The organism is Streptomyces sp. NPDC104202, from assembly GCF_055584185.1.
This window is the reverse complement of record NZ_JBVJMN010000004.1, coordinates 111940-169232: the sequence shown is the minus strand read 5'-3', so window position 1 is coordinate 169232 and position 57293 is coordinate 111940. Positions and strand designations below refer to the sequence as shown.

Annotated in this window: 49 protein-coding genes (2 of these 49 only partly in view); 29 read left to right on the top strand and 20 right to left on the bottom strand. The window is 73.9% G+C overall.

What is annotated here, in order from left to right; genetic code table 11:
• From ACZ60W_RS04615 to ACZ60W_RS04600, 4 genes are all read left to right on the top strand, one after another.
• Window positions 1-7020 carry the 3' portion of a LamG-like jellyroll fold domain-containing protein gene (locus ACZ60W_RS04615; protein WP_469753934.1) on the top strand. The gene continues 489 nt to the left of window position 1, outside the view, so the window shows 7020 of its 7509 coding nt (coding positions 490-7509); its start codon lies beyond the left edge, outside the window; its stop codon occupies window positions 7018-7020.
• On the top strand, window positions 7017-7619 hold the full coding sequence (locus tag ACZ60W_RS04610; protein ID WP_469753886.1) for an SMI1/KNR4 family protein: 603 nt from the start codon (window positions 7017-7019) through the stop codon (window positions 7617-7619). The genes ACZ60W_RS04615 and ACZ60W_RS04610 overlap by 4 nt, the downstream gene beginning before the upstream one ends.
• Before the next feature lie 214 nt (window positions 7620-7833).
• Entirely contained in the window at window positions 7834-8259 is a 426-nt protein-coding gene (gene panD / locus ACZ60W_RS04605; protein ID WP_469753885.1) for an aspartate 1-decarboxylase, read from the top strand.
• A gap of 560 nt (window positions 8260-8819) precedes the next feature.
• Window positions 8820-10292: a transglycosylase family protein gene (locus ACZ60W_RS04600; protein ID WP_469753884.1), complete on the top strand. Its 1473-nt coding sequence runs from the start codon at window positions 8820-8822 to the stop codon at window positions 10290-10292.
• Here the strand turns inward: ACZ60W_RS04600 and ACZ60W_RS04595 are convergent.
• Window positions 10173-11246: a DMT family transporter gene (locus ACZ60W_RS04595; protein ID WP_469753883.1), complete on the bottom strand. Its 1074-nt coding sequence runs from the start codon at window positions 11244-11246 to the stop codon at window positions 10173-10175. The genes ACZ60W_RS04600 and ACZ60W_RS04595 overlap by 120 nt on opposite strands.
• A gap of 314 nt (window positions 11247-11560) precedes the next feature.
• On the opposite strand from ACZ60W_RS04595, the gene ACZ60W_RS04590 reads away from it, so the two are divergent.
• The 3 genes from ACZ60W_RS04590 to ACZ60W_RS04580 all read left to right on the top strand — a co-directional run bounded on the left by ACZ60W_RS04590 (window position 11561) and on the right by ACZ60W_RS04580 (window position 14270).
• Window positions 11561-12274, top strand: a complete 714-nt coding sequence (locus ACZ60W_RS04590; RefSeq protein ID WP_469753882.1) for a (2Fe-2S)-binding protein — start codon at window positions 11561-11563, stop codon at window positions 12272-12274.
• A gap of 61 nt (window positions 12275-12335) precedes the next feature.
• Window positions 12336-13820: an SDR family NAD(P)-dependent oxidoreductase gene (locus ACZ60W_RS04585; RefSeq protein WP_469753881.1), complete on the top strand. Its 1485-nt coding sequence runs from the start codon at window positions 12336-12338 to the stop codon at window positions 13818-13820.
• Window positions 13821-14099: 279 nt separating this feature from the next.
• Window positions 14100-14270, top strand: a complete 171-nt coding sequence (locus tag ACZ60W_RS04580) for a hypothetical protein (RefSeq protein WP_469753880.1) — start codon at window positions 14100-14102, stop codon at window positions 14268-14270.
• Between the two features lie 109 nt (window positions 14271-14379).
• On the opposite strand, the gene ACZ60W_RS04575 is transcribed toward ACZ60W_RS04580, so the two are convergent.
• The 3 genes from ACZ60W_RS04575 to ACZ60W_RS04565 are packed head-to-tail and all read right to left on the bottom strand — an operon-like array spanning window position 14380 to window position 17268.
• A complete protein-coding gene (locus ACZ60W_RS04575) occupies window positions 14380-15804 on the bottom strand; it encodes a lipase maturation factor family protein (protein ID WP_469753879.1) in 1425 nt (474 codons plus the stop codon).
• Between the two features lie 22 nt (window positions 15805-15826).
• A complete protein-coding gene (locus tag ACZ60W_RS04570) occupies window positions 15827-16378 on the bottom strand; it encodes a DUF1990 family protein (RefSeq protein WP_469753878.1) in 552 nt (183 codons plus the stop codon).
• Entirely contained in the window at window positions 16375-17268 is an 894-nt protein-coding gene (locus tag ACZ60W_RS04565; protein WP_469753877.1) for a YndJ family protein, read from the bottom strand. The genes ACZ60W_RS04570 and ACZ60W_RS04565 overlap by 4 nt, the downstream gene beginning before the upstream one ends.
• Window positions 17269-17523: 255 nt before the next feature.
• Between ACZ60W_RS04565 and ACZ60W_RS04560 the strand changes: the two genes are divergently transcribed.
• From ACZ60W_RS04560 to ACZ60W_RS04525, 8 genes are all read left to right on the top strand, one after another.
• On the top strand, window positions 17524-18882 hold the full coding sequence (locus ACZ60W_RS04560; protein ID WP_469753876.1) for a DUF6777 domain-containing protein: 1359 nt from the start codon (window positions 17524-17526) through the stop codon (window positions 18880-18882).
• Between the two features lie 157 nt (window positions 18883-19039).
• A complete protein-coding gene (locus ACZ60W_RS04555) occupies window positions 19040-21016 on the top strand; it encodes a SpoIIE family protein phosphatase (RefSeq protein ID WP_469753933.1) in 1977 nt (658 codons plus the stop codon).
• 99 nt (window positions 21017-21115) lie between these two features.
• The gene (locus ACZ60W_RS04550; RefSeq protein ID WP_469753875.1) at window positions 21116-22516 is read left to right on the top strand and encodes a wax ester/triacylglycerol synthase family O-acyltransferase; all 1401 of its coding nucleotides are present in this window, start codon (window positions 21116-21118) and stop codon (window positions 22514-22516) included.
• A gap of 36 nt (window positions 22517-22552) precedes the next feature.
• On the top strand, window positions 22553-23425 hold the full coding sequence (locus ACZ60W_RS04545; RefSeq protein WP_469753874.1) for an Fpg/Nei family DNA glycosylase: 873 nt from the start codon (window positions 22553-22555) through the stop codon (window positions 23423-23425).
• A 68-nt stretch (window positions 23426-23493) separates the two neighbouring features.
• Window positions 23494-24243, top strand: coding sequence for a LytR/AlgR family response regulator transcription factor (locus tag ACZ60W_RS04540; RefSeq protein ID WP_469753873.1), 750 nt, complete (start codon window positions 23494-23496; stop codon window positions 24241-24243).
• 119 nt (window positions 24244-24362) lie between these two features.
• A complete protein-coding gene (locus ACZ60W_RS04535) occupies window positions 24363-24749 on the top strand; it encodes a hypothetical protein (RefSeq protein WP_469753872.1) in 387 nt (128 codons plus the stop codon).
• A gap of 19 nt (window positions 24750-24768) precedes the next feature.
• Window positions 24769-26502 (top strand): sodium/solute symporter, encoded by a 1734-nt coding sequence (locus ACZ60W_RS04530; RefSeq protein WP_469753871.1) that lies wholly within the window; start codon window positions 24769-24771, stop codon window positions 26500-26502.
• A gap of 63 nt (window positions 26503-26565) precedes the next feature.
• A complete protein-coding gene (locus ACZ60W_RS04525; protein ID WP_469753870.1) occupies window positions 26566-27774 on the top strand; it encodes a histidine kinase in 1209 nt (402 codons plus the stop codon).
• A gap of 27 nt (window positions 27775-27801) precedes the next feature.
• On the opposite strand, the gene ACZ60W_RS04520 is transcribed toward ACZ60W_RS04525, so the two are convergent.
• The 3 genes from ACZ60W_RS04520 to ACZ60W_RS04510 all read right to left on the bottom strand — a co-directional run bounded on the left by ACZ60W_RS04520 (window position 27802) and on the right by ACZ60W_RS04510 (window position 29474).
• Entirely contained in the window at window positions 27802-28305 is a 504-nt protein-coding gene (locus ACZ60W_RS04520; protein WP_469753869.1) for a hypothetical protein, read from the bottom strand.
• A 190-nt stretch (window positions 28306-28495) separates the two neighbouring features.
• Window positions 28496-28909 carry a PaaI family thioesterase gene (locus ACZ60W_RS04515; protein WP_469753868.1) on the bottom strand — a complete coding sequence of 138 codons (414 nt, stop codon included), beginning with the start codon at window positions 28907-28909 and terminating at the stop codon, window positions 28496-28498.
• Between the two features lie 4 nt (window positions 28910-28913).
• Complete coding sequence (locus ACZ60W_RS04510; protein ID WP_469753867.1) at window positions 28914-29474, bottom strand: sigma-70 family RNA polymerase sigma factor; 561 nt, start codon at window positions 29472-29474, stop codon at window positions 28914-28916.
• Window positions 29475-29733: 259 nt separating this feature from the next.
• Here ACZ60W_RS04510 and ACZ60W_RS04505 point away from each other — a divergent pair, with 259 nt between their 5' ends.
• Window positions 29734-30933, top strand: coding sequence for a CapA family protein (locus tag ACZ60W_RS04505; RefSeq protein ID WP_469753866.1), 1200 nt, complete (start codon window positions 29734-29736; stop codon window positions 30931-30933).
• Between the two features lie 59 nt (window positions 30934-30992).
• Here the strand turns inward: ACZ60W_RS04505 and ACZ60W_RS04500 are convergent, their stop codons facing one another.
• The gene (locus ACZ60W_RS04500) at window positions 30993-31397 is read right to left on the bottom strand and encodes a universal stress protein (protein ID WP_469753932.1); all 405 of its coding nucleotides are present in this window, start codon (window positions 31395-31397) and stop codon (window positions 30993-30995) included.
• A gap of 162 nt (window positions 31398-31559) precedes the next feature.
• On the opposite strand from ACZ60W_RS04500, the gene ACZ60W_RS04495 reads away from it, so the two are divergent.
• Window positions 31560-32438 (top strand): polysaccharide deacetylase family protein, encoded by an 879-nt coding sequence (locus ACZ60W_RS04495; protein ID WP_469753865.1) that lies wholly within the window; start codon window positions 31560-31562, stop codon window positions 32436-32438.
• Window positions 32439-32545: 107 nt separating this feature from the next.
• On the opposite strand, the gene ACZ60W_RS04490 is transcribed toward ACZ60W_RS04495, so the two are convergent.
• On the bottom strand, window positions 32546-33208 hold the full coding sequence (locus ACZ60W_RS04490) for a class F sortase (RefSeq protein ID WP_469753864.1): 663 nt from the start codon (window positions 33206-33208) through the stop codon (window positions 32546-32548).
• 582 nt (window positions 33209-33790) lie between these two features.
• On the opposite strand from ACZ60W_RS04490, the gene ACZ60W_RS04485 reads away from it, so the two are divergent.
• Entirely contained in the window at window positions 33791-34315 is a 525-nt protein-coding gene (locus tag ACZ60W_RS04485) for a hypothetical protein (RefSeq protein ID WP_469753863.1), read from the top strand.
• Between the two features lie 152 nt (window positions 34316-34467).
• On the opposite strand, the gene ACZ60W_RS04480 is transcribed toward ACZ60W_RS04485, so the two are convergent.
• The 3 genes from ACZ60W_RS04480 to ACZ60W_RS04470 all read right to left on the bottom strand — a co-directional run bounded on the left by ACZ60W_RS04480 (window position 34468) and on the right by ACZ60W_RS04470 (window position 36831).
• A complete protein-coding gene (locus ACZ60W_RS04480; protein WP_469753862.1) occupies window positions 34468-35022 on the bottom strand; it encodes a hypothetical protein in 555 nt (184 codons plus the stop codon).
• Between the two features lie 168 nt (window positions 35023-35190).
• The gene (locus tag ACZ60W_RS04475) at window positions 35191-35955 is read right to left on the bottom strand and encodes a bestrophin-like domain (RefSeq protein WP_469753861.1); all 765 of its coding nucleotides are present in this window, start codon (window positions 35953-35955) and stop codon (window positions 35191-35193) included.
• Between the two features lie 120 nt (window positions 35956-36075).
• On the bottom strand, window positions 36076-36831 hold the full coding sequence (locus ACZ60W_RS04470; protein WP_469753860.1) for a hypothetical protein: 756 nt from the start codon (window positions 36829-36831) through the stop codon (window positions 36076-36078).
• Between the two features lie 531 nt (window positions 36832-37362).
• Here ACZ60W_RS04470 and ACZ60W_RS04465 point away from each other — a divergent pair.
• Both ACZ60W_RS04465 and ACZ60W_RS04460 read left to right on the top strand, forming a co-directional pair.
• Window positions 37363-38175: an SAM-dependent methyltransferase gene (locus ACZ60W_RS04465; protein ID WP_469753859.1), complete on the top strand. Its 813-nt coding sequence runs from the start codon at window positions 37363-37365 to the stop codon at window positions 38173-38175.
• Window positions 38172-40337 carry a putative bifunctional diguanylate cyclase/phosphodiesterase gene (locus ACZ60W_RS04460; RefSeq protein WP_469753858.1) on the top strand — a complete coding sequence of 722 codons (2166 nt, stop codon included), beginning with the start codon at window positions 38172-38174 and terminating at the stop codon, window positions 40335-40337. The genes ACZ60W_RS04465 and ACZ60W_RS04460 overlap by 4 nt, the downstream gene beginning before the upstream one ends.
• Before the next feature lie 111 nt (window positions 40338-40448).
• On the opposite strand, the gene ACZ60W_RS04455 is transcribed toward ACZ60W_RS04460, so the two are convergent.
• A complete protein-coding gene (locus ACZ60W_RS04455) occupies window positions 40449-41327 on the bottom strand; it encodes a LysR family transcriptional regulator (RefSeq protein WP_366306382.1) in 879 nt (292 codons plus the stop codon).
• 96 nt (window positions 41328-41423) lie between these two features.
• Here ACZ60W_RS04455 and ACZ60W_RS04450 point away from each other — a divergent pair, with 96 nt between their 5' ends.
• The 5 genes from ACZ60W_RS04450 (at window position 41424) to melC2 (ending at window position 46382) form a co-directional block, all read left to right on the top strand.
• On the top strand, window positions 41424-42149 hold the full coding sequence (locus ACZ60W_RS04450) for a succinate dehydrogenase (protein WP_469753857.1): 726 nt from the start codon (window positions 41424-41426) through the stop codon (window positions 42147-42149).
• A 2-nt stretch (window positions 42150-42151) separates the two neighbouring features.
• Window positions 42152-44098, top strand: coding sequence for a fumarate reductase/succinate dehydrogenase flavoprotein subunit (locus tag ACZ60W_RS04445; RefSeq protein WP_469753856.1), 1947 nt, complete (start codon window positions 42152-42154; stop codon window positions 44096-44098).
• On the top strand, window positions 44095-44844 hold the full coding sequence (locus ACZ60W_RS04440; protein WP_469753855.1) for a succinate dehydrogenase/fumarate reductase iron-sulfur subunit: 750 nt from the start codon (window positions 44095-44097) through the stop codon (window positions 44842-44844). Before ACZ60W_RS04445 ends, ACZ60W_RS04440 begins: the two co-directional genes overlap by 4 nt.
• Window positions 44845-45135: 291 nt before the next feature.
• Window positions 45136-45531 (top strand): apotyrosinase chaperone MelC1, encoded by a 396-nt coding sequence (gene melC1 / locus ACZ60W_RS04435; protein WP_469753854.1) that lies wholly within the window; start codon window positions 45136-45138, stop codon window positions 45529-45531.
• Between the two features lie 23 nt (window positions 45532-45554).
• The gene (gene melC2, locus ACZ60W_RS04430) at window positions 45555-46382 is read left to right on the top strand and encodes a tyrosinase MelC2 (protein ID WP_469753853.1); all 828 of its coding nucleotides are present in this window, start codon (window positions 45555-45557) and stop codon (window positions 46380-46382) included.
• Window positions 46383-46402: 20 nt separating this feature from the next.
• Here melC2 and ACZ60W_RS04425 read toward each other — a convergent pair whose 3' ends face one another.
• Window positions 46403-48757: an ATP-binding cassette domain-containing protein gene (locus ACZ60W_RS04425; protein ID WP_469753852.1), complete on the bottom strand. Its 2355-nt coding sequence runs from the start codon at window positions 48755-48757 to the stop codon at window positions 46403-46405.
• Between the two features lie 9 nt (window positions 48758-48766).
• The gene (locus tag ACZ60W_RS04420; protein ID WP_469753851.1) at window positions 48767-49843 is read right to left on the bottom strand and encodes an MsnO8 family LLM class oxidoreductase; all 1077 of its coding nucleotides are present in this window, start codon (window positions 49841-49843) and stop codon (window positions 48767-48769) included.
• A gap of 95 nt (window positions 49844-49938) precedes the next feature.
• Between ACZ60W_RS04420 and ACZ60W_RS04415 the strand changes: the two genes are divergently transcribed.
• Window positions 49939-50427, top strand: a complete 489-nt coding sequence (locus ACZ60W_RS04415) for a phosphatase domain-containing protein (RefSeq protein WP_469753850.1) — start codon at window positions 49939-49941, stop codon at window positions 50425-50427.
• 138 nt (window positions 50428-50565) lie between these two features.
• Here ACZ60W_RS04415 and ACZ60W_RS04410 read toward each other — a convergent pair whose 3' ends face one another.
• Window positions 50566-50781 carry a dodecin gene (locus ACZ60W_RS04410; RefSeq protein WP_469753849.1) on the bottom strand — a complete coding sequence of 72 codons (216 nt, stop codon included), beginning with the start codon at window positions 50779-50781 and terminating at the stop codon, window positions 50566-50568.
• 279 nt (window positions 50782-51060) lie between these two features.
• On the opposite strand from ACZ60W_RS04410, the gene ACZ60W_RS04405 reads away from it, so the two are divergent.
• The 3 genes from ACZ60W_RS04405 to ACZ60W_RS04395 all read left to right on the top strand — a co-directional run bounded on the left by ACZ60W_RS04405 (window position 51061) and on the right by ACZ60W_RS04395 (window position 54140).
• Window positions 51061-52311, top strand: a complete 1251-nt coding sequence (locus ACZ60W_RS04405; RefSeq protein ID WP_469753848.1) for an extracellular solute-binding protein — start codon at window positions 51061-51063, stop codon at window positions 52309-52311.
• A 138-nt stretch (window positions 52312-52449) separates the two neighbouring features.
• Entirely contained in the window at window positions 52450-53247 is a 798-nt protein-coding gene (locus ACZ60W_RS04400) for a GNAT family N-acetyltransferase (protein ID WP_469753847.1), read from the top strand.
• Window positions 53244-54140, top strand: coding sequence for a lysophospholipid acyltransferase family protein (locus tag ACZ60W_RS04395; RefSeq protein WP_469753846.1), 897 nt, complete (start codon window positions 53244-53246; stop codon window positions 54138-54140). Before ACZ60W_RS04400 ends, ACZ60W_RS04395 begins: the two co-directional genes overlap by 4 nt.
• Here the strand turns inward: ACZ60W_RS04395 and egtD are convergent.
• The 4 genes in view from egtD to egtA are tightly spaced (each overlapping or abutting the next) and all read right to left on the bottom strand, a layout consistent with a single transcriptional unit that may run on beyond the window.
• A complete protein-coding gene (egtD, locus tag ACZ60W_RS04390; RefSeq protein WP_469753845.1) occupies window positions 54035-55000 on the bottom strand; it encodes an L-histidine N(alpha)-methyltransferase in 966 nt (321 codons plus the stop codon). The two genes, ACZ60W_RS04395 and egtD, sit on opposite strands and share 106 nt — an antisense overlap.
• Window positions 54997-55749: an ergothioneine biosynthesis protein EgtC gene (gene egtC / locus ACZ60W_RS04385; protein ID WP_469753844.1), complete on the bottom strand. Its 753-nt coding sequence runs from the start codon at window positions 55747-55749 to the stop codon at window positions 54997-54999. Before egtC ends, egtD begins: the two co-directional genes overlap by 4 nt.
• Complete coding sequence (gene egtB, locus ACZ60W_RS04380) at window positions 55749-57185, bottom strand: ergothioneine biosynthesis protein EgtB (protein ID WP_469753843.1); 1437 nt, start codon at window positions 57183-57185, stop codon at window positions 55749-55751. The genes egtC and egtB overlap by 1 nt, the downstream gene beginning before the upstream one ends.
• Window positions 57182-57293, bottom strand: the 3' end of a protein-coding gene (gene egtA, locus ACZ60W_RS04375) for an ergothioneine biosynthesis glutamate--cysteine ligase EgtA (RefSeq protein ID WP_469753842.1). 1148 nt of this gene lie beyond the right edge of the window; only the last 112 of its 1260 coding nucleotides appear in the window; its start codon lies off the right edge, out of view — the gene reads right to left on this strand; it ends in the stop codon at window positions 57182-57184. Before egtA ends, egtB begins: the two co-directional genes overlap by 4 nt.

The window sequence follows — 57293 nt, the reverse complement described above, 5'->3', positions numbered from 1 at the left end:
GGCGCCGGCACGTACGGCACGCGCTCCTACAAGGGCCTCATGGACGAGGTCGCGGTCTACCACCGGGCGCTCGACGCCGGAGCGATCAAGGCCCGCTTCGACGCCCGCACGGGCGGGGCGAAGCTGACCAAGTCCACCCTGCCGTCCGGCCGGACGGGTGCCCTGGTCGCATACGACGGTGACACCGGTCGTGCCACGAAGGTGACGGACGAGAACGGCGGAGTCTGGCAGATCTCCGAGCCGCGGTACGCCGCCGGCTCGCAGGCCTACAGCGATGCCGTACTGGCCTCGTCTCCGGTCAACTACTGGCGCTTCGGCGACCGCGCCGGTGCCGCGGCCGCGGACGAGATATCCGCCGGCGGCAACGGCTCCTACCGTGACGGCGTCGCGCTCGGCCGTGTGGGCGCGTTCCTCGACGGCGACGACGGCGCGATCACCCTCGACGGCACCAAGGGCGCCATCTCGGTCCCGAGCGAGTCGATCGCGGGGGCCACCTCCCTCTCCGTGGAGATGTGGTTCCGCACGGACAAGCCGAGCGGGGTCCTGCTCGCGCTGCAGAACACCGAGCTGGGCACCACTCCGCAGATGTGGAACCCGAGCCTGGTCATCGACGCGGAGGGCAAGCTGCGCGGCCACTTCTGGACCGGTCCCTCCGCGGGCTGGCCGGTCATGGGCGGCGTGAAGGTCACCGACAACAAGTGGCACCACACGGTGCTCACCGGCGGACCCACCGGCCAGTCGCTCTACCTCGACGGCGTCAAGCTGGGCTCTCAGCCCGGCACGGTCAAGCCGGAGACCCTGAACCACGCCTACCTCGGCGGCGGCTACTCCAGCGAGGCCTGGGACGGACAGGCTCCGGCCACCCGCTACTTCGCCGGACAGCTCGACGAGGCCGCGTTCTACTCCGGCGAGCTGACCGCCCAGACCGTCGCGGACCACTTCAAGGCCCGCAACCGCCTGGTGGCCGGCAACGGCGACCAGTACCAAGGCGTCGTGATGGCGGACGCCCCGGCCGGTTACTGGCAGCTGGACGAGTCGGCGGGAACGACCGTCGTGAACAAGGTCGCCGCCGTCGGTGCCGACGGCACCTACAGCAAGGCCGTGCCGGGCAAGCCCGGCGCGTTCGGCACCGGCGACCGTACGGCCGCCGAGTTCAAGGGTGACGGCTGGGCCGAACTTCCCGGCGGGCACCTGCCGAACACGGACCTGTCCGTCGAGTTGTGGTTCAGGACCGCCAAGCCGGGCGTGCTCTTCAGCGACCAGGAGAAGCCGCTCCCGGACGCCGTCGGCTACGCGCCCGTCCTGTACGTGGGCTCGGACGACAAGCTGCACGGCCAGTACTTCACCCGCGGCGTCGCGGCGACGAACACCTCGCCGAACACGGTCACGGACAACGAGTGGCACCACGCGGTGGTGACGGCGCTGGGATCCACCCACACGCTGTACCTCGACGGCGCGCAGGTCGCCCAGACCACCACCGTGCCGGTCACGCACGAGACCAATCAGCGCGCCTACATCGGCGCCGGCTACACCTCGTGGTGGCCCGCATCACCCGGCGACGGCGTGCAGTACTTCACCGGCCAGATCGACGAGGTCGCGGTCTACCCGCGGGCCCTCACCGGTGACCAGGTCGCCCGCCACCACGGGGCGCGCGCCTACGCCTCGGGTTCCTCGCTGTCCTCGACGGTGACGGTCACCGACCCGACGGGCGCCAAGACGTCCAGCACCTTCGACGCGGTCCGCGGCCAGCGCCGTACGGCCTCGACGAACGCGGACGGCGGTGTCACCACGTACGCGTACGACACCGGTGGCTTCCTGCACACGGTCACCGACCCCAACGGCCACGCCACCATCACCGGTCACGACGAGCGCGGCAACACCGTCTCCACGACGACCTGCCGGGACGCGAACTCCTGCTGGACCTCGTTCGCGGAGTACTACCACAACCCCGCCGACCCGCTGGACCTGCGCAACGGCAAGCAGACCGCGATCCGCGACGGCCGCTCCTCCGGCGCGACGGACAACCGCTACCGGACGACGACCTCGTACACCGCCCTCGGCCTGACCGACACGGTCACCTCGGTCGACGGCCGCACGGCGTCGACGACGTACACCACGGGCAGCGAACCCGCGGTGGGCGGCGGGACCACCCCGGCAGGCCTGGTCGCCACCAAGAAGTCCACCGGCGGAGCCCTGGTCTCCTACGCGTACTTCGCGAGCGGTGACCTGGCCAAGTCGACGGCGCCCTCCGGCGCGGTGACGACGTACACCTACGACGGCATCGGCCGGAAGACGACCGAGACCCAGGTATCCGACGCCAACCCGGCCGGCGTCACCACCACGTACGCCTACAACGCCATGTCGCGTCTCGTCGGGGAGACCGGCCCGGGCGTGAAGAACGAGATCACCGGAGTCACCCACACCGCCCGCATCAGCCGCACGTACGACGCGGACGGGCACCTGCTCACCGAATCCACGGAGGACACCACCGGAGGCGACGCCACCCGTACCACCACCTACCGTTACGACGCCCGCGGCCTGAACGACAGCGTGACGGACGCGGCCGGCAACGAGTCGACGTACAGCCACGACGCCCTCGGGCGCGTGATCAGCGCGACGGACCCCGCGGGCAACGTCGTCACGACCACGTACACCAAGCGCGGCCGGCCGGCCGAGTCGGTGCTGAAGAACTGGACGGGCGACCCGTCCGGCCGGACCCGCGACCTCGTCCTTGCCTCGAAGGCATACGACCCGGCCGGACGGCTGGCCTCGACGACGGACGCGATGGGCGCCACGACCGCCTTCACCTACTACGACGACGGCCTCCAGGCCACGACGACGGCGAAGCAGGTCACCCAGGCCGACGGTTCGAAGAAGGACATCCTCCTCGGGGCGACGGTCTACGACGGCGCGGGCAACCCGGTGTCGGCCACCGCGAACGGCGGGGCCACCACCGTGAACACCGTCGACGCCCTCGGCCGCACCACCCGCTCGGTGTTCGACCCCGACGGACTGAACCGGGTCTCCACCTTCGCCTACGACGCCGAGGACCGGCTCACCGAGCAGACGCAGTCGATCGACGGCACCGGGAAGAAGATCACGTCGACGTCCGAGTTCGACGCGGTGGGCAACCCGGTGAAGCAGACCGTCACCGACGGCACCACCACCCGGGTCTCGTCGGCCACGTTCGACCAGCGGGGCCTCCCGCTCACCCAGACCAGCGCGCGCGGCATCACGAGCACGGGCCGGTTCGACGCGCTGGGCCGCCTGGTCGAGCAGACCGCTCCGCAGGTGCAGGCCGAGGAGAACGGCGGTGCGGCCACCACCGTCACCCCCAAGTCCCTCGTCGGCTACAACACCTTCGGCGAGGCCACCGAGTCGCGCGACCTGCGCGGCCTGGTCACCAGGACGGAGACCGACAAGCTGGGCCGCACCGTCGCGCTCACGCTGCCCGACTACACCCCGCCGGGCGCGACCGCGCCGATCACGGCCGTCTCGCGCACGACGTACGACAAGGTCGGCAACACGGCCTCCACGACCGACCCGCTGGGCCGCGTCACGTACTACGGGTACGACCAGCTCGGCTACCTGGCCAGCAAGACCGACCCGGCCGTCGCCGGGGCGCAGGGCCTCCAGGCCCCGGGCGCCGCGACCTTCAACGGCACCTCCACCGGCCTTTCCGGCGGCGGAGTCTCCACCTACACCTGGACCCCGACCGGCCTGCCGCTCACCGCGACCGACCCCACAGGAGCACGCACCGAGTCCACCTACGACGAACTGGGCCGCAAGCTGACCGCCACCACGGTCGAGCGCAGGCCCACCCTCCAGAACCTCGTCTCCCGCTTCACCTGGGACGACGCGAACAACCAGGTCTCCTCGACCACGCCCGGCGGCCGCGTCACCACCGCGACCTACGACAAGGCCGGTCAGAGCCTGACGGTCACCGACCCGGCGGGCGGCACCAGCAGCGCCGTCTACGACGGCCTCGGCCGCCAGACCGAGAGCAAGGACGCGACCGGCCGCAGGACCGTCACCGCGTACGGCCTCGAAGGCCGGCCGCTCTCGGTGTCCGACTACGGGACCGGTGCGACGGCCCTGCGCACGTTCGCCACCGAATACGACGCCGACGGCAACGTCACCGCATCCGTCTCGGCCACCGGCGCGCGCAGCACGTACACCTATGACGCGCTCGGTCGTCTCACCAAGCAGGTCGAACCGGTGACGGCCACGGCCGCCGACTCGATCACCACGACCTTCGGCTACGACGTGGCGGGCAACCGCACGCGCCTGACCGACGGCCGAGGCAAGATCACCTACTACACGTTCAACGCGTGGGGCCAGCCCGAGTCCACGATCGAACCCAGCACCACCCTCCACCCGGCCGCGGCCAACCGCACGTGGACGAGCGTCTACGACGCGGCCGGCCGCCTGGTCAGCGAGCTGCTCCCGGGCAACGTCAAGCGTCAGAAGACGTACGACGACCTGGACCGGCTCACCGCCGAGACCGGCTCCGGCACCGCCGTGGCCACCCGTCCGCGGTCCCTCTCCTACGACCTGGCCGGCCGTCTGACCGGCGTCGGCGGCGACGGGGCTCTCGCGGGCAACACCTACACCTACAACGACCGCGGCCAGATCCTGACCACGGACGGTCCGGGCGGCACCTCGTCCTACGCGTACGACGCGGACGGCAAGATGACCTCCCGCACCGACGCGGCGGGCGCCACCGCCTTCACCTACGACACCGCCGGACGCCTCGACACCACCACCGACCCGCTCACCGGCACCCGGGTGCGCAGCAGCTACGACGCGGCCGGACGACCGACGGTGGACGAGTACGCCCGCCCCGGCGCCGGCGGCACGTGGACGGTCGGCGCGAAACGCTCGTACACCTACGACGGCCTCGGCCGCCTCGCGGACGACAGCGTCAGGAAGACCAGCGGTGGCGCCCTCGTCCAGGGCACGGCCTACGAGTACGACCTCGACAACCGGATGGTCAAGAAGACCACCGCCGGCACGGCCGGCGCGGGCGCCCGGACGTACGCCTATGACCTCGCCGGCCGAATGACCTCGGAGACGAGCGGGGGCACCACCACCGCCTACGAGTGGGACAAGGCCGGCAACCTCACGAAGAAGGGAGACATCGCCGGCAGCTACGACTCGCGCAACCGGCTGACGGCCTGGGGCACCCAGACGTTCGACTACTCCGCGCGGGGAACGGTCAAGTCGGTCACCGACGCGGGCATCACCCGGACCATCAACTCGGACGCCTTCGAGCGCACCGTGTCGAACGGCACGAGCAACTTCACCTACGACTCGCTCGACCGGGTCATGACCCACAACGGCACCGCCTTCAGCTACGACGGCGGCTCCAACAACCTCGTCAAGGACGGCACGTCCACCTACACCCGCACCCCCGGCGGCACGCTGCTCGCCAGCGCCACCACCGGGACCGCGGGCTCGGAGCGGCTGGCCGTCACCGACGGCCACACCGACCTGGTCGCCGGCCTCTCGGCGGACGGCACCACGGTCAGCTCCTCGCGGGCGTACGACGCCTCCGGCAAGGTCACCGCCGGCAGCGGCACCAACCCGGCCGTCGGCTACCAGTCCGGCTGGACCGATGCGTCCACCGGCGAAGTCAACATGGCGGCCCGTTGGTACCAGCCCGGCACCGGCGGCTTCACCAGCCGCGACACCTGGCAGTTGGACCCGAACCCGTCGGTCCAGGCCAACCGCTACACCTATGCCAACGCGAGCCCGATGAACGGGATCGACCCGTCGGGCCATCTCGTGTGGGACTGCTTCGACATCAGGAAGCAGAAGAAGTCGCTCTTCTTCAAGAGGCTGCTCGGCGGACCCGCCGGCTGCGTCTTCTGGGAGGCGTTCCTCGCCGAGCAGTACAGCATCGGAAACACCGACTGCCTGAGCAAGCCGAGCTGTGCCGCACAGCAGTACCGCGACAACAGCAGCAGTGGGAACTGGGGCGGCCGGGACGACCTCCAGGCCGAGAAGCAGTACATGCGCAACCACCGCGGCGGCAGCACCAGTACCAGCAGCGGCAACGGCGGTGGGCACAACTACTCGGGCGGCGGCCGGAGCCGTGGCGGCACCGCCACACTGACCCGTCCGAAGCGGCCGACGGCACCCCCGCAGCCGAGGGAGCCGCAGAACCCCTACACCGGCAAGAACCCGCCCCCGGCGCCGAAGCACATCCCCAAGCCGGACTGGAACCCCAGCACGGCTGTCTGGTCCGCCACCAAGGCCGTCGACATGGCCGTCAGCGGCGCCAACCTCCTCGCCCTGCTGGCGGGCGGCACCGACACGGTGCTCAACCCGGACCAGGTCCCGGACACCCAGGACGCGCCTGGCGCGGATCCGGGCCCGGGCGGTGCCACCGGCACCGACGATGAGGCGCGTGACTGTCGGGAGGGCGGCGAGGGCTGGACCCGATACGGCGTTCCCGACGCCGCGAACGGGAACCGGGCGACCACGGCGGAGGCATGCCTCGACGCGGCAGAGGTCGAGGGAGGCACCGGGACGAAGAAGGGGATCAAGCCGCCGGGCTACAAGTGGGCCGGCAAGACGGCCAGGTATCTGGGCCTTGAGCCCAAGTACAGCATCAACGCATGCCACCTGATCGGATCCGACCTCGGCGGTTCCGGCACCGACCTCGCGAACCTCGCCACGTGCTCCCGCCAGGCCAACGCGCAGGTCGTGGGCCCGGGGCACATGACTGACCACATGCGCAGCATCGAGGAGAAGGTGCGCAAGGCGGTCGACGAGGGGCAGATCGTCCGGTACACCGTCGAGCCCCACTACTCAGGGAACAGAACGGTGCCCACGTCCTTCACCATCACGGCATCGGGATGGTACGAGGACGGTCGGCCCGGACTCAGCATCAAGGGCAAGGACGGCATCGTTCCGAACTCCATCTACAGTCCGAGGTTCCAGCAATGGCGCAACCTCGGCACCTGGAACAAGCCCGGAACGACCGACCCCATACCCACTGGAGCCACCCCGTGAGCACCGATCCCAGCGAATCCGGCCCTGAGCACCCGGGCATCGCATCACTTCGGCGGCTGATGCCGTCGGACCACGGTCAGAACGAGCAGGTGGACTGGCCGGCGCTCGAAGCGGCATGGGGCACCGCCTTCCCTTCCGACTACGTCGCCTTCATGGCGGAGTACGGATCGGGTGGCATCAGCGAGTCATTCGAGGTGATCCACCCCAGCACGCCGGCTCTGGACGGCACGAACGGTATGGGGCAGGAGACGGCCAACGCCCTCGCGACCTGGCCGGCCTCCGGCCTCCCCTCCGAGGCGGGCGCTCTCCCGCCCGTCATCGCCTGGGGCATCACCGTGGTCGGCGACATCGCCTGTTGGCGCACGTCGGCGGCCGATCCTGACGACTGGACGGTGACCGTTTTCAGGAATCGGAAGCGGGACGCCTGGAAGGAGTACGCCTGCGGTATGGCGGAGTTCCTTCGCCGGACCTTCGTCGGTGAATGGGACGGGAATCCGTTCGGTGACGAGACGCTGTGGAACGAAATCCCTCAGGAATTCGTCCATTGGCGCGAGGAGGCCGACCTCTTCGACGATGAAGATCCATGGGCCGGCCTGTAGTCACGGTCCCGCATGAATGACAGTGCACCCCGCGCCGGATCCACCGGCGCGGGGTGCACTGTCATGCGGGAGCGGGCCCGACGCCGCCCTGGCGAATGTGAGTCCGGAGACACCTGGGGACAGCTGACCGAACACGCGAAGGGTTGTACGCTCCGAAGACCGCCCTTGACCTGCGAAATGTAGGCAGGGAGCAGACATATCGGGAGATATTTTCATGATCCGTACCATGTTCAAGTCGAAGATCCACCGGGCCACCGTGACCCAGGCGGACCTGCACTACGTCGGGTCGGTGACGGTCGACGCGGAGTTGATGGAGGCGGCGGATCTGCTGCCCGGTGAGCTGGTGCACATCGTGGACATCGACAACGGGGCGCGGCTGGAGACGTATGTGATCGAGGGGGAGCGGGGCTCCGGGGTGATCGGGATCAACGGGGCGGCGGCGCATCTGGTGCACCCCGGGGACCTGGTGATCCTGATCAGTTACGCGCAGGTCGCGGACGCGGAGGCGCGGACGTTCGTGCCGCGCGTGGTGCACGTCGACGGGGAGAACCGCATCGTGGAGCTGGGGGCGGACGCGTCCGCGCCGGTCCCGGGGAGCGACACGGTGCGCCCGCCGCACGCGGTGGCCGCGCAGGTCTGAGCCGAGGGAGCGCGCGCAGGAGGGGCGGCGGCCCGGAGGGAGGCTCCGGAGAGGGGGGGGGGGGGGGGGGGGGGGGGGGGGGGGGGGGGGGGCGTGGCTCTCCCCCCCCCCCCCCCCCCCCCCCGTCCCGCTCCTGGGGGCCGACGCGGGATGACCCGAACGAGGGGTCCGGCGGGCGGGGGTGCGTCGGGCGGGCGACCCTGGGTAGGCGGAGCCCGTCCGCAGGAGCCCGTCGACCGAGAGGTCCGTGATGACGCACCCGTATCCCGATCCGCTGCCCCCGTCGCCGATCCCGCCCCCCACGCCCCCCACGCCGACGCCGACGCCGACGCCGGTGCCGCCGCCGAACCCGGTGCCGGTCCCGCCGGACCCCGGACCGCCGCAGCCCGGCGGGCCCGTACCGGAACCCGAGCCTCAGCCGCAGCCGGGACCTGCTGGTCACGGAGGCGCGTCAACAGGAAGGTGACACAGGGGGCTTGAGGTTCCGCGAAGCCCTTGTCACGGAGCGTGCGCCACCCCTAACTTGGACGGCTGCTGCTGTGTTCAAGGGGGGCCCACCCATGGCCGTACGCGGACGTCACCGTCGCCACCAGCCGAGCCGGATCAACCGCGCCTCGCTCACCGTCACCGCGGGAGGCGCCGGGATGGCGCTCCCGCTCATCGGGGCGGGCGCGGTGCAGGCGGCGTCGCTCGACGTGTGGGAGAAGGTCGCGTCCTGCGAGTCCTCCTCCAACTGGCGCATCAACACCGGAAACGGCTACTTCGGCGGGCTGCAGTTCAGCCAGTCGACCTGGGAGAGCTACGGCGGCACGCACTACGCGCCGCGCGCCGACCTCGCCTCCAGGGACCAGCAGATCGCCGTCGCCGAGCGCGTCCTCAAGGGGCAGGGGCCCGGTGCCTGGCCGGCGTGCGGCCCGCGCGCGGGCCTCGCCCGCGGCGGTCCCGCGCCGGAGAGCGGCGACCCCGCGCGCGCGGCGGAGGGGCAGGCGCCCGGCGGCGGGAACGCGCCCCGCACCGCCTCCCTGCCCGGGCAGCGCGCGTTACCCGGGCAGCCCGCCCGGCCCGCCGGCCCGACCGACGTGCCGACCGTCCGCGAGATGTACACCGTGACGCCCGGCGACTCGCTGTCGGCGATCGCCCGCGACGAGCACGTGCGGGGCGGCTGGAAGGGTCTGTACGAGGCGAACCGGTCGGTCGTCGGCGACGACCCCGACCTCATCCACCCGGGCCAGCGGCTCACCCTCCGCATCGCCGCGCCGAAGAAGGCGGACGAGGCGAAGCCCGTCCCGGTCGTCAGGACGGCGCGGCCCGCGCAGGACGCCCCGCGGACCGGCGGGGCCCGCCCCGCCACCGCCCAGCCGCCCGCCGCGCGGCCCGCGACACCGCAGCCCCGGCCGAGCGCCTCCCACCCGGCCAGCAGGCCCGGGACGAAGCCCGCCGTGAAGCCGGCGTCCCGCCCCGCGGCGAAGCCCGTGACACGGCCGTCCGCCGGCACCGCCACGCGCCCCGCCGCCACCCCCACGCCCCGGCCCGTGGCCAAGCCGGTCTCGAAGCCGGCAGCCAGGCCGGTCCCGAAGCCCGCCGCGAAGCCGGCACCGAAGCCCCGCCCGGTCGCCGACACCGACGAGCCCCGCTACTCGGCCCCGGTCTCCGCGGGCATCGGGACCCGCTACGGCAAGCCCGGCAGCTCGTGGTCCAGCGGCTACCACACGGGCGTCGACTTCCCCGTGCCCACCGGGACCTCGGTCAAGGCCGTGGCCGGCGGCAGGGTCGTCTCCGCGGGTTGGGGAGGGGCGTACGGCTACCAGATCGTGCTGCGCCACGACGACGGCCGGTACAGCCAGTACGCGCACCTCTCCGCTCTCACCGTCAGGGAAGGCCAGCGGGTGCAGGCCGGTCAGCGCATCGCGCGCTCAGGATCGACCGGCAACAGCTCGGGACCGCATCTCCACTTCGAGGTGCGCACGGGTCCCGGGTATGGATCCGACATCGACCCGCTGGCCTACCTCAGGGCCCGGGGAGTCGGCCTCTGACTCCCGGACCGCCGTCCCGCGGTCCCCGGCCGGCGTCCGGACCGCCGCCTTGCGGGCCGGCTCCGGTCCCCGGTCCGGCCGCGCCGCCGACGGCGCGGCCGCCGGTGACTCCGACGCCGTCTCCGGGGGCACGGCCATCCGGTCGAGCATGAGCTGGACGAGTCCGCCCGTCGCCACCGCGCCGCAGATCAGCGCGGCGACGGTGCCGGCGGCGCCGTACCGGAAGCCCTCGCCGAAGAGCGTGAGGCCCACGGCCGCGGCGACGACCGGGTTGACCACGGTGACGGTGGCCAGCGGGGCGGCGAGCCCCGCGCCCCGGTAGGACGCCTGGGAGAGCAGCAGCCCCGCCACGGCGAGAGCCGACAGGACGAGCAGCGCCGTCCACTCGGCGAACGGGGCGCTCGGCGTCCACTCCTCGGCGACCGCCTTGGTGAAGACGGACGCGATGCCGAACGAGACGCCCGCCGCGGCGGCCAGCACGATGCTGCGCAGCACCGAGCGCCCCATCAGGCGCGCCACGGTGAACAGCACGGCCAGGGCGCCGAACGTGGCCGCCGTGAGCAGCCAGCGTTCGTCGTCGGCGGGCGCACCGGACTCGGCGCCGCTGGTGAGGCTCAGCAGTCCGGCCAGGCCCGCGGTGGCCATGACGGCGCCGCGCCAGGCCCGCCGTCCGGCCCGGCGGCCGACGAAGACCGCGGCCAGGGGCAGTGCGAAGACGATCGTGAGCGCGCCCAGCGGCTGGACCAGGCTGAGCGGCCCGTACGCGAGGGCGGCGACGTGCAGGGCCGCGCCGACGCCGTTGAGGAGGACCGAACCCCACCAGGCCGGGTTGCGCAGCGGGGCGTAGCCCGCACCGGGATCGGAGGCCGCGACCCGCTCCTGCACGATCGCCGCGGAGGCGTAGGCGACCGCGGAGACCAGGGCGAGGACGACGGACAGCATGAGAGGACTCATACTCTCCACGATCTCTCTTCCCGGCCGATCGCGTCGTCGTACCAGGGGACGTCTTCGCCCGTACCCCTGGCGCAGTACACGGCCGCCGCGTACGCCTCCGGATGTACGCCGTCGCAGGTCGCAACGGGTGCAAAGCGACTTTTCCGGCCTCGCGGGGAGGGCTCGGGAGGCCCCGGAGCACTCGTGAAATCGGTGCCCGGAGGCCGGTGCCCGGGGCCGCGTGACTACGGTGGGTGGCGAGTCGCGACGGCGGCTCCCTCCAGGCGCCGCCGGGCCCGGACGGACGGCGGGGCGACAGGACCGGGGGCAGGGGCGTGGATCTCGTCGAGAGCGGATCGGTGGGCGGGTTCTTCGCCCTGCGGACCACACCGCCGGAGGGCGGTGGCGCGCACCGCCCGCTGGCACGGCTGTACGAGGGCGAGGACGGCCCGCTCACCGCGCGCGTGGACCGGGTCGCCGCCCGCCTCGGCACGGACGAGCGGCGGGTCGCCGCCTCCGTCGCCCACCTCGGTCTCGCGGCCCGCCTCTGGTCGACGGCGCTCGGGCCGGCCGCGCTCTCCGGGCGCTTCCCGGCCCTGGCCCCCGCCGAGCTCCACTGGGACGGCGCCCTCACCTCCCCCGACGACCTGTGGTGGTCCGGCGCGGACACCCGCCCCGCCACCGTCGAGGACCTGGCCGCGGCCGTCGTGGAGGCCCATCTCGTCCCGCTGCACGCGGCGCTGCGGCGCGACGGCGGGATCTCGCCCCGGCTGCTGTGGGGGAACGCGGGCTCGGCCCTCGCCGGGGCGCTGCGCGAACTGGCCAGGTGGGCGGCGGTCCACCGCCGCCCCGAGGTCGCCGAGCGGGCCGGCGCGCTCGTCTCCGGACTCCTGGCCCTCCCCGACCTCGCGGGCACGGTCCGGGGCCCGAGGCTCCGCCGCTCCAGCTGCTGCCTGTACTACCGCTGCCCGGGCGGCGGTCTGTGCGGGGACTGTGTCTTCGACCACGCTCCCGGCAGGAGTTTGGAGGCGCGGCCCCCCGCTCCGTAAAGTTGCTTCTTCGAAAGCCCCGCGAACGGCGACGTACGAGCGAACGAGGATCCCGAAGGCCATGACGGTGACCGAAGAATTCCAGGACTACGGGCCGGGCGTCGACCCCGAGCGCCTGGCCGTCTGCCTCAGCGTCCTCGACGAGCTCGACAAGCTGGACGTCGACCACCCGGACGCGATCCGGGTCCGGCGGGCCACCGCCGGCATCTACCGGACCGTGAAGCAGCGCCGCCGCCAGGAGCGCCGGGCCGCCAAGACCGCCAACGACAAGGCGGTCACCGAGGCCACGGCCACCGGCTCCGCCCAGCGCATCGACGACGAGACCGAGGGCATCCTGCCCTCCTCGATCACCGAGGAGGGGCGGATCGCGGGGATACTCCAGCGTCCGCGCTCGTGCTACGTCTGCAAGGCACGGTTCGTCGAGGTCGACTACTTCTACCACCAGCTCTGCCAGCGCTGCGCGGCCGAGAACCGAGCCAAGCGCGAGGCCCGCGCCGACCTCACCGGCAAGCGCGCGCTGCTCACCGGCGGCCGCGCGAAGATCGGCATGTACATCGCGCTGCGGCTGCTGCGCGACGGGGCCCACACCACCATCACGACCCGCTTCCCGAAGGACGCCATCCGCCGCTTCAAGGCGATGGAGGACTCGGCGGAGTGGATGCACCGCCTGGAGGTCGTCGGCATCGACCTGCGCGACCCGGCCCAGGCCGTGGCGCTGGCCGACCAGATGACCGAGGCCGGCCCGCTCGACATCCTGATCAACAACGCGACGCAGACCGTGCGCCGGCTGCCGTCGGCGTACGCCGCCCTCGTCGACGGCGAGAGCGCCCCGCTGCCGGCCGGAGAGCTCCCCGCCCACCACGTCATCGGCGCCTTCAACTCGGGCGCCGTCGGCGAGCTCGTGGGCGGCTCGTCGCTGCCCGTCGGGGTGAGCGGTCTGGAGGCACAGCAGGTCGCCGACCTCGCACTGGTCGCGGGCAACGCCTCCCTCGCCCGGCACCTCGACGGCACCGCCATCGACGCGGGCGGCCTGGTCCCGGACGTCGTGGAGTCCAACACCTGGGTGCAGAGCATCGAGCAGATCTCCCCGGTGGAGCTGCTGGAGACCCAGCTGTGCAACTACACGGCGCCGTTCATCCTGATCAGCAAGCTGCGGCCGGTGATGGCCGAGGCGGCGAGGAAGGCCGCGAGCGGCCGAGCCTACGTCGTGAACGTCTCCGCCATGGAGGGCGTCTTCAGTCGCGGCTACAAGGGCGCCGGCCACCCGAACACCAACGCCGCCAAGGCCGCGATGAACATGGTGACCCGCACCAGCGGCCAGGAGATGTTCACGACGGACGGCATCCTCATGACCTCGGTCGACACCGGCTGGATCACCGACGAGCGTCCGCACTTCGACAAGCTGCGCCTCGCGGAGGCCGGTTTCCACGCCCCGCTCGACCTGGTCGACGGCGCGGCCCGGGTCTACGACCCGATCGTCCGCGGCGAGGACGGCGAGGACCTGTACGGCTGCTTCCTCAAGGACTACGCGCCCGCCAACTGGTGACCCGGGCCGCACGGCCCCTCGTCTGGAATGAGCGTTCTACCGATCGGTAGGGCGCTCATTCGACGTATGTCACCCGATCGCGTCACACTTTGAAGCCCGGTAGAGCGCGGATCCGCTCATTTGGTTACTCTGATGTCCACGGTCGGCCACCGAGGAGACACACCTCCTCACAGCCGGCCCGGGGACTGGCCTGACAAGGCCGCGGTCCCGCCCGACGAACGGCGCCACCGCGACCGACCGGCACTTGTCCCACAGGTACGCGACACAAAGGAGTGCGCGGTGACACCCGAACTGACGAAGCAGGATCCGCGACCGGCCGAACCCGTCGAGCGGCCCCGCCGCAAGGGCGAGCTGGGAAGCCTCGAAGTGTGGGCCCGCTCGGCCCCGATCCGCCTGGCGGGCTACGAGGACGACCTCGCCGAGCCCCACATCCTGCCCGGCATCGACTGAGCCGGTGCTCTGACACGACACCCGCTCGGCACCTGTGCCCCCGCTCGCCGGAACCCGTGTTCCGGCGGCCGGGGGCACAGGCGCGGGCGGACGCCGTCCCGCCGCCGTCTCACCTCCGGTCCACCGGTGCCCGTAGCCGGGTCGGCGGCAGGTACTCGCGCAGCAGGGTCCGGTGCCACCAGGCGCCGCTCGCGCGGAGCTCGCGCCAGGTCGTGTAGCGGTACCGGTAGAGGCGGGCGCGGACGTGCGTCGGCGGCGCGTCCGGGAAGGGATTGTGCGCGAGGAGCCGCAGGGTGTCCCGGTCCCCGTCGAGCAGCCGCTCGACGAAGGGCCCGAACCAGTCGCGGGCGTACCCGGGCGAGAGCGCGGCGAACCACATCAGCCAGTCGAGCCGCAGGTGGTAGGGGGCGAACTGGCGGGGCAGCCGGCGCGGGTCGCCGGGCTTCCCCCTGAAGCCGTACTCCCGCCAGACCGTCCCCGGCCCCGGGGACGCCTCGGCCGTGCCCTCCACGACGATCTCGTCCCTGACCCGGCCGACCGTGCCGAAGGCGCCGTAGGTGTTGACCAGGTGGAACGGGTCGAACGAGCGGTTCATCGCCTGGTTCCGGGAGAGCAGGTTGCGGACCGGCCGGTGGCTGCGGACCAGGACGAGCACGGTCACCAGGACGACGAGGACCGCGTACCAGAGCGGCGGGTCCGGCCGCGGGCGGTCGCCGGTGAGCGGCGAGGTGTCCACCGCGGACAGGGCGAGCACGATGGTGATCCAGTTGAGCCAGGCGAAGTTGCCGGAGAGCACCAGCCACAGCTGGGTCGCGATCATCAGCCCGGCCGCGACCGTGGCGACCGGCTGGGGCGTGAACAGCAGGAACGGGACGCACAGCTGGACGACGTGGTTCGCCGCGGCCTCCACCCGGTGCAGCGGCCGGGGGAGGTGGTGGAAGAACCAGCTCAGCGGACCGGGCATCGGCTGGGTCTCGTGGTGGTGGTACAGGCAGGTCAGGTCGCGCCAGCAGCGGTCGCCGCGGATCTTGATGAGCCCGGCGCCGAACTCGACCCGGAAGAGCAGCCAGCGCAGCAGGAAGAGGACGAGGACCGGCGGGCCCGTGTCGTCGTTGCCCAGGAAGACGGCGAGGAAGCCGGTCTCCAGGAGCAGCGACTCCCAGCCGAAGGAGTACCAGGTCTGGCCCACGTTCACGATCGACAGGTACAGCCCCCAGAGCAGGAACCACAGGAGCATCGACACCGGCAGTGGGACCGCGTCCCCGGCGCCCGCCACGAGCGCCAGCGCCACGGCGGCCCCCGACCAGGAGACCGCGGCGAACAGCCGGTCGGAGTAGCGCCAGTGGAAGAGCGAGGGGGTGTGGCGCGGGCGGGTGCGGCGCACGTACTCCGGGACCGGGAGCATGCCGCGCTCGCCGATCAGCGCCCGGAACTGGAGGGCGGCCGACAGGAACGCCACGCAGTACAGCCCGGCGAGGCCCCGCTGGAAGACGATCCGGCCCAGCCACTGGTCGGGTGCCGTGAACCACTCCATCGCTTCCAGTATCGGCCCGGGGTCAGCTCCTGACGAGGCGCCGGAGCGTCCGGCCGAGGCGGCGCGCGTACGCCCGCTGGAGCAGCGGGACCACGGGCCCGGCGAGCCGGGTGTACCAGGTGGCGGGCCGGCTGAACGCGGTCACCGTGAAGCGGACGGTGCCGCCGGGCTCCAGCGAGACGACGAACGACTCCTCGCCGCGCTCCGGGTGCCCGGTCAGGGTGCCGTAGGCGAAACCGGTGCGGTTCCGCTCGTACGCCGTCCAGATCACCGAACAGGGGGCGCCGAGCCGGACGGGGCCGAGGCCCATCGACACCTCCAGGGTGGCGCCGGGCGCCGCGCGCGGGGCCTCGCTGCGCACTCGCGCCCCCGAGGCGCGGTGCATCGCCCAGGTGGTGACGGCGGCGCCGGCCGTCTCGAAGGCGGCGCGGCCGCTGCCGACGGTCACGCTGTGCCGCAGGTGGTGGTAGTCGTCCGGCAGCGTCTCCGGGGTGCGGGTGGCCCCGACCTCGGGGTAGGTGAGGGCCGGGCGGGGCCGGGCGGGCCGGGAGAGGTCGTGCGTGAGGCGGGTCATGCCGGGATCTCCGTTCGCGGAGGGAGGGGCGGGGGAGTGGCGGTGGGGCCGGCGGGCCGTTCCGCGGCCCGGAGGCGGTGCCGGGCGAGCAGGGCGCAGACGGCGAAGCCCAGGGCGTTGCCGACCCCGTGGGTGGCGGCCGTCCAGGTCAGGGAGAGGTGCGGCAGGCCGGTCGCCTCGCCGAGCGCCCAGCTGAGCGCGAGCAGCATGGTGACGACGAGGACGAGGGCCGAGACGGCGAGCAGCGCCCGGGTGAGCGGGTCCGCCGCGAGCTCCCGGCGCTCCCGCAGGGTCAGGACGGCGACCGCGGCCATCCCTGCGGTCAGGACGACGGCGCCCACGAGTTCGGCCCAGTCGTCCACGAAGTAGCCGGCGAGCACGAGCACGGTCCCGGCGGGGACGCTGAGCGCGGCGCAGCGGGCCGCCGGGCCGTCGGAGGCGCGGCAGACGAGGCCGGCGACCAGCGCGGCGGCGAACCCGGCGAAGTGGAAGTGCGGCACCGTGAGCGCGAGGATGCCGAGCTCGAAGCCGAACAGCGGGTGCCCGGCCCGCTCCGCGACCAGTGCGACGCCGGCCACGGACGGCGCGGCCAGCGCGGTGAGGACGGCCGTCTCCCGCGGCCGCAGGCACCGGGTGAGGTAGATCCGGGCCGGGGCCTGGAGGGCGAGCGCCAGGGTGGCGAGCGCGTACACGGCGGCCAGTGCGGCGGCGCCGGTGGACCGGGGCAGCCAGAGGGAGAGCGCCCCGGGGACGGCGAGGTACGGCCAGGCCCGGCGGAGCGCGTCCCACCCCGGCGGCCGGGGGCCGTCGAGGAGCGCGAGCCCGGTCGGCACCACCCAGAACATTCCGATCATGACGATCGGGGCCACCAGGGCCGTCGGTGCGGCCATGCGTCACCACCCCCACTTGAACGCGTTCAACTGGCGAGTTGAGCGTAGGACTTTTCTTGAACGCGTTCAAGTGGAGGGCGGGTGGCGTCCCGCTCGCGCGCGGGGCGCGCGCCGCTGGGGCGGACGGCCGCCGAGAGGGTGGCGCCCGACCCGGTCGGCCTCCCTCCGCTTGCGGCCCGTCACGGACTGCGACAGACATGGAGGACTGGCCGGAACCGGGCCGCGGGCCCGGGGAGAGAAAGCGGGAGAACCAAGGTGCGCACCCCCTCGCGCCGGACGCGGCGCACACCCGCCGCCGACCGGACGTCCCCGCCCCCGCCCGTCGACGCGGCCCCGTCCGCCCGGACCGGCCCGCAGGCCGGGCCGGCCGGGACCGTCGACGCGGCCCCGGCCGCCGACGCCCGCGACCTCCCGTCCGCAGGAGCGGACCTCCCGTCCGTCGGAGGCGGCCTCCCGTCCATCGGAGACCTCCCGTCCGCCGAGGCCGGCTCCCCGGCCGCGCCGCGCGGAGCGGGACGCCCCGCCACGGCCGGGACCGCGCGCGCGGCAGCCGCCGCGGTCGCCTCGGCCCTGCTGATCGCGGGGTGCTCGGCGAGCGGGGAGACGCCCACCGCCGGCGGGGAGCAGGCGGCGGCCTCCGCGGCGCGCGACATCCTCCTCCAGCCGGTCGGCGCCCCGGGCCCCGACCCCTTCACAGCGTCGACCGACCGGGTCAGCCCGCCGCGGCCCGCCCCGGACCGCCCGCCCGCCGAGGCGTTCGAGGTCCGCGAGGTCACCGGCTCCACGCCCGGGCTCTACGGCGGCACGCGCGCGGAGGCCAGCTGCGACGTCGAGCAGCAGGCGGCCTTCCTCGCCGCGGACCCGGGCAAGACCCGCGCCTTCGCCGAGGCCGCCGGCATCCCCGAGGCCCAGGTCGGCGACTGGCTGCGCGGACTCACCCCGGTCGTGCTGCGCTCCGACACCCGGGTCACCGGCCACGGCTACCGGGCCGGCCGGCCCCTCGCCTTCCAGTCCGTCCTGCAGACCGGCACGGCGGTCCTCGTCGACCAGTACGGCGCCCCGAGGGTCCGCTGTGCCTGCGGGAACCCGCTGCGCACGCCGGTCGCGGTCAAGGAGGGCGTCCACCAGGGCGAGCCCTGGGACGGGTTCGACCCCGACCGGGTCATCGCCGTGCGGCCGACCTCCACCGTCGTCAGCAGTCTCGTCATCGTCAACGCCGCCGACCGGAGCTGGATCGAGCGGCGCGTCGGCAGCGACGGCGAGCAGGACCGCAAGCCCGACGTCGCACCGGCCTGCGACCCCGACCGGTGCACCCAGACCGGCGAGGCCACCCCCGACGCCACGCCCCCCGTGCCCGACGCCCCGGGACGCGAGCCCGTGCCGGACCCGTCCTCCCCGCCCCAGGAGCCGCCGAGCGCGCCGCCGGCGGTCCCCGAGCCGCCCGCCCCGCCCTCGGAGGCGTCCCCCCTGCCCGATCCGTACGCCGACCCGTACCCCGACCCGGGGACCGAGCCGCCCGTGGACCCGCCGGCCGAGCCGGACGGGGAGCTGCCGCAGGACGAGCTGTTCCCGGCGGGTCCCCCGCCGGACCGCCAGGAGACATTCCCGGGGTGAATCCGATCTTCCTGGTGCGCGGGGGCGGAGCTGCGCCTAGCGTGGCCCCATGAGCGCGGGCACAGGGGGCGGGGAGGCGGTCGAACCACCCCGCCGTGCGTCGGAGGAGCGGGCCGGCGGGGCGCGGATCCTCTCCGAGTACGGCTCCGCCTTCCGGATGGGCGGCTTCGACTGGGACCTGGTCGACGGCGTCATGATCATGGACGACGCCGCGCTCGAGGTCTTCGACATGGACCGCGCGGAGTACGACGACCGGCCCGAGTCGCTCGGCACCCGGGTGCTGCCGGACGAGGGCCGCCGCCTCGACACGATGGTGGCGCAGGCGCTGAAGGAGGGCAGCGAGCAGTACGGCGCCTACTTCCGGATCCGCCGCCGCGACGGCAGGCACCAGTGGACCCACACCCAGGGCCTCGTCCACCGCGACGCCTCGGGCCGGCCGGTCCGGATCGTCGGCGTCGTGCGCGACGCCACCCACGAGCTCAGCGAGTCCGCCGCCCGCCTCGGGCTCGACGAGGGACGCCGGCAGCGCGCCGGCGTCGTCGAGGGCACCACCGCGGCCCTGGCGTACGCGCGGACCGTCCAGGACGTCATCGACCTGCTGAACGACTCGCACGCCCTGGAGCACTTCGGCGCCGCCAGCCTCGTCATGGGGCTCCTGGAGGCCGGCCGCATCCACCTCGTCGCCGAGGGGCCCGCGGGCGCGTTCGTCCCGGGCACCCGCTTCACCCGGGTGGACGAGCCGTATCCGATGAGCGAGGTGATCCGCACCCTCCGCCCGCGGTTCATCGACTCGGCGCGGGACTTCGCCGACTCCTACCCGGTGCTCTGGCCGCACATCAGCGGGCTGGGCATCACCGCCGCCGCCTATCTGCCGCTCATCGCCCAGGCCCGGCCCATCGGCGCCCTCGGCCTGCTGTACAGCGACCGGGCCGGCTTCAGCGAGGACGAGCGGACGCTGCTCGTCGCCCTCGGCAGCAGCATCGCCCAGAGTCTCCAGCGGGCCGTGCTGTACGAGCAGGAGCACGACCTCGCCGAGGGTCTCCAGACGGCCATGCTGCCGCGCCGCATCCCCGAGGTGCCCGGCGCCCAGACCGCCGTCCGCTACCGCTCGGCCCGGCTCGGCCGGGACATCGGCGGCGACTGGTACGACGTCATCGCGCTGCCCGGCGGGCGGGTCGGCGCCGTCATCGGCGACGTCCAGGGCCACGACACCCACGCGGCGGCCGTCATGGGCCAGCTGCGGATCGTGCTGCGCGCCTACGCCGCCGAGGGGCACCCGCCCGCCACGGTGATGGCCCGCGCCTCCGTCTTCCTGCACGAGCTGGACACCGAGCGCTTCGCCACCTGCACCTACGCCGAGGTCGACCTCGCCACCGGGGTCGTGCAGGTGGTCCGGGCCGGCCACGTCGACCCGCTGGTGCGGGAGGTCGACGGCGGCTGCCGCCGGGTCCCGGTGGAGGGCGGACTGCCGCTCGGCCTCTCCGCGGAGTTCGGCCGGCTCGACTACCCCGTGACCACCCTGGAGCTGGACCCGGGGCAGACCCTGATGCTCTACACCGACGGTCTGGTGGAGAAGCCGGGGGCCGACCTCGACGAGGGGTTCGAGTGGCTCACCTCGCTGGTCAAGCGCGGTCCCGCCGACCTCCAGCTGCTCGCCGACCACCTCTGCGACGTGGTGGCCGACCGCGGCGGCGAGGACGACGTGGCGATCCTGCTGCTGCGCCGGGACGGCGGGTACGCGGTGCCCGCCGGGCGGTTCCGCCAGCACGTGGCCCAGAGCGACCCGGAGGCGCTGAGCTCCGCCCGGCACATGGTCAGGGCCGCCGTGCGGGCCTGGGGCGCGGAGGAGCGCGCGGACGAGATCGAGCTGGTCGCCGACGAGCTGATGACCAACGCGCTGATGCACACGGACGGCGGTGCGATCGTGACCCTGCGGATCCTGGCCGGGCCGGTGCGACGGCTGCGGGTGGAGGTGGAGGACCGTTCCAGCGCGCTGCCCCGGCGCCGCGAGGCCGGGGAGGCGGGGGTGTCGGGGCGCGGCCTGCTGTTGGTCGAACAGATCTCCGACGTCTGGGGCGTCGAGTCGCGCGGCGGCGGCAAGTGCGTGTGGTGTGAGTTCACCTTGGAACGTTGAGCTTGTTAACTGAGCGTGAACTGATCGTACTTGACCGTAACTGTCGGTACGCGATTCACTTCAGGTTCCCGCCCCTCCGCGCAGGACGTGAGGACATCCGTGAGCAGCAGTGAGCTCCTGACCGACGAGCCGACGGCCCCTGAACTACTGGCCCCGCTCGACCTGGCCTTCTGGCATCTCGAATCCGCCGACCACCCCCTCCACCTGGGCGCCCTCGCCCACTTCGGCCCCCCGCCCGCCGCGCCCGCCCCGCCGGGCCGCCGCCCCGACGTGCTCGACCTCCTCGCACGGCGCGCCGCCGCCGTCCCCCGGCTCCGGATGCGCGTGCGCGACGTCCTGATCCCCGTCGGCGGCGCCGCCTGGAGCGCCGACCCGGACTTCGACGTGCGCCGCCACGTCCGCGAGATCGTCCTGCCCGGCACCGACTTCCAGGCCGAGGCCGCCGCGCTCGCCGCCGAGCTGATGGAACGCCCCGTCGAGCGCGGCCTGCCGCCCTGGGAGATGTACCTGCTCAGCGGCGCCCCCGACGGCTCGTTCGCCGTCCTCGTCAAACTCCACCACGCCCTCGCCGACGGCATGCGGGCCGTCGCCATCGGCGCCGGCATCTTCGACGAGATCGCCGCGGGCCGCCGCCCCGCCCGCCGCCCCCGCCCCGTGCCCCCGCGCTCCTGGCTGCCCGCGCCCGGCCGGCTGCTGGACCTCGCCCGGGACCGCCTCGGCGACCTCGGCCGTGCCGTGGAGGTCGGCGCCTCGGTCGTCGGCTCCTCCGTCGTCCGCGCCGGCCGCCCCGCCGCCGCCTTCACCGCCGACTCCAGCGGAACCCGCCGGATCGCCACCGCGACCCTCGACCTCGACCGCGTCCACCGGATCCGCCGCGCCACCGGCGGCACCGGCAACGACGTCCTCCTCGCCGTCACCGCCGGAGCCCTGCGCCGCTGGTTCGACGCCCGGGACATGCCCCTCCCCGGCGTCGACCCGCGCGCCCTCGTCCCGGTCTCCCGCCGCCGACCCGGCGCCGCGCCCGGCCCCGGCAACAGCCTCTCCGGCTACCTCCTCGACCTGCCGGTCACCGAACCCGACCCGGCCGCCCGGCTCGCCGCCGTGCGGCAGGCCATGGACCGCAACAAGGCCGCCGGCCCCTCCCGCGGCGCCGGCGCCGTCGCCCTCCTCGCCGACCGGCTGCACCCGCTCGCCCACCGCTTCGGCGCCCCCCTCGCCGCCGGCGCCGCCGGCCTCCTCTTCGACGTGCTCGTCACCCAGGTGCCGCTGCCCCGCGCCGCGCTCTCCCTCGGCGGCGCCCCACTGACCGCGCTGTTCCCCATGGCCCCGCTGGCCCGCGGCCAGTCCCTCGCCGTCGCCATGTCCCCGTACGGCGGCCGGGTCCACGTCGGACTCGTCGCCGACGGCCGCGCCGCCCCCGACCTCGACGCGCTGGCCGCCGCGCTCGGCGCCGAACTCGACCTCCTCGACCCCCCGCGGCCCCCCGGGACCGGTGCCTGACGCGCGCCCCCTGCGCGCGTGCGGCAGGGTGGAGCCATGCCCGAACTGCCCGAGGTGGAAGCGCTGCGCGAGTTCCTCGACGCGCACCTGGTGGGCAAGGAGATCGCCCGCGTCCTGCCCGTCGCGATCAGCGTCCTCAAGACGTACGATCCGCCCCCGGGCGCCGTCGAGGGGGCCACGGTCACCGCGGTCGGGCGGCACGGCAAGTTCCTCGACCTCACCACCGAGGGGCCGGCCGGCACGCTCCACCTCCTGATCCACCTCGCCCGCGCCGGCTGGCTGCGCTGGCAGGACCCGCTGCCCTCCGGCCCGCCCAGACCCGGCAAGGGACCGCTGGCCCTGCGGGCCGCGCTCACCGGCGGCGACGGCTTCGACCTCACCGAAGCCGGCACCACCAAGCGCCTCGCCGTCCACCTGGTCCGCGACCCCCACGACGTGCCGGGCGTCGCGCGCCTGGGCCCCGACCCGCTCGCCGAGGAGTTCGGCCCGGACGCCTTCGCCGCCCTCCTCGCCGGCGAACGGCGCCGGATCAAGGGCGCCCTGCGCGACCAGAGCCTCATCGCCGGCATGGGCAACGCCTACAGCGACGAGATCCTGCACGCCGCCCGGATGTCGCCGTTCAAGCCCACGCAGAACCTCACCCCCGAGGAGACCGCCGCCCTCTACACGGCGATGCGGACCACCCTGCGCGAAGCCGTCGAACGCTCCCACGGCCTCGCCGCCGGGAAGCTCAAGGCCGAGAAGAAGAGCGGACTGCGCGTCCACGGCCGCACCGGCGAACCCTGCCCGGTCTGCGGGGACACCATCCGCGAGGTCTCCTTCAGCGACTCCTCGCTCCAGTACTGCCCCACCTGCCAGACCGGCGGGAAACCGCTCGCCGACCGGCGCCTGTCCAGACTCCTCAAGTGACGGCGGCGGGGGGGGGGGGGGGGGGGGGGCCTCCCCCCCCCCCCCCCCCCCCCACTACACTCCGCCGCATGCTGCGCGTACTGGCCGTCGACGACGAGGAACCGGCCCTCGGGGAACTGCTCTACCTGCTGCGCGCCGACCCCCGCGTCCGCACCGCCGAGGGAGCGGGCGACGCCACCGCCGCCCTGCGCAGGATCGGGCGCGCGCTGGAGACCGGACCGGACGGCGACGGCGGCATCGACGTCGTCTTCCTCGACATCCACATGCCCGGCCTGACCGGACTCGACGTGGCCCGGCTGCTCGCCGGCTTCGCCCGTCCGCCCCTCGTCGTCTTCGTCACCGCCCACGAGGGCTTCGCGCTCCAGGCCTTCGACCTCAAGGCCGTCGACTACGTCCTCAAACCGGTCCGCCGCGAGCGCCTCGCCGAAGCCGTCCGCCGGGCCCACGACCTCGTCCACGCCGGCGCGGCGCCCGCCCCCGCCGCCCCCGAGCAGATCCCCGTCGAGCTCGGCGGCGTCACCCGCTTCCTCTCCGTCGACGACATCGCCTACGCCGAGGCCCACGGCGACTACGCACGCCTCCACACCGACCACGGCAGCCACCTCGTCCGCATCCCCCTCTCCACCCTGGAGGAACGCTGGGCCGCCCGGGGCTTCGTCCGCATCCACCGCAGCCACCTGGTGGCCCTCGCCCGGATCGACGAACTCCGGCTCGACGGCGGCGCCACCTCCGTCCGCGTCGGCGGCACGGACCTCGCCGTCAGCCGCCGCCACGCCCGCCACCTGCGGGACCTCCTGATGCGCCGGGCCGGCGGCTGACCGGCCCGTACGTCTACCGCGGCCGGGGGCGCGCTGCGTAGACTCCACGCGTCCGCGGGCAGGCGAACCGCCCGCGCGGACCGTCGGAAGTCGTCGAGAGAGGCGGGAGCGGACCGGAGATGTCCGAGCACCACCCCCCGCGCAGACCCCGGCGCGAGACCGTCACCTACGCCTCCGCCCACAGCCCGGGAGCCGCCCCGGGACCCGCCGGACGGCGCCCCGTCCACCCGCCGGCCCGCTCCGAGATCGACGAGCAGACCACCCTCGGCCACACCTACGTCCGCTCCCTGATGCGCAGCCAGCTCCGCGCCGCCCTGACCGCCCTCGGCGCGCTCGCCCTGCTCGTCGGCTCGCTGCCGCTGCTGCTGGCGCTCCCCGCGCCCGAGGCGCTCGTCTGGGCCGCCCTCGGCCTCGGCGTCTACCCGGTCATCTGGGCCATCGCCCACTGGTACGTCCGCCGGGCCGAGCGCAACGAACGCGACTTCACCGGCCTCGTCGAACGCTGAGAACGGTGAACCGCCCCGCATGAACCAGACCCACGCGGTCGCCGCCGTCACCGCCGTCGTCCTCGCCACCGTCCTCATCGGCGCGCTCGGCCTGCGGATCTCCCGCACGACCTCCGATTTCTACGTCGCCTCCCGGACCGTCCGGCCCGGCCTCAACGCCGCCGCCATCAGCGGCGAGTACCTCTCCGCCGCCTCCTTCCTCGGCATCGCCGGCCTCGTCCTCGTCCAGGGGCCCGCGATGCTCTGGTACCCGGTCGGCTACACCGCCGGGTACCTCGTGCTGCTCGTCCTCGTGGCCGCGCCGCTGCGCCGCTCCGGGGCGTACACGCTCTCCGACTTCGCCGAGGCCCGCCTCCAGTCCCCGCAGGCCCGACGGCTCGCCAGCCTCTTCGTCGTCGGGATCGGCTGGCTCTACCTGCTCCCGCAGCTCCAGGGCGCCGGACTCACCCTGGAGATCCTCACCGGCGCGCCCGACTGGGTCGGCGGGCTGCTCGTCGCCGTCGTCGTCACCGGCACGGTCGCCGCCGGCGGCATGCGCAGCATCACCTTCGTGCAGGCCTTCCAGTACTGGCTGAAGCTCACCGCCCTGCTCGTCCCCGCGCTCTTCCTGGCCGCCGCCTGGCACGGCGACGGCGCGCCCCGGGCCCGCTTCGACGCCCCCGCCGTCCTGCGCGACCACACCGTCGTCCGGGTCGCCGACACCGTGCGCGTCCGGCTCGACGCCCCGCTCGCCGTCACCGTCACCGGCACCGTCGACTCCGTCCCGTACCGGGAGCGGAGCCTCACCCTCGCGCCCGGCACCCATCACGTCCTCGGCGGCACCACCCTCGCCTTCGCACCGGGCGCGGCCCTGCCCGAGCGGGCCGCCAGCGGAGCCGACCCGCTCGGCTGGTCGCAGCCGCTCGCCGGAGGCCGCGACGGACACCAGCTGTACGCGACCTACGGCCTGATCCTGGCGACCTTCCTCGGCACGATGGGCCTGCCGCACGTCGCCGTCCGCTTCTACACCAGCCCGCACGGCCGGGCCGCGCGCCGCACCACCCTCGTGGTGCTCGGCCTGGTCGGCGCCTTCTACCTGCTGCCCCCGCTGTACGGCTTCCTCGGCCGCGTCTACGCCCCCGAACTCGCCCTCACCGGCTCCGCCGACGCCGCCGTCCTCGTCCTGCCCGACCGGATCCTCGGCGGACTCCTCGGCGACCTCCTCGGGGCGCTCCTCGCCGGCGGCGCCTTCGCGGCCTTCCTCTCCACCGCCTCCGGGCTCACCATGTCCGTCGCCGGCGTGCTCACCCAGGACGTCCTGCCCTCCCGGGGCGTCCGCCACTTCCGGCTCGCGACGCTGCTCGCCACGGCCGTCCCGCTCGCCGTCGGGGTGGTCGCCTCCAAGGTGCCCGTCGCGGACGCCGTCGGCCTCGCCTTCGCGGTGTCCGCCTCCTCCTTCTGCCCCCTCCTCGTCCTCGGCATCTGGTGGCGGCGGCTCACCCCGCCCGGCGCCATGGCGGGACTCCTGCTCGGCGGCGGCTCCGCGCTCGCCGCCGTCATGGCGACCCGGGCCGGACTGCCCCCCGGAGGCTGGCCGCACACCCTGATGGCCTGGCCCGCCGTCTGGTCGGTCCCCCTCGGCTTCCTCACCATGGTGCTGGTCTCGCTGGCCACCCCCCGCCGCATCCCGCCCGGCACCCCCGCCCTTCTCGCCCGGCTCCACCTCCCGGAGGAGTTCACCGGCACCGTCCCCGCCCAGGAGGCCCGCCGGTGACCGCCGTCCCCGCCCAGGAGGCCCGCCGGTGACCGCCGTCCCACTCACCCGGGAGGCCCGCCGATGAGCGGCATCGCCCTCGCCGCCGCGGTCGCCGCGGGAGCCGTCCTGCTCGCCGCCGGCTTCGCGCTGGGCCGGCTCGCCGCCCGGCGCGGCGGCCGGGCCGCCGACCCCGGCCTTGGCACCCCGGTCGAGCGGGCGACCTTCCACACCCTGCACACCGCCTCCCTCGCCGCGCCGCCACTGCGCGCCGGGCTCACCGAGGACACCGCCCGCCGGGCGGCCGGCACCCTGCGCTCGCTGCTCGGCACCGAGGCGCTCTGCCTCACCGACCGGGGCGCGGTCCTCGCCTGGGACGGCCCCGGCGAGGACCACCACCGCGCGCACCTGCCGGACGAGGCGGCCGAGACGCTGGCGACCGGCCGCAGCCGCTCGGCGCCCACCGGGTGCGCCGACCCCGCCTGTCCGCTGCGCTGGGCGGTGATCGCCCCGCTCACCGGCGAGGACGGCGTGCTCGGCGCGCTCGTCGCCTACGGCTCGCGGGAGTCGGCCGTCCTCGTGCGGGCGGCCACGGAGGTGGCCCGCTGGGCGTCCGTGCAGCTGGAGCTGGCCGAGCTGGACCGGTCGCGCACCAGGATCGTGGAGGCCGAGATCCGGGCCCTGCGTGCCCAGATCTCGCCGCACTTCATCTTCAACTCCCTCGCCGCCATCGCCTCCTTCGTCCGCACGGACCCCGAACGGGCCAGGGAACTGCTCCTGGAGTTCGCGGACTTCACCCGCTACTCCTTCCGGAGGCACGGGGAGTTCGCCCAGCTCGCCGACGAACTGCGCTCCATCGAGCAGTACCTGGCGCTGGCCGGCGCCCGGTTCGGCGACCGTCTGAAGGTGACGCTGCAGATCGCCCCCGAGGTCCTGCCGGTGACCCTGCCGTTCCTCTGCCTCCAGCCGCTGGTGGAGAACGCGGTCAAGCACGGGCTCCAGGACCGCGAACGGGGCTGCCGCGTCACGATCGCCGCCCGCGACGCCGGGGCCGAGGCCGTGGTGACCGTCGAAGACGACGGCATCGGCATGGACCCCGAGGTGCTGCGGGCCGTCCTGCGCGGCGAGCACCCGGCCGGATCCGGCATCGGCCTCTCCAACGTGGACGAGCGGCTGCGCCAGGTGTACGGGCCGGAGCACGGTCTCGTCATCGAGACGGGCCTCGACGCGGGGATGAAGGTGACGGTGCGCATACCCAAGTACCGCCCCGGCGTACACCGTTCGGCGCCCTAAGGGGCGACCGGGTCACCGGTCCGGCGGTCAGCGCAGGTGCAGGGAGAGGTGGGCGAGCGGCAGGCCCAGCTTCCACGCGGGGAGCCAGACCTGTTCGTCCTCGTCGACGTGGGGACCGGTCCCCCCGTCCGAGGCGCCGTCCAGGTCGGCGGCGCGCACCCAGGTGTCGCGCAGCCGACGCCAGGCGGTGTGCGCGAGCGCCAGGTCGGGGCCGTCGCCGCCGGCCGAGCGGCGGGCGGCGAGCCGCTCCTCGACCCAGGGCGGCCAGGGCCGGTCGTATGCCGTGTGGCGCAGCCATCGGTCGACCCGGCGGGCGGCCCACGCGCCCGCGGGCCCGTCCGGTCCCTCCGAGAGGTGGACGGTGAGGGCCAGGGCCTGGAGCCCGGCCCGGTACTCCAGCGAGCCGGGCGCGACGAGCGCGGCGGCCCGCAGCACCTCGTCGGCCAGGTACTCGGCGCACAGCCAGGCCATCGGGACGGCGAGGCCGCCGCCACTCGTGCCGCCGGCGCCGTTCGTGCTCTCGGGCAGCAACGCTCCCACCTTCTCCCGGACGTCGGGGTCCCGGACGTCAGGGCCCGGGGGAGAGCCTCCTCCGAGAACGGCGCCCGCGGGTCCCGCTTTGCTCAACTCGCCCGTGTGGTTTCGGATACGTTTTCCGGCCGGATCGGTGCCGGTGAGGTTCCTGGTGTCGGGCGTGCCGGGAGAGGCGGGTGGTGCGGGCTCAGCCGAGGAGCGCGTACACCGCCGTGGCGTGGGCCGCGGTCTCCTCCGTGCCCTCCGCGGTCATCGTGATGTCAGCGAAAGCCATCCGCTTGCCGGCCTTCGTCAGCCGGGCGTGCACCAGGACGTCGGAGCCGACGACGGCCCGCTGGAAGCTGATGGACTGCTGGACGGTGGTCATCGGCACGAAGCCGCCGCGGGCCGAGGCCACGGCGATCACCGTGGCGGTGTCGGCGGCGGCCATCAGGGCCTGGCCGGAGAGGCCACCGCCCTCCCGGGCGAGCCGGTCGGACCAGGGGAGCCGGAGCACGGCCCCCGCCTCGTCGACGGAGGCGACCGAGAGCCCCAGATCGAGCACCCAGGGGGCGAAGTTGTCGGCGAGGACCTGTTCTGCGGCGGTGAGGGTGAGCGTCACGTCGTCATTGTGAGGCCCCGGCCCGGGGGCGGGCAACGCCCGTGCGGCGCGGCGGCCGGTAGCCCGGCAGCGAGCGGCCGAGCTGGCGGAGCGCGTAGTGCGAGCGGGACTTGACGGTCCCGGCGGGGATGCCGAGCTCGACGGCGGCCTCGTTGACGGTGAGGCCGTGGAAGTACAGGCGGACGAGGACCGCCCGGTGCTCGGGGCTCAGCTCCCGGACGGCCGCCCGCACGTCGAGGGCGGCCTCGGCGGAGGCGGTGGGGTCGGCCGGGTCGGGGGTCACGGCCAGGACGCCGTCCCCGATCTCGGTGGGCCGGGCGAGCCGGGAGCGGCGGGCGTCGATGGCGAGCCTGCGGGCCACGGTGAAGAGCCACGGCCGGATCGAGGCGTAGGCGGCGTCGAAGGCCTCCGGGTGGAGCCAGGCCCGGACCAGGGTCTCCTGGGCGAGGTCCTCGGCGCGCTGCCGGTCCCCGTAGGTCAGCCCCAGCAGGAAGGAGAGCAGCGCGGGGCCGTGCTCCCGCTGCAGCTCCTCCAGGGTCCGCTCGTCGGTCGTCGCCGTCGTCATGCTGCCCGCCTCTCCCGCGGCTCGTCGTCCGGCCGTATACGAGCGCATCCGGAGGACGAGGGACAGGGAACGGACAGGGGTCTGCGACGAACGGTCGCACCGAGCGACGAATGGTACGGCGAACGGTCGGACGGAGTCGCTGCGTCCGTTTCAGCGGGGTTCATGGGCGTCCACGGCCTTGACCCTTGACTGGGGCATTTCCGCGAGCTCAATTCATCAGAACAGATGTTCATCGGATGAGCGGGCTGGAGAGCCGAAGATGACCTCACGCACCACGCCCGCCGGGCTGGCGGTCCTCGCCGCCTTCCTGCTCGCGGCGGCGACCGGCTGCGCCGAAGGAGGCGGCGGCACGGGCGGGACCCCCGTCCCCGGGAGGACCCCCGGATCGCCCCCGGCCCCCTCCGCGGCGCCCGGCGGGGCCTCGGCGCCGGTCGGCTTCACCCTGGTGGCCTCCGGCGACGTGCTGCCGCACGACTCGATCATCCGCCGCGCCGCCGACGACGCCGGGGGCGACGGGTACGACTTCCGCCCCATGTTCGCCGGGGTGAAGCCCGTCGTCTCCGGAGCCGACCTCGCCCTCTGCCACATGGAGACCGTGTACGGCCGGGAGGGCGGGCCCTACACCGGCTACCCCGCCTTCACGTCACCGCCCGAGGTCGCGGCCGCGCTCAGGGCCACCGGATACGACTCCTGCTCCACCGCCTCCAACCACACGCTCGACGACGGCCCGGAGGGCCTCGCCCGCACCCTCGACGCCCTCGACCGGGCGGGTGTCCGTCACGCCGGCTCGGCCCGCACCGCGCAGGAGGCCGCCCGGCCCGCGCTGCTCAAGGCCGGCGGCGCCACCGTCGCCCAGCTCGCCTACACCTACGGCACCAACGGCTATCCGATGCCCGAGGGCCGGCCCTGGGCCGTCGGACTGCTCGACGAGAGGAAGGTCGTCGCCGACGCGCGCGCCGCCCGGGCCGCCGGCGCGGACGTGGTCGTGGTCAGCGTCCACTGGGGCACCGAATGGCAGACCGAGCCCGACGAGCGGCAGCTCTCCCTCGGGCGCGCGCTGACCGCCTCCCGGACCGGCGGACGTCCTGACATCGACCTGATCATCGGCACCCACGCCCACGTCCCGCAGGCGTACGAGAAGGTCAACGGGGTCTGGATCGTCTACGGGATGGGCGACCAGATCGCCGGCGACATGATCAACCACGAGGGCGCCCACGACCCCCGCGGCAACCAGGGAACCCTCGGCCGCTTCACCTTCGTCCCGCCCCGGACGCCCGGCGGGCGCTGGGAGGTCACGAAGGCCGAGTTCGTCCCCCAGTGGTTCGACACCGCGCGCGGCCGGGTGGTCGACCTGGTCGCCGACGGCCGCGACCCGCGCCATGCCGAGATCCGCGACACGATCCGCCAGGTGGTGTTCAGCCGGGGCGCCGAGAAGGACGGCCTGGTCATGGCGGAGTAGCCCGTCCGGGCCCGCCCCCTCGCGGCGGAGCCGGGCGGGCCCTCAGGACGTGCGGCCGGTCACGGCACCACGGTGACCGGCCAGCGGCCGGCCTTCACCAGGCGGACGGCCACCGAGCCGACGAACCGGTGCCCGGCGGACTCGGAGGCGCCCACCACCACGGCGTCCGCGAGCAGCTCCTCCGCCGCCTGGACCAGGCCCGCGTAGGCGTCGCCCCGGAAGGTGTGGAACTCCCAGCGCATCCGCCACAGGTCCCGCACCCGCTCCGCCGACGCCCGGATCTCCTGCGCGAGGTCGTCGGCGATCTCCTGGGTGGTGCCCGAGACGGGCGCGCCGAGCGCGGCGCCGGCCGCGATCACCGGCTGGACGTACACGAGCGCGAGGAGTGCGTCCTGGCGGCGGGCGAGCCCCGCCGCGTAGGCAGCCGCACGCAGCGACGAGGCGGAGCCGTCTATCCCGGCCATGATCACTTTGGGGCCGTCGGTACCGCGTTCGAACCGCCCGGGCTGATGTGCGCTCACGCGTCGAGGCTATCGGCTCATCGGGTGTTTTCGGACGGGGGCCCGGTGTCGGTGAAGGGTGGGGACGCTCGCCCGTAGGGACTATTGGTCATGAAAAAGGATCAGATGACCAGTGGTCGACGGACGGTGCTGCGGCTCGCCGCCGCCCTGGGGGCCACCGCCACCGTCGGCGTCCTCGCGGCCGACCGGTTCGCCGCCCCGGAGCCCGTCTCCGGCACCGCGTCCCGTCCCCAGGGCGCGTCCGGGGGAGGGCGCGGAGGCGGCGCCGCGGGTCCCGGCCCGGCCGCCGGACCGCAGGCCGGCACGTCCCGCCTGAGCCCGACGTCCTACCGGCTCCAGCCGATGACCGCCTACGCGCCGCCGTCCTTCCGGCGCGCGGTGCCGCCCGTGCGGCAGCGGCCCTTCCTCAGCATGTCGGGCGTCGGCCGGTCCATGGTGCTGACCTTCGACGACGGCCCCGACCCCCGGTACACGCCGGCGATCCTGGAGACCCTGCGCCGCCACGACTGCCGTGCGATGTTCTTCGTCTGCGGCGAGATGGCCGTCGAGAACCAGGACCTGCTGCGGGAGATGGACGCCGACGGGCACGTCGTCGGGAACCACTCCTGGTCCCACCCGCTGATCCCCAAGCTGCGGCCCTCCCGCATCCGCGACGAACTCGGCTCCACCAGCGAGATCGTCGAGAAGGCCCTCGGCAGCGCCCCGCTCTGGTACCGGGCCCCCTACGGGGCCTGGAACCGGCACTCCTTCGAGATCGGCGCCGAGCTGGGCATGGAACCGCTCGCCTGGACCGTCGACACCCTGGACTGGAAGGAGCCCGGCACCGACAGCATCGTCCGCCGCGTCCTCGACGGAGCCGCGCCGGGCACCGTGGTGCTCTCCCACGACGCGGGCGGCAACCGCTCCCAGAGCGTCGCCGCGCTCCGCCGCTACCTGCCCGAACTCCTCGACGCCGGCTACCGGATCACCGTGCCCCGGCGCTGACCCGCCGCGTCGCGGTGGAGGGCCCCGGCACCAGGTGCCGGGGCCCTCCACCGTCCGTCACCCCTGCCCGGTACCGCGGGCAGGGGGCGCTCCCTCCCGGGCATGTCCTAGCGCGAGCCGACCATGCGGGCGTAGACGACGACGTTGCCGTCGTAGCCGCGCGCACGGGTGTAGCCGCCGCCGCAGGTGATCACCCGGAGCTCCGGCTCCCCGTTGTCGGCGTAGACCTGCACGCCGGGGAAGTTGTCCTTGGCGTACACCTCGACGCCGTAGATCTCGAAGACCGCGACCCGGCCGTCGTACCGCTCGACCTCGACGTGCTGCCCCTTCTGGAGCGAGCCCAGACCGTAGAAGACGGCCGGGCCCTTCGCGTTGTCGACGTGGCCGACGATCACGGAGGTGCCGCGCTGCCCGGGGGCGACGCCGTTCTGGTACCAGCCGGCGAGGTTGGGGTCCTCCGGGGGCGGGGCCGCCACCCAGTCGTCCGCGTCCAGGCCCACGTCCATGAGGGGCGCCGCCACCTGGATCGCCGGGATCTTGATCCGGGACGCCGGCGCGAAGGGCAGCGGTTCCAGACCGGTCCGCGCGGCGGGCGGGGGCGGGGCGACCGGATGCGCCACCGGCCGCGCGGCGGCGGCGGGTTGGGGCGGACCGTCGGAGACGTCCACCCCGTTGCGCATCATCGCGAGCCCGGACAGCATGGCGAGGGCCAGTACGCCCCAGGGGCGGCGTCTCCTGCGTTCGAAGACGCGGAAGTCCTTCGGGGGCATGGTTCTCCCTTCTCGGCGTCGTCAGAACGGTAAAGGCGGTCGCGCGCGCCGTCGCGCCGGACGGTGCGAACGGGTGGGGGCCCGCTGCCGGACGGGTGCCGGTGCCTTCGCCGGGAGCCGGGGGAGGGGTGAGGGCGACCCCACGGGCGACTCACGGCGGCGGCAGGGCGGAGGTGTGGCGGAGACGCGGCAAAAGTGCGGCGGAGGTGCGGGCCGGGGCGGCGGCCGCGGGAGGGCGGGCGGAGGCGGCGCCGGACGGCACGGGGGCGGACGGTAAGGGGGCGGGCGCGGGGGCGGACGGTACGGGGGCGGGCGCGGGGGACCCGCCGGAGGGGGGCCGGGGCGCAGCCGGGTGACGTCCGGGCTGACCCATCCGAGTAATCGTCAGATAAGCATCACGAACGGCTGTGACCTGCGCATCCGTCGCCCCGCAGGCTCCGTTCCTCGGCGTGTCGCCTCACCGGGGTGGCCCAGTGCCGACATGCACGGCTCGCACCGACTTGTGATGGTTCGTCATGGAAGGCGTACTCGTCGAATCTCCCGGAGCACCGCTTTGGGGCGTCTTCCACAGGAGGTTCAACCATGCGTGCTGCACGCACTCTGGCGGTGACGGCGACCGCGTTCGCGGCGCTCGGACTCGCGGCCCCCCTCGCCACCGCAACCAACGGGCCCAGCAACGTGACGGTCCCTCTCCAGGCCGAGCGGGGCGGAGACGGTTCCAACGGCGTCACCGTGTCCCCCTTCGCGGTCCACCAGGGCGCGATCCTCACGATCACCGTCCGCGGCTGCGCCGGTGGCACGGTCACGTCGAACGCCTTCCCGACGACCACGCTCCCCGCCGCCGTCAACGGGGTGTCCACCGCCACCCCGCGCATCTTCAACAACGCCACGCCCGGCCAGTACAACCTGGCCGTCCAGTGCAACGGCCGCACCCTCACGCAGCCGTTCCGCGTGCTCGCCGGCCAGGGCGCGCAGGGCGGCCTCGGCGGCTCGATGGCGCCGAGCTCCACGGAGATGGCCATCGGCGGCTCGCTCGTCGCCGCGGCCGCCCTCGGCGGCGGTGTCTTCATCGCCCGCCGCCGGCGCGTGACCGGCGTGGGAGTCTGACCGGCCGAACCTCCCGGTCGGCCCACCGTGCCCGTCGCCCCCGAGTCCCCACCGGGACCCGGGGGCGACGGGCGTCCGGGGACGCCCGCCGCCCCGCCCGACTTCCGTCGGGCGGCCGCGCGCACCGCTCGGGGCCGGGTCACGACGCCCGGTCAGTGACGTCGGCCGGCGCCGGAACGGCGGCGCACCACGTAGAGCGCGCCGCCCGCGGCGGCGGCCAGCACGAGCGCCCCGCCGGCGGCCAGTTCGGTGCCGCTGGGCGCCATCGAGCCGCCGAGCCCGCCCTGCACCCCGCGCGGGGGCGTCAGGATCGTGGCGCTGATGGTCGGAGTGGCGGTGGGGGAGCCGCTGATCGTCAGGGCGACGGTGTCCTGCACGCCGCCGGTGCAGTTGAAGAGCACCGTGTACACGGCGCCGCGCTTGGCGTCCAGGTCCACCGTGGCCGAGGCCGTCGCCCCCGGTGCGATCGTGACCGTGTCGAAGATGCCGGCCGAGGCCGTCGCCGTACTGGCGCAGCCGGGAGCGCTCAGCGTCACCCGCCCGCCCGGGGCGACGACCGACGGCGACACGACGAAATCGCCCGGGGCCTTGGCCCGTACCTTGGGGCCGGGGGCGGGAACGCCGTCGGCGGCCAGGGCGACGGGGGCGGCCAGGGCGAGGGCGGCCGCCCCCAACAGGGCAGTGGTAGCGGCACGTATCGCGCGCATGGTGAATCCTCCGGGTCCCGAGGGGCAGCCGCGGAAGGGGGGCTTCCGCCAAAGACCGTGCGTACACCTCGTCGCCGGAAACGCTAGGAGCGCACTACCACAGCCGCGATCCCAGACGTGCGAATGGGGCACGGAGGTCCCCCGAGTGGCCCACGGGGGCGTGTCGCCTCACCGTGTGAGGTGCGGGAACAGATCGGCGAACGGCGCGGCGGTGGCCGAGATGCCCCGGCCGAACGGCGCGTCGAAGTCCCAGATGAGGAACAGCAGGAACGCGATCAGCACGCTGAACAGCCCGGCCAGCAGCAGCTCCCGGCCGGTCCTGCGGATCTGGAGCGTGAAGATCAGGCCGACCGTCACCAGCGCCCCGATGATCAGGCCGAACCACACCACTCCCGGCATGGTCTCCCCGGCGTTCTGGCCCCGGGCCCCGCGGGCGTCGTCGGCCGCCGCGACCTGGTCCACCAGCGGCTGGTACGCCTGCCCCTCGAAGTCGTTCGCGGGCTGGTAGTCGGTGACGCTGCGCCGGACCCGCTCCAGGAGCGCGGTGCCCTCCTCGCTCAGCTCGCCGTGCTCGGACATGTACGTCCACTCGTCGTGGATCACGTAGGAGACGTAGGCGTCGACGTCGGCGCGGATGCCCGACCGGACGGCCTGCGGGTACACCTCGGCGCGGGCCGAGATCTCGTGCATCGCCTGCGCCTCCTGGCGCACGGTCTCCTGGGCGGCCCCGCGGGCCTCCCAGACGCCGGCGATCGCCAGGCCGAGGACGATCGCGTAGATCACGCCGATCATCATCGTCATGTACTCGATGACGTCGGGGGTCTCGCTCGGGTCGTCGTCCTCGGGGATCCGACGGTTGTTGATGACGACGATGGTGAGGACGACGGCACAGGCGGCCGCCATCGCAAGGGTCAGAACGAGCCATTCGGACATGGGAGTTCTCCGGCGGGATTCAGCGGGACGACGAGACGACGGGACGGCGGATCGAGGGGACGGCGGAGCGGGCCACGGCGAGGTCGGGGGCGCGGGACGGCGGCGCGGGGCGGCGGCGTGTCACTTGGACCGGGGGCGCAGGATCGCCGTCGCCAGCACGGCCGGGGCGGTGATCATCAGGGTCGCCGTGACGACGGACGTGCTCGCCTCCCGCTTGGCCTTCGTGGCGGGGCGGTAATGGGGCAGGGCCACCGGTGTGGGGGCCGGGGGGCGGGGCCGCGCGGTCGGCGGGGGCGGCGGCGCGGGAGCCGGCTCGGGCGGTCTCGTGGTCGGGGGCGGCGGCGGGGCGGCCGCGCGGGGCGCGGGAGGGGCGGCCGGCGGCTTCGGCACGGGCCGCGGCGGGGGAGGGGTGGGCCGGGGCGCCGGCGGGGGCGGCTCCGGCTTCGGGGTGGGCTTCGGGGTCGGCGTGGGGGTGGGGGGCTTGGGAGTGGGCTTCGGCGTCGGTGTGGGCGTCGGCTCGGGGGTGGGCGTGGGCGTGGGCGTCGGGCACGGCGGAGGCGGCTTGGGGGGACAGGGCTTCGGGTGATGGTGGTGGCCGTTCCCGTGGCCCTTCCCGTGGCCCTTGCCGTGGCCGTTCCCGTGGCCCTTGCCGTCGCCGCGGTCCTCGCCTCCCCCGGGGCCGTCGCCCCCGCCGCGGCCCCGGGACGCGTCGTCGTCGCCGTGGCCGCCGGCGGAGGCCACGGCGAGGTGCGCCCCGCCCGCGTCGGTCGAGGCGTAGGCGCAGGCGTCGGCGGCGGCCGGTACGGGTGAGGCGAGGAGCCACAGCAGTCCCAGGGCCGCCACCGGCCGCGCGAGAAGTGATCCGTTGAGAGACACGCCGTCGAGCCTGATCACATCGGGGGCTTCGCGGGGCGGAATCGAGCGGGATTCGCCGGATGGAGGGCATCTCCGGTTGTGTGGACTTGACGTTTCACCGCGCGTCGCCCACGGAATCGGTGCAATGACCGGTAGGGCCGACCGAGGTGATGCGAGAGGACTCCTTCCAGGACCCCGATCGGTACGTGTCCGGATCTCTCCCTGTCGGAACGGGCGGCCGACGGGGCATCCTGCACCGGCGACACCCTCCCGGCACGGACAACGACCCAGGTGGGAGCCGAGTCTGAGGAACCGTCGGCCGCGGAACGGCGTCTTGGACGTCATCGGCGCACGCTCGAATGCACGTGAATGTGCACAGCCTGAAGGCGTGAACTCTGCGTTCCTTGCGCACGTGCCAATGGCGTGTGACCAAGAACGGACCGCTAATTTCCGTTTCTACTCGCTCTCCCGGCGGGCGATCAGTAGCCTCACCTCGAACACCGGCCACGAACACATGGCCGCATCCTCCGTGGCGACTTGTTGGAGACATCGATGGAGCGTCCCGCCTGGGCCCCGCCCGGCATCGACATTTCGGTGCCGAGCGTGTCCCGTATGTATGACTTCTATCTGGGCGGCTCGCACAATTTCGAAGTGGACCGGGAAGCCGCGCGCAAGGCCATGGAGTTCATGCCGGGCCTCCCCAAGATCATGCAGGCGAACCGTGCCTTCATGCGGCGCGCCGTCCGCCACGCCGTTGACAACGACGTCACCCAGTTCCTGGACATCGGCTCCGGCATACCCACCTTCGGCAACGTGCACGAGGTCGCCCGGGCCGCCGACCCCTCCGCCCGCGTCGTCTACGTCGACCACGACCCGGTCGCCGTCGCCCACAGCCGCGCCGTCCTGGAGGGCGACGAGGCCGCCGCGGTCGTCGCCGCCGACCTGCGCAAGCCCGCCGAGATCCTCTTCAGCCCCGAGGCGACCCGGCTCATCGACCTCGACCGGCCCGTCGCCCTCCTCCTCGTCGCCGTCCTGCACTTCCTGGAGGACGACGACCGGCCGCACGAGGCCGTCGCCGAACTCCTCGACGCCCTCGCCCCCGGCAGCCTCGTCGTCGTCACCCACGCCTCCTACGAGGGCATCCCGCTCCTGGAGGAGGAGGCCGGCGGCACCGTCGGCGTCTACCGGAACATCCGCAACCCCCTGGTGATGCGGTCCAGCGACGAGATCGCCCGCTTCTTCGAGGGCACCGAACTGGTCGAGCCCGGCCTCGTCCCGATGCCGCTCTGGCGACCGGAGAGCCCGGTCGAGGAGGAGGATCCTTACGCCTTCTCCGGTTTCGCAGGGGTGGGGCGCAAGGCGTGAAGGTCCCGTCGCAGCCGACCGGCGCGCTCACGGAGGCCGATGGCCCGGAGGACCGGCTCCGGAGGTTCGTCACCATCTGGAGCCGCGCCATCTTCCCGGTCACGGCCACCTCGCTCACCCGCGCCGAGTTCGAGGTCCACCTGCTGCCGTTGGCGCGCACCCTGTACGACGCGCTGCACGCCCGGCCGTTCGACACGGCCCCGGCCCTGCGCACCGGAGCGGCCCTCATCGACGCCCACTGCACCGACCCGGACGCGCTCGGCCGCAGCCTCGGCGTCGTCGACTCGTACCTGGTGCTCTACTGCGGCGCCGGGTCCGACCTGCCCGCCGAGGAGCTCCGCGCCCGGTGCTCCCGCCTCCAGCACGCCATGGCCACCGGCTACGCCCAGGCCCTGCGCGAACGGACCCGCGCCGAACAGGAGGCGATCGCCCGCTCCGCGCTCACCGCCCGCAGCGCCGCCGAGATCGCCCTGCACGCCACCGAGAGCCGCTTCCGCGCCGTCTTCGACGGCGCCGCCATCGGCATCGGCATCGCCGACCTCGACGGCAACATCCTGGAGATCAACGAGACCCTCACCCGCATGTTCGGCGGGATGGAGGGCCAGGTGCGCAGCCGGAACGTCAGCGAATGGGTCCACCCCGAGGACGGGCCCCACGTCTGGAAGCTGTACGAGGAGCTCGTCCGCGGCGAACGTGAGCACTACCGCGTCGAGAAGCCCTACTACCGCGGTGACGGAACGGTTCTGTGGACCAACCTCACCGTCTCGCTCCTCCGGGACGCCGAAGGCCGCCCCCAGTACCAGCTGGCCCTCCTGGAGGACACCACCGAACGGCGCCTGCTCCACCTGCGCCTGCGGTACGAGGCCACCCACGACGCGCTCACCGGGCTGCCCAACCGCACCCTCTTCTTCGAACGCCTGGAGAAGGCGCTCGTGCCCGGCGACAACGCCCGCTTCGGCCTCTGCTACCTCGACCTCGACGGCTTCAAGGTCATCAACGACAGCCTCGGCCACTCCACCGGCGACCGGCTGCTCGTCGAGGTCGCCGACCGGCTGCAGAGCTGCGTCACCGGCGCCGGCGAGATGGTCGCCCGGCTCGGCGGCGACGAGTTCGTGGCCCTCACCACCGCCCCCGGCGGCGAACGCGACGTCACCGAGCTCGCCGACCGCATCCTCGCCGCCCTCGCCACCCCCCTCCGCATCGACGGCCGCGAACTCACCGTCCGCGGCAGCCTCGGCGTCGTCGAGGGCCCCGCCGGCGAACGCACCCCGGCCGAGGTGCTCCGCAGCGCCGACATCACCATGTACCGGGCCAAGTCCGCCGGCGGCAACCGCTTCGAACTCGCCGACCCCGAGGCCGACGCCCGCGCCATCACCCGGCACGGACTCACCACCGCCCTGCCCACCGCCCTCGAACGCGGCGAGTTCTTCATCGAGTACCAGCCCCTCGTCCACCTCGACGACGGCAGCGTCCACGGCGCGGAGGCGCTCGTCCGCTGGTGCCACCCGCAGCACGGCGTGCTCGGGCCCGACCGCTTCATCCCCCTCGCCGAGGACACCGGCCTCATCGTGCCGCTCGGCCGCTGGGTCCTCCAGGAAGCCGTGCGCCAGGCCCGCTTCTGGCAGACCCGCCACGCGGACGGCGGCCCGCTGCGCATCAACGTCAACCTCTCCCCGACCCAGCTCCACCACCCCCGCCTCGTCGCCGACACCGTCGACGTCCTGGAGCGGTCCGGCCTCGAACCCGGCGCGCTCTGCCTGGAAGTCACCGAATCCGCCCTCATCGGCGCCGACGAGGACCTCCTCAAGCCGCTGCGGCAACTCGCCGAGATGGGCGTCGACATCGCCCTCGACGACTTCGGCACCGGCTACTCGAACCTCGCCAACCTGCGCCGTCTCCCCGTCAGCGTCCTCAAGCTCGACCGGTCCTTCACCCGCGGCATGCAGCAGCACCCCGTCGACCCCGTCGACCTCAAGATCGTCGAAGGGATCGTCTCCCTGGCCCACAGCCTCGAACTCGCCGTCACCGTCGAAGGCGTCGAGACCGGCGCGCAGGCCCGCCAGCTCCGTGACCTCGGCTGCGACACGGCCCAGGGCTGGTACTACGCCCGCCCCGGCGCGCCCGACCGCATCCACTCCCTCCTCCTCGCCGACGCGATCTGACCCCTGGGGCCCCTGGGCCGCGCCGCGCCCGCCGCCCCGGGGTCCTGCCGCGCGCCCCCTGCGCCCGGAGCGGGGCCAGGTGCGGTCGCGGGCACGGCGCGGTCCCCGGGCTCAGCGGGTGCGGAGGAGGAGGTTCTGGAGTTCGCGGGCGGCGCGGGGCGGGGCGACGTCGCTGCGGTGGGCGAGGGCGATGGTGCGGCGGAGTCCGGGCCGGGCGAGGGCGGTGACGCGGAGGTCGCGGCCGGCCCGGGCGGCGACCATGGTGGGGACGACGGCGAGGCCGAGCCCGGCGCGGACGAAGCCGAGGACGGCGTCGAGCTCGCCGCCCTCGACGGTGAAGGTGGGTTCGAAGCCTTCGGCGCGGCAGGCGGCGACGGTGAGCTCCCGGAGGTCGTAGCCGTGGCGGAACATGACGAGCGGCTGGTCGCGGAGGTCCGTGATGCGGACGGGCCGGCGGGGGGCGGGCGCGGAGGCGGAGGAGACGACGACGAGGTCCTCGCGGAGCAGCTCGACGGTGGTGAGGGCGGGGGAGGGGGTGGGGAGGGGGAGGACGACGAGCGCGAGGTCCAGCGCGCCGCGGGCGAGCTCGCGGACGAGGTCGTGGGAGCCGCCCTCCTCGATGAGGAGCTGGATCCCCGGGTGGAGGTCGTGGAAGGTGCGCAGGACGTCGGGGAGGAGTCCGGTGCAGAGGCTGGGGGTCGCCCCGAGCCGTACCCGGCCCCGCTTGAGCTGGGCGAGTTCCTGTACTTCGAGGCGCGCGGTCTCGGTGTCGGCGAGGATGCGGCGGGCGAGCGGCAGCAGGGCCTCGCCGGCGTCGGTGAGGGCGATGTTCCCGCGGGCGCGGCTGAAGAGCTCCGCGCCCAGTTCCTGTTCCAGGGCCTTGATCTGCTGGGAGAGGGAGGGCTGGGAGACGTGGACGCGTTCGGCGGCGCGGGTGAAGTGGCGGGTCTCGGCGACGGCGACGAAGTAGAGGAGCTGCTGGAACTGCATGAGGCCAGCGTAGGCGATATGGATAGGCGTGTCCTATCGAGATGAGCCGGACCATGTCTTGGACCTCTCGGGGCCTTCGGCCCTAGCGTCGTGTGCATGGCTCTGGCACCCACGAGGGACCGCACGGCGGGCCGCCCGCCGTCCCCCACACCGTCCCGCGGATTCTGGTCGTCGACCCTCGGCAAGAAGACGGTCATGGCCGTCAGCGGGCTGATCATGCTCGGCTATCTCGTCGCCCACGTCGCGGGCAATCTGAAGGTCTTCTTCGGTCCCGAGGAGTTCAACGGCTACGCCCACTGGCTGCGGGTGGTGGGCGCGCCCGTCCTGCACCACGAGTGGGCCCTCTGGATCGTGCGGCTGGTGCTGGTCGCCGCGGTCGTGGCCCACGCGGTCTCGGCGTACCAGCTCAGCCGGCGGGACGTGAAGGCCCGCCCCACGGCGTACGTCCACCGGCGCAGGCGCGCCTCGTACGCCACGCGGACCATGCGCTGGGGCGGGATCGTCCTCGCCCTGTTCATCGTCTGGCACGTGCTGGACCTGACCACCGGCACCGTCCACCCGGGCGGTTTCGAGGAGGGCAGGCCGTACCAGAACGTGATCGACACCTTCTCCACCTGGTACGGCAACGTCATCTACCTCGTCGCCATGCTCGCGGTGGGCCTGCACGTACGCCACGGCTTCTGGAGCGCCGCGCAGACCCTGGGGGTCGGCAGCGCCCGCCGTGAGCGTCTTCTCAGGGTGACCGCGAACGTCCTCGCGCTCGTGCTGACCGCGGGCTTCGTCTCCGTCCCCGTCGCCGTCATGACCGGAGTGGTGAGCTGACCATGAACCATGTCGACTACGCCGTCGGCGCCCCGCTCGCCGACACCAAGGCGCCCGCGGGTCCCGTGGCCGAGCGCTGGGACACCCGCCGCTTCGAGGCGAAGCTGGTGAACCCGGCCAATCGCCGCAAGCACCGGATCATCGTCGTCGGCACCGGCCTCGCCGGTGGTTCGGCCGGGGCGACCCTGGCCGAACAGGGCTACCACGTCGTCCAGTTCTGCTTCCAGGACTCCCCACGACGGGCCCATTCGATCGCCGCCCAGGGCGGCATCAACGCGGCCAAGAACTACCGCAACGACGGCGACTCGATCCACCGCCTCTTCTACGACACCGTCAAGGGCGGCGACTTCCGGGCCCGCGAGTCCAACGTCCACCGGCTCGCGCAGATCTCGGTGGAGATCATCGACCAGTGCGTGGCGCAGGGTGTGCCGTTCGCGCGCGAGTACGGCGGCCTGCTCGACACCCGCTCCTTCGGCGGCGTCCAGGTCTCCCGTACCTTCTACGCGCGCGGCCAGACCGGACAGCAGCTCCTGCTGGGCGCCTACCAGGCGCTGTCCCGGCAGATCGCCGCCGGGAACGTGGAGATGCACGCCCGTACGGAGATGCTCGACCTGGTCGTGGTCGAGGGGCGGGCGCGGGGGATCGTCGCACGCGACCTCGTCACGGGGGAGATCTCGACCCACTACGCGGACGCGGTGGTGCTCGCCAGCGGCGGCTACGGCAACGTCTTCTACCTGTCGACGAACGCGATGAACTCCAACGCCACCGCCGTCTGGCGGGCCCACCGGCGCGGCGCGTACTTCGCCAACCCCTGCTTCACGCAGATCCATCCCACCTGCATCCCGCGCACCGGCGACCACCAGTCGAAGCTGACCCTGATGAGCGAGTCGCTGCGCAACGACGGCCGCATCTGGGTGCCGAAGGCGAAGGGCGACACCCGCCCCGCCGCGCAGATCCCCGAGGACGAGCGCGACTACTACCTGGAGCGCATCTACCCCTCCTTCGGCAACCTGGTGCCGCGGGACATCGCCTCGCGGGCCGCCAAGAACGTCTGCGACGAGGGGCGCGGCGTCGGTCCCGGGGGCCAGGGCGTCTACCTGGACTTCGCCGACGCGATCCGCCGGATGGGTCGCGGGGCGGTGGAGGAGAGGTACGGCAACCTCTTCGACATGTACGAGCGGATCACCGCCGAGAACCCGTACGAGGTGCCGATGCGGATCTACCCCGCCGTGCACTACACGATGGGCGGGCTCTGGGTCGACTACGACCTGCAGACGACCGTCCCCGGTCTCTTCGCCGTGGGGGAGGCCAACTTCTCCGACCACGGGGCGAACCGGCTCGGCGCCTCGGCCCTCATGCAGGGCCTGGCCGACGGATACTTCGTCCTGCCGGCCACCATCAACGACTACCTCGCGCGCCATCCGCACGCCGAGGCCGTCACCGACGGGCATCCGGCGGTCCGGGAGGTGCTCGCGGAGACCGAGGACCGGCTGAACCTCCTGCTCGCCGTCGACGGCGACCGCACCCCCGACTCCTTCCACCGCGAGCTCGGCGAACTCATGTGGGAGCACTGCGGAATGGCCCGCACCGAGGAAGGGCTGCGGACCGCCCTGGCGCGGATCCCCGAGATCCGCGAGGAGTTCTGGAGGCGGGTCAAGGTGCCGGGGACGGGCGAGGAGTTCAACCAGTCCCTGGAGAAGGCCAACCGGATCGTCGACTACCTGGAGCTCGCCGAGCTGATGTGCCTCGACGCACTCCACCGCGCCGAGTCCTGCGGCGGCCACTTCCGCGAGGAGTCCCAGACCCCGGACGGGGAGGCCGCCCGCCACGACGAGGAGTTCGCGTACGTGGCCGCCTGGGAGTTCGGCGGGGCCGGCGGGGCCCCCGTCCTCCACAAGGAGGAGCTCGCCTTCGAGTACGTCCACCCCACCCAGCGGAGCTACGCATGAGGCTCAACCTGCGCGTCTGGCGCCAGAAGAACGCCGGCGCCGACGGCGCCATGGCCACCTACGCGGTGGACGGCATCTCGCCCGACATGTCCTTCCTGGAGATGCTCGACACCCTCAACGAGGACCTCACCCTGCGCGGCGAGGACCCCGTCGCCTTCGACCACGACTGCCGCGAGGGCATCTGCGGGGCGTGCAGCCTCGTCATCAACGGCGACGCCCACGGCCCGGAGCGCACGACCACCTGTCAGCTCCACATGCGCTCCTTCCGGGACGGCGACACGATCGACGTGGAGCCGTGGCGCGCCTCCGCGTTCCCGGTCGTCAAGGACCTGGTCGTCGACCGGTCCGCCTTCGACCGGGTCATCCAGGCGGGCGGCTACATCTCGGCCCCGACCGGCTCCGCCCCGGAGGCCCACGCCACGCCGGTGCCCAAGGCCGACGCCGACTCGGCCTTCGAGCACGCCGAGTGCATCGGCTGCGGCGCCTGTGTGGCGGCCTGCCCCAACGGCTCCGCGATGCTGTTCACCTCGGCCAAGATCAACCACCTGAAAGTCCTGCCGCAGGGCTCGCCCGAACGCGAGACCCGGGTACTGGACATGGTGGCGCAGATGGACGCCGAGGGCTTCGGCGGATGCACCCTGACCGGGGAGTGCGCGACGGCCTGCCCGAAGGGCATCCCGCTTCCGTCGATCGCGGCGATGAACCGGGAGTGGCTGCGGGCGCAGCGGAAGGGTCCGCGCGGCTGAGGCCGGATCCGGACAGTCTGCGGGCGTGGGCTCCGCCACACCTCGCACCCCTGAGTGAAAGATCGTTCACAAAACGATCACCTTCTCCGTAAGATCTTCGCTCAGGGGTGCTTCTGTCGCGCGTGACAGCAAGATCAACTCAGTTCAAACCTGGACTTTTCCCCGCATATTGTCCACTTCACGGCCAACCGTCCTGCGGTGATTTCCGCCGCGCCGACACCCCCGGGTACTGATGGTCATGCCGGGGGCACATGACCAAACCCCCGGTCGCACAGACCAATTGGGGGTTTCATGTCCGACATCACCCGCCGCCGGGTCCTCGGCGTCGCGGCCGGCGCGGCAGGCGCCGCCGCCGGCGTCGCCCTGGCCGGCTCCGCCTTGGCCGCCGGTCCCCGGGACGCCGCTCCCGCGGCCGCCCCGGCGGCTCCCGGCTCCTTCGACGAGGTCTACCAGGGCCGCCGCATCAAGGGCGGGCCCTCGCACGGGGGCGGTCACCACGGGGGACACCACGGAGGCGGCTACGCCGTGACGATCGACGGCGAGGAGCTGCACGTCATGCAGAACGCCGACGGCACCTGGATCAGCGTGATCAACCACTACGAGCCGGTCGCCACGCCCAAGGCGGTGGCCCGCGCGGCCGTCCGCGAGCTCCAGGGCGCACCGCTCGTACCCCTCACCCTCGGCTGACCGATCCAGGAAGCGGCACCACCATGACCATACGCAAGAACCAGGCCACCCTCACCGCCGACGAGAAGCGGCGCTTCGTCAACGCCCTCCTGGAGCTGAAGCGCTCCGGGCGGTACGACACCTTCGTCACCACGCACAACGCCTTCATCATGAGCGACACCGACAACGGCGACCGCGTCGGCCACCGGTCGCCGTCGTTCCTGCCCTGGCACCGGCGCTTCCTCCTGGAGTTCGAGCAGGCGCTCCAGTCGGTCGACGCGACCGTCACCCTTCCCTACTGGGACTGGACCGCCGACCGCACCTCGCGCTCCTCGATCTGGGCGCCCGACTTCCTCGGCGGCACCGGACGGGCCCGCGACGGCCAGGTGACCGACGGCGCGTTCGCCCGCAGCGGCAACCGCTGGACCGTCACCGTCCGCGTCGACGGGCGCGACTACCTGCGGCGCGACCTCGGCGCCGGCGGCCGCCAGCTCCCGACCCGGGCGGAGGTGGACTCCGTCCTCGCCATGGAGACGTACGACACGGCCCCCTGGAACAGCTCCTCGGACGGCTTCCGCAACCATCTGGAGGGGTGGCGCGGAGTGAACCTCCACAACCGCGTCCACGTCTGGGTCGGCGGCCAGATGGCCACCGGGGTCTCGCCCAACGACCCGGTGTTCTGGCTGCACCACGCCTTCATCGACAAGCTGTGGGCCGACTGGCAGGCCCGTCACCCCCGCTCGACGTACCTGCCGGCCGCCGGCACCGCGAACGTCGTCGACCTCCGGGACACCATGCGCCCGTGGAACGACGTGACGCCGGCGGACATGCTGGACCACACCCGTCACTACACGTTCGACACCGCGGCCTGACGGCCCCGGGGTCCGGCGGCTCAGGCCCCGGACCCCAGGGCCCGGGCCAGATACGGCGCGGTGCGGCCGTCCGCCGCCCGCGCCACCTCGGCCGGCGGACCGGCGGCCACCACCCGGCCGCCCTCGTCGCCGCCGCCCGGACCGAGGTCGACGACCCAGTCGGCGGTGGCCACCACGTCCATGTCGTGCTCGACGACGACCACCGTGTGCCCGGCGTCCACGAGGCCGTGGAGCTGGCGCATGAGGACCTCGACGTCCGCCGGGTGCAGACCGGTCGTCGGCTCGTCGAGGACGTAGAGGGTGGGGGAGCGGTGGGGCCGCTGGAGCTCGGAGGCGAGCTTGATCCGCTGGGCCTCGCCGCCGGAGAGCTCGGTGGCCGGCTGACCGAGCCCGAGGTATCCGAGGCCGACGTCCATCAGCGTCCGCAGGCTGCGCGCGGCGGCCGGGACGTCCGCGAGGAAGTCGGCCGCCGACTCCACGGTGAGGCCGAGGACCTCGGCGATGGTCAGGCCCCGCAGACGGACCTGGAGGGTCTCCGGGTCGTAGCGGGCGCCGTGGCAGTCCGGGCAGGGCGCGTACGTGCTCGGCAGGAACAGCAGCTCCACCGAGACGAAGCCCTCGCCCTGGCAGGTCTCGCAGCGCCCGCCGGGCACGTTGAAGGAGAAGCGCCCCGCCTTGTAGCCGCGGGCCGTCGCCTCCTCCGTCTCGGCGAAGAGCCGCCGCACCACGTCGAAGAGCCCGGTGTACGTGGCGAGGTTGGAGCGCGGTGTCCGGCCGATCGGCCGCTGGTCCACCGTCACGAGGCGGCCCACGCCGGAGAGCTCCGCCGTCAGCGCCCCCACGAGGGTGGACTTGCCCGAACCCGAGACGCCCGTGACGGCGGTGAGGACGCCGACCGGGAAGGCCGCGTCCACCCCGTCCAGGTTGTGGCGGGTGACCGGCCCCGTCCGCAGCCATCCGGCGGGCGACCGCACCGTCCGGACCGGAGCCGGTTCCCGGTCGAAGAGGAAGCGCCGGGTCGCGGAGTCCTCGACCTCCGCGAGGCCGCCCGGCGGGCCGCTGTGCAGCACCCGCCCGCCGTGCACCCCGGCACGCGGGCCGACGTCCACGAGCCAGTCGGCATGCCGCACCACGTCGAGGTGGTGCTCGACGACGAAGACGGAGTTCCCGGCGGCCTTGAGCCGGTCGAGCACCACCAGCAGGGCCTCGGTGTCGGCGGGGTGCAGGCCGGCGGACGGCTCGTCGAGCACGTACACCACGCCGAACAGTCCGGAGCGGAGCTGGGTCGCGAGCCGCAGCCGCTGGAGCTCCCCGCTGGAGAGGGTGGGGGTGGCGCGGTCCAGGCTCAGGTAGCCGAGGCCGAGTTCGGTGACCGTGGCGATCCGTGCCACGAGGTCCTCGGTGAGCACCCGGGACGTCTCCGTGCCGCCGGCCGCGGCCGCGGACAGCAGCCGGGACAGCTCGGTCAGCGGCAGCGAGGCCAGCTCGGCGATGCTCCGGCCGCCGAACGTGACCGCCAGCGCCTCCGGCCGCAGCCGGCCACCGCCGCACACCGGGCAGGGGGCACTGGTGAGGAAGCGTTCCGCCTTGGCGCGCAGCGAGGCGCTCTTGGAGTCGGAGAAGGTCCGCATGACGTAGCGCCGGGCGCTCATGTACGTCCCCTGGTAGGGGCGTTGGATGCGGTCGGCGTCGCGCACCGGGTGCACGGTGACCACCGGCTGCTCGTCGGTGAAGAGGATCCACGTCCGGTCCTCGGCGTCCAGCTCGCGCCACGGCCGGTCCACGTCGTGGCCGAGCGCGTCCAGGACGTCCCGCAGGTTCTTGCCCTGCCAGGCGCCCGGCCATGCCGCGATCGCGCCCTGACGGATCGACAGCCCGGGGTCCGGCACCAGGAGTTCCTCGCTGGTCTCGTGCACCCGCCCCAGACCCTGGCACGAAGGACACGCGCCCGCCGCCGTGTTGGGCGAGAAGGCGTCGGAGTCGAGCCGCTCCGCACCGTCCGGATAGCGGCCTGCCCGGGAGAACAGCATCCGCAGCGAGTTCGACAGGGTGGTCACCGTGCCGACGGAGGAGCGGGCGTTCGGCGAGGAGCGCCGCTGCTCCAGGGAGACCGCCGGCGGCAGTCCGGTGATCTCGCCGACCGCGGGCGCCCCCACCTGGTGGATCAGGCGCCGCGCGTACGGCGCCACCGACTCGAAGTACCGCCGCTGCGCCTCGGCGTAGATCGTGCCGAAGGCCAGGGACGACTTGCCCGAACCGGAGACCCCGGTGAACGCCACCAGCGCGTCGCGCGGGATGTCGACGTCCACCCCGGCGAGGTTGTGCTCACGGGCGCCGCGGACGCGGACGTACGGATCGTGCGGACTGTCGTGCATGGGTCGATTTTAGCCGCCGATCGGCGTTTGACCTGGTCGGGGCGGTGGTTCGGGCCAGGGGACGGCCGTCCGCCCCCGCGGCGCCAGGCCGACGGCGCGCGCCAGCCGGCGGTAGGACTCGGTCAGTGCCGCGCGGTCGTGGGTGCTGGTGGTCACCAGCACCTCCTGGGCCCCCGTCTCCCGCACGGCCTCCCGGAGCGCCGCGGCGACCTGTTCCTCCGTGCCGTGCAGATGGCCGGTCAGCCCCGCCTCGTAGAACCCGCGCTGCTTCTCCGTCATCGCCAGCGCCTCGATCCGCTCCGGCGCGTCGAGCGGTGGGAAGTCGCCCCGCGTGCGCGCGTGGGCGAGCGCCCACGCCTCGGGGACGAGGAGCCGCCGCGCCTCGGCCTCGGTGGCGGCCACCGCGACCGTCCCGGCGACGACGACGTACGGCTCGGCGGCCCAGGACGAGGGCCGGAAGGCGGCGCGGTAGGCGTCGACGGCCGTCAGCACCCGGTCGCGGGAGCGCAGGTCGCCGATGACCAGCGGCAGCCCCGCGTGCGCCGCGATCCCCGCGCCCTCCCCGGTGGCGAGGACGAACGGCGGCACCCGCAGCCCCTCGGCGGGCCTCGCGTGCACCTGGGGGTGGGCGGCCGGACCGCCGGTGAACCAGCCCAGGAGTTCGTCGAGCTGCTCGGCGAACCGGTCGGCCTCGTCCTTGTCCCGCCCCAGGGCCCTGCGGACCCCGTCCGTGAAGCCCACCGAGCGCCCGACCCCCATGTCGATCCGGCCGGGGAAGAGGGACTCCAGGACGCCGAACTGCTCGGCGACGACCAGCGGCCGGTGGTTGGGGAGCATCACCCCGCCGGTGCCCACCCGGACGGCGGAGGTGGCGCCCGCCACGGCGGCGGCCAGCACCGTCGGAGCCGAACCGGCCACGCCGGGGACCCCGTGGTGTTCCGAGACCCAGAAACGGTGGTAGCCGAGCGCCTCCGCCTCCTGGGCGAGGCGCACGGTGTCCCGCAGCGCCCGGGGCGCGTCCTCGCCCACCCGGGTGCGTGACCGGTCGAGGACGGAGAAGCGGATGTCGCCGGGGAAGGTGCTCACACCGGGTTCAACGCCGGGGAGCGGGAGGGATTCCCGGAGGGGGGCCGCCGGAATGTCCCGAGCGGCCCCGCCGGGCGGCTCCTAGGCTGGGGACCGTGATCTCGGACCACCGGCCGCTGGCCGTCTTCGACCTGGACAACACGCTCGCCGCGACCGCGCACCGCCAGCACTTCCTGGAGCGCAGGCCCAAGGACTGGGAGGGGTTCTTCGCGGCGGCGCCCGACGACCCGCCGCTGGACGAGGGGATCGCGCTCTGCCTCGAGGCGGCCGGCGAGTGCGAGGTCGTGTACCTCACCGGGCGGCCCGAGCGCTGCCGCGGGGCGACCGCGGAGTGGCTGGCCGCGCAGGGGCTCCCGGAGGGGCCGGTCCACATGCGTCGCAACCGCGACTTCCGGCCCGCCCGGGTCACCAAGGTGGAGGTCCTGCGCCGGCTGGCCGCCGACCGTACGGTCAGGATGCTGGTCGACGACGACGCGGCCGTCTGCGACGCGGCCGAGGCCGCCGGCTTCCGGGTCGTGCGCGCCCTCTGGGCCGAGCCCTCCGACGCGCTGAGGGAGGCCCAGGAGAAGGAGGGCCGCACCTGACCGGCGGCCCCGGCGCCCCGCCGGCGGTCGGCGCGCGCGGGCGCCCGGTTCCCGCCGGCGGCCCCCACGCGGCCCGGTGTCCCCGGCACGTGACCCGCGGCCCGGGGGCCGGATGACTGCCGGCCCGGGCCCGGCGGGTCAGTTCTCGTCCTCCAGGCGGAAACCGACCTTCAGGCCGACCTGGTAGTGCTCGACGGAGCCGTCGACGATGTGCCCGCGTACCTGGGTGACCTCGAACCAGTCGAGGCCGCGCAGCTTCTGGGAGGCGCGCTTGATGCCGTTGCGGATGGCCTCGTCGACGCCCTCGGTGGAGGTGCCGACGATCTCGGTGACGCGGTAGGTGTGATTCGACATGGGGGCCGAACTCCTCTCGGTACGTTCCCTCCACGGTGCCCCAGCGCGTGGCGGCGCGCGACACGACGGGGGCCGGGCGGTCTCCCGGGAGCTACCGGCGGTAAGGGGGCAGACCGTCCGTCCGCGGGGCGGAACGGGATCGTCAAGGACTTGACCATCCGGTTGGTCCAGACCAGAATCCAGGCCACATACCCGCGCGAACACCCCGTTCGGTCCCCCCATGTCGGGTCAGCCCCCCATGCCGCACGCCCCTGTGCTGAACCGCAGAAGGTGACCCACGTGAAGAACCGCCCTCTCGCCTGCCCCCTGGCAGCCGCCACCGCGCTCGCCCTCGCCGGGTGCGGGATGCTGCCGGGCGGAGGCGGCCAGACGAAGACCGTCAACATCTGGCTGATGCGGGACAGCGTCAGCGAGGACTTCCTCAAGCGCTTCACGGAGACCTACGAGGACGAGCACGACAACGTCGAACTCAAGGTCACCATCCAGGACTGGACCGGCATCGGGAAGAAGGTCACCGAGGCCATCAAGGGCTCCGGCGGCCCCGACGTCATCGAGGTCGGCAACACCCAGGTCGCCCAGTACGCCGACACCGAGAAGCTCTTCGACCTCACCCTGGAGTCCGTCCGCGACCTCGGCAGCGAGGACTGGCTCCCCGGCCTCGCCCAGCCCGGCAGCATCGGCGGATCCCAGTACGGCATCCCCTGGTACGCCGCCAACCGCATCGTCATCTACAACAAGGACCTCTTCCAGGACGCCGGCATCGACAAGCCGCCGGCCACCCGCGCCGAATGGCTCGCCGACACCGAGAAGCTCAACACCGACGGCAACCAGGGCATCTACCTCGCCGGTCAGGACTGGTACACCCTCGCCGGATTCATCTGGGACGAGGGCGGCGAGCTCGCCGTCGACAAGGGCGGCGAGTGGAGCGGAGCCCTCGCCTCCCCGGCCGCCCGGCGCGGCATGGCCTACTACAAGCAGCTCCAGGCCCTCGGCGCCGGCCCCAAGAACGCCGACGAACAGAACCCGCCGCAAGCCGACGTGTTCGCCAGGGGCGACGTGGCCCAGCTCATCGCCACCCCCAGCGCCGTCGCCGCCATCCTCAAGGCCAACCCGGCGCTGAAGGACAAGCTCGGCTACTTCCCGATACCCGGCGCCAAGGCCGGCCAGCCCTGCGCCGTCTTCACCGGCGGCTCCGACCTCATCATCCCGGAGAACGCGCCCGAGCGGACCGCGGCCATCGACGTCGTCAAGGCCCTCGCCGGCGAGAAGTGGCAGACCGAACTCGCCCGCGCCATGGGATACGTCCCCAACAAGAAGAGCCTCGCCGGCGTCGTCTCCGGCCAGGCCGCCACCGCCGTCATGGCCGAGGCCGCCGCCCGCGGCCGCGCCACCCCCAACTCCCCGCAGTGGGCCAGCGTCGAGGGCGACAACCCCATCAAGCCGTACATGACGGCCGTCCTGACCGGCGAGGACCCCCTGAAGGCGGCCGAGCAGGCATCGGCGGCCATCACGGACACCCTCGCCGAATAGCATTCAGCGGGTCCACACCCACGAGTCCCCGGACGGTCAACTCGAATCCAGCCGGTCACGGAAGAAGTAGGGAGCCGGGCCACCGCGCGAGCGGCCCCGGCCCGCCCCTTCCCCTTCCGTCCGCCGGAGGAGCCCGTCATGACCGCACCGACGCCCACGCTCGCCGTCCCCGCACAGCCCCGGGTCCGCGCGGAGCAGCAGCCCGCCCCCCGGTACGTCGTCGGTCTCGCCCGCGACCAGGAGGAGGTGCGGGCCGCCCAGCGCCTGCGCCACCTGGTCTTCGTCGGCGAACTGGGCGCCCGGATCGAGGGACCCGAGCCCGGCCTCGACTCCGACGCCTTCGACGCGTACTGCGACCACCTCCTGGTCCGCGAGGAGACCACCGGCGAGGTCGTCGGCACCTACCGCATCCTGCCGCCCGACCGTGCCGCCGTCGCCGGCCGCCTCTACTCCGAGTCCGAGTTCGACCTCGCCCGGCTCGCGCCCGTCCGGCACGACCTCGTGGAGGTCGGCCGCTCCTGCGTCCACCCCGCCCACCGCAACGGCGCCGTCATCGCCCTCATCTGGGCCGGGCTCGCCCGCTACATGACCGCCACCGGCCACAACTGGCTGGCCGGCTGCTGCTCCCTCCCCCTCGCCGACGGCGGCACCCTCGCCGCCGCCACCTGGGACACCGTCAAGGCCAAGCACCTCGCCCCCGAGGAGTACTGGGTCACCCCGCACAAGCTCTGGAGCCCCGAGGGAATCACCCGTCCCGAGGGCCGCACCGAACTGCCCCCGCTCCTGCGCGGCTACCTCAGGCTGGGCGCCTGGGTCTGCGGCGCCCCCGCCCACGACCCCGACTTCGGCGTGGCCGACCTCTACGTGCTGCTCTCGCTGCGCCGCACGAACCCCCGCTACCTCGCCCACTTCCTGTCGCTCGTCCCGGCGCGGTGAACGGGTCCACGGCACCCTCGCCGTGGCTCCCCACGGCACCCTGCACCCCGGGCCGGTGCGCCGCCCACCCGCACGCCGGCGGCCGTGACCGGGCGGCCCGGACCGCACGCGCCGTGCTCCGGCTGACCGCCGGGACCGGCACCGTCCTCGTCGGCGTGCTGCTCGCCCCGGTCGCCGCGCTGCTCCCCGCCGCCGTCCGGACCGCCCTCGTGCGCCGCTGGGTGCGGACCGTGGTCCGCGCCTTCGGGGTGCGCGTCCGCTACGCGGGCACGCCCCCGGGCCCGGCCGCCGGACCGCTCCTGGTCGTCGCCAACCACGTCTCCTGGCTGGACATCCCCCTCGTGGCGGCCGTCCTGCCCGGCCGGATGGTCGCCAAGGCGGAGGTGCGCAGCTGGCCGGTCCTCGGCGTGCTCGCCGCGCTCGGCGGCACGCTCTTCCTCGACCGGGACGGACTGCGCGCCCTGCCCGGAGCCGTACGCGAGATGACCGGCGTCCTCGCGGCCGGCGGCCGGGTCGTCGTCTTCCCCGAGGGTTCGACCTGGTGCGGCCGGGCCGGCGGCCGGTTCCGCCCGGCGGCCTTCCAGGCCGCGCTCGACGGAGGGGCGGACGTCCAGCCCGTACGGATCGACTACCGGCCCACCGCGGCCGCCGCCTACGTCGGCGACGATCCCCTCGGCACCTCCCTGTGGCGGGTCGTCACCACCCGCCGCCTCACCGCCGAGGTCCGGCTCCCGGAGCGGATACCCGCCGCCCGGCACCCGGACCGCAGATCGCTCGCCGCCGCCGCTCAGCGGGCCGTCGCGAGCGACAGCGCGAACCGTCCGGCGCCGTCCGTCCACCAGTGGTCCAGGTCGAGGCCCGCCTCCGCCAGCTCCGCCCGGACACCCGCCTGACGGAACTTGGCGGACACCTCCGTCCGCATCTCCTCGCCCGCCGCGAACGGCACCACGAGGTCCAGCTCCGGGATCTTCACGGTGAGCGCGCGGCGGGCGCGCAGGCGCATCTCGATCCACTCGTGCGCGTCGTCCCACACCGCCACGTGGTCGAAGGCGCCGGGGTCGGCGTCCGCGCCCAGCTCCCGGTCGATGACGGACAGCACGTTCTTGTTGAACGCCGCCGTCACCCCGGCCGCGTCGTCGTAGGCGGCGACGAGGGTCGCCTCGTCCTTCACCAGGTCGGTGCCGAGCAGCAGCGCGTCCCCGGGGGAGAGCATCGCCCGTACCGACCGCAGGAACGTCCGGCGCTCGGCCGGGAGCAGGTTCCCGATCGTGCCGCCGAGGAAGGCCACCAGACGGGGCCCCGGCGTCCCCGGGAGCCCGAGCCCCCGGGTGAAGTCGGCGACCAGCGCGTGCACCCGCAGTTCCGGGCGGTCGGCGAGCAGGGCCTCGGCCGCCCCGGTCAGCGCGGACTCGCTGACGTCCACGGGCACGTAGCTGTCGAGCCCCGGCAGCAGCGCGTCGATGAGGAAGCGGGTCTTCTCCGAGGATCCGGAGCCCAGCTCCACCAGGGTCCTGGCCCCCGTGGCCGCGGCGATCTCCGGCGCCCGTTCCGCCAGGATCTCCCGCTCCGCCCGGGTCGGGTAGTACTCGGGCAGCCGGGTGATCTCCTCGAACAGCTCGCTGCCCCGGGCGTCGTAGAACCACTTCGGCGGCAGTTCCTTGGGGATGCGCGTCAGCCCCTGCAGGACGTCGGCGCGCAGGTCGGCGCCGGCGGCGTCGGGGGCGAGGGTGCGGGTCAGCTGGTACGGGCTCACGCGGAGGGCTCCTTGAGCGGGGTGAGGGTGACGTCTGCGCGGGTGGCGGTCACGAGCGTGTGCCCGGGCACCTCCCGCCAGCGGGGATCGTCGTCGTACGGTTCCGAGGCCACCACCACCCGGTCGGGACCCCTCAGGTACCAGAGGCCGTTCTCCCAGGCGGTCGCGGCGATGGTGACGCCGTCGGTCAGCAGCAGGTTCAGCCGCGAGCCGGGCGCGGCCGCCGCGGTCTCGCGCACGGTGTCGGCGAGCGCCCGGCCTGGCGCGTCCCCGGCCCGCAGCCGGTGCTGCACCAGCGCCCACAGCAGGGCCGAGTCGCTCCGGGCCTCCAGCGACAGCAGCTCCTCGGCCGACAGCGCGGCGGCCGCCGGAGCCAGGGAGCCCGGCCAGCCGGTGACCGCGCCGTTGTGGCTGAACAGCCAGGGGCCCGCGGTGAACGGCGCCGCGGCCGCCTCCCCGTCGGCGCCGGGCAGGGTGGCGCCCCGGACCGCGGCGAGCAGCGCGCCGGAGCGCACCACCCGGGCGAGGTCGGCGAACGACAGGTCGCCCCAGATGGGCGCCGCCCGCCGGTACCGCGCGGGCAGCGGATCGCCCTCGGCGTACCAGCCCACGCCGAAGCCGTCGGCGTTCACCACCCCGCTGGACTGCGTACGGGGCTCCCAGGACTGCCGCAGCAGGGCGTGCTCCGGCCGGACGAGCAGCTCGCCGAGGGCCACCGGCTCGCCCAGGAAGGCGATGTGACGGCACATCAGTCGAGCTCCGCGCTGCGCGCCGTGCGGAAGCCGGAGAAGATCTGGCGCCGGACCGGCAGGTCCCAGTTGCGGAACGTGCCCCGGCAGGCGACCGGGTCCACCGCGAACGACCCGCCCCGAAGCACCTTGTGCTCCGGGCCGAAGAACACCTCCGAGTACTCCTTGTACGGAAAGGCCGAGAACCCCGGGTACGGGAGGAAGTCGCTCGCCGTCCACTCCCACACGTCGCCGATCAGCTGCCGTATGCCGAGCGGCGAGGCGCCCGCGGGGTAGCTGCCCGCAGGTGCCGGCCGCAGGTGCCGCTGGGCGAGGTTGGCGTGCTCCGGACCCGGCTCGTCGTCACCCCAGGGGTAGCGCCGCGAACGCCCGGACACCGGGTCGTACCGGGCGGCCTTCTCCCACTCGGCCTCCGTCGGCAGCCGCCGGCCCGCCCACCGCGCGTAGGCGTCCGCCTCGTACCAGCTGACGTGCAGCACCGGCTCGTCCTCGGGCACCGGTTCCGTCACGCCGAACCGGCGGCGTGTCCACCCGGCGCCCTCCCGGCGCCAGAACAGCGGCGCCCCGATGGAGTGCTCCCGGATCTGCGCCCACCCCTCCGGATGCCACCAGCGGCGGTCGGTGTAGCCCCCGTCGGCCATGAACGCCAGGTAGGCGCCGTTGGTGACGGGCGTGGTGTCGACATAGAACGGCGGCACCAGGCGGGGGTGGGCCGGCCGCTCGTTGTCGAGCGCCCACGGCTCGTCCGAGGTGCCCATCGTGAACGGCCCGCCCGGCACCAGCACTTCCGCGGGCAGCGGACCGGACCGGTGGACCGGTGGCGGGGGAGCGGTCAGCGCCGCCGGGCCCGTGCGGAGCTGATGGGTGATCAACATGGTCTCGTCGTGCTGCTGTTCGTGCTGCGCGATCATCCCGAAGGCGAAGCCGGCGTCGAGCAGAGGCCGCCCCTCCATCGGCGCGCTCGCCAGCACGTCGAGGACCCGCGTCCGCACGTCCGCCGCGTAGGCGCGGGCCTCCCCGGGCGGCAGCAGCGGGAGGGACGGACGGCTCGCCCGCGGATGCTCGAACGCGTCGTACAGCGAGTCGATCTCCGGCCGCAGCGCGTCCCGTCCGGCCACCGCCCGCCACAGCCACTGCTCCTCCTGGTTGCCGATGTGCGCCAGGTCCCAGACCAGCGGCGACATCAGAGGGGAGTGCTGGGCGGTCAGCTCGCCGTCCTCCACACAGGAGGTGAGCAGCGCCGTCCGCGCACGGGCGACGGTGAGCGCCTCCAGGGCGCGGGTGCGCAGCGCCTCCGGACCGGGGGTGGCGACGGCACCGGCACCGTTCCCGGCTCCAGGACCGCCGTCCGTCGTCCGTCCGGTGCCCCGGGCGCTCCCGGTCCCCGTCCCGAAGTCCGTCTCCGGCCCGGTCGCACCGCGGGTTCCCTCGGTCATGACGTCACCGCCTGGAGCTCGTCGGCCGGGCAGCTCCCGGGGATCACGTACCGTTCGCGGAAGGCGCCGACCGCGCGCCGGACCTCCTCGCTTGCCCCGAGGCGGGGG

Bases quoted from the DNA above. Each gene is read 5' to 3' on its own strand.
- panD (WP_469753885.1), top strand. From the start codon at position 7,834: ATGATCCGTACCATGTTCAAGTCGAAGATCCACCGGGCCACCGTGACC.
- ACZ60W_RS04600 (WP_469753884.1), top strand. From the start codon at position 8,820: ATGGCCGTACGCGGACGTCACCGTCGCCACCAGCCGAGCCGGATCAAC.
- ACZ60W_RS04595 (WP_469753883.1), bottom strand. From the start codon at position 11,246: ATGAGTCCTCTCATGCTGTCCGTCGTCCTCGCCCTGGTCTCCGCGGTC.
- ACZ60W_RS04585 (WP_469753881.1), top strand. From the start codon at position 12,336: ATGACGGTGACCGAAGAATTCCAGGACTACGGGCCGGGCGTCGACCCC.
- ACZ60W_RS04575 (WP_469753879.1), bottom strand. From the start codon at position 15,804: ATGGAGTGGTTCACGGCACCCGACCAGTGGCTGGGCCGGATCGTCTTC.
- ACZ60W_RS04570 (WP_469753878.1), bottom strand. From the start codon at position 16,378: ATGACCCGCCTCACGCACGACCTCTCCCGGCCCGCCCGGCCCCGCCCG.
- ACZ60W_RS04565 (WP_469753877.1), bottom strand. From the start codon at position 17,268: ATGGCCGCACCGACGGCCCTGGTGGCCCCGATCGTCATGATCGGAATG.
- ACZ60W_RS04555 (WP_469753933.1), top strand. From the start codon at position 19,040: ATGGGCGGCTTCGACTGGGACCTGGTCGACGGCGTCATGATCATGGAC.
- ACZ60W_RS04545 (WP_469753874.1), top strand. From the start codon at position 22,553: ATGCCCGAACTGCCCGAGGTGGAAGCGCTGCGCGAGTTCCTCGACGCG.
- ACZ60W_RS04540 (WP_469753873.1), top strand. From the start codon at position 23,494: ATGCTGCGCGTACTGGCCGTCGACGACGAGGAACCGGCCCTCGGGGAA.
- ACZ60W_RS04535 (WP_469753872.1), top strand. From the start codon at position 24,363: ATGTCCGAGCACCACCCCCCGCGCAGACCCCGGCGCGAGACCGTCACC.
- ACZ60W_RS04530 (WP_469753871.1), top strand. From the start codon at position 24,769: ATGAACCAGACCCACGCGGTCGCCGCCGTCACCGCCGTCGTCCTCGCC.
- ACZ60W_RS04525 (WP_469753870.1), top strand. From the start codon at position 26,566: ATGAGCGGCATCGCCCTCGCCGCCGCGGTCGCCGCGGGAGCCGTCCTG.
- ACZ60W_RS04510 (WP_469753867.1), bottom strand. From the start codon at position 29,474: ATGACGACGGCGACGACCGACGAGCGGACCCTGGAGGAGCTGCAGCGG.
- ACZ60W_RS04505 (WP_469753866.1), top strand. From the start codon at position 29,734: ATGACCTCACGCACCACGCCCGCCGGGCTGGCGGTCCTCGCCGCCTTC.
- ACZ60W_RS04500 (WP_469753932.1), bottom strand. From the start codon at position 31,397: ATGGCCGGGATAGACGGCTCCGCCTCGTCGCTGCGTGCGGCTGCCTAC.
- ACZ60W_RS04495 (WP_469753865.1), top strand. From the start codon at position 31,560: ATGACCAGTGGTCGACGGACGGTGCTGCGGCTCGCCGCCGCCCTGGGG.
- ACZ60W_RS04490 (WP_469753864.1), bottom strand. From the start codon at position 33,208: ATGCCCCCGAAGGACTTCCGCGTCTTCGAACGCAGGAGACGCCGCCCC.
- ACZ60W_RS04485 (WP_469753863.1), top strand. From the start codon at position 33,791: ATGCGTGCTGCACGCACTCTGGCGGTGACGGCGACCGCGTTCGCGGCG.
- ACZ60W_RS04480 (WP_469753862.1), bottom strand. From the start codon at position 35,022: ATGCGCGCGATACGTGCCGCTACCACTGCCCTGTTGGGGGCGGCCGCC.
- ACZ60W_RS04475 (WP_469753861.1), bottom strand. From the start codon at position 35,955: ATGTCCGAATGGCTCGTTCTGACCCTTGCGATGGCGGCCGCCTGTGCC.
- ACZ60W_RS04465 (WP_469753859.1), top strand. From the start codon at position 37,363: ATGGAGCGTCCCGCCTGGGCCCCGCCCGGCATCGACATTTCGGTGCCG.
- ACZ60W_RS04455 (WP_366306382.1), bottom strand. From the start codon at position 41,327: ATGCAGTTCCAGCAGCTCCTCTACTTCGTCGCCGTCGCCGAGACCCGC.
- ACZ60W_RS04450 (WP_469753857.1), top strand. From the start codon at position 41,424: ATGGCTCTGGCACCCACGAGGGACCGCACGGCGGGCCGCCCGCCGTCC.
- ACZ60W_RS04445 (WP_469753856.1), top strand. From the start codon at position 42,152: ATGAACCATGTCGACTACGCCGTCGGCGCCCCGCTCGCCGACACCAAG.
- ACZ60W_RS04440 (WP_469753855.1), top strand. From the start codon at position 44,095: ATGAGGCTCAACCTGCGCGTCTGGCGCCAGAAGAACGCCGGCGCCGAC.
- melC1 (WP_469753854.1), top strand. From the start codon at position 45,136: ATGTCCGACATCACCCGCCGCCGGGTCCTCGGCGTCGCGGCCGGCGCG.
- melC2 (WP_469753853.1), top strand. From the start codon at position 45,555: ATGACCATACGCAAGAACCAGGCCACCCTCACCGCCGACGAGAAGCGG.
- ACZ60W_RS04425 (WP_469753852.1), bottom strand. From the start codon at position 48,757: ATGCACGACAGTCCGCACGATCCGTACGTCCGCGTCCGCGGCGCCCGT.
- ACZ60W_RS04410 (WP_469753849.1), bottom strand. From the start codon at position 50,781: ATGTCGAATCACACCTACCGCGTCACCGAGATCGTCGGCACCTCCACC.
- ACZ60W_RS04400 (WP_469753847.1), top strand. From the start codon at position 52,450: ATGACCGCACCGACGCCCACGCTCGCCGTCCCCGCACAGCCCCGGGTC.
- egtC (WP_469753844.1), bottom strand. From the start codon at position 55,749: ATGTGCCGTCACATCGCCTTCCTGGGCGAGCCGGTGGCCCTCGGCGAG.
- egtB (WP_469753843.1), bottom strand. From the start codon at position 57,185: ATGACCGAGGGAACCCGCGGTGCGACCGGGCCGGAGACGGACTTCGGG.